This is a genomic window from Methylobacterium sp. 174MFSha1.1, assembly GCF_900116815.1.
GTDB lineage: Bacteria > Pseudomonadota > Alphaproteobacteria > Rhizobiales > Beijerinckiaceae > Methylobacterium.
Map to the genome: position 1 here is coordinate 54324 of NZ_FPCB01000029.1, position 53901 is coordinate 108224.

Here is a 53901-nt window from a genome sequence, read left to right on the forward strand (position 1 = left end):
TGGAGCGCCGCCGGCGCGGCATCGACGTAGAGCCGGCCCACCGGATCGCGGCCGCGCCGGATCAGCAGGAAGGCGGCGGCGGGGAAGCGGCCGATCCAGTCGCGGTGCTGCGCCGCGAATTGCTGGTCGCAGAAGGTCCGCACGAAGCCCGCATCCCAGCCGGTCGCCGCCATCTCGTCCTCGCGGGTCGAGCGGTAGAGGCGATGGAGGAACGGCAGGTCGGCGGGCCGGCACGGCGTGAGCGTGAGCCCCGGGGCGGAGGGCGGCGCGAACCCCGCCGGCGGCGGCGGAAAGGGCGGCAGCGTCGTCATGGACGTGACTCGGCGGACAAGGTGGACTCGACCGGTTCCGCCGCCATGGGCCCGGCGACGGGATCCTCGGCGGCGGAACCGGCCCTCGTGATGAAGCCGGGTGGCGAGACGGGGTGGGACGATCCCGTTCCGCCCCGGACCTTTCCCGATCCGATGTCAGTTCTGAACCGGGAAAGTCCCGATCGCGCAGATGCAGAAGTTGAAGATGACGAAAGGCGACAGGTTGGGGTGTGGCTGCCCGCTGCCAGCGGGTGCCAGTGTCGCCGGATTCATGGGGACCTTGGTCGGACCGGTCATCGCCGGGACGTAGGTGCGAATGTTGTAGTCGTTGTGGTCCACCGGCGAGTTGTAGCGAGGGAAGAGCATCAGCGCCGCGTTGGACGGCGCGGCCAGGCGAGTGGTGTTGCCCTGGGTTTGCAGGTTGTGATTGTGCGACGGAAGCTGGCCCTCGTCCAAGGTGACCGCGGCCTTTCCGGTCTTCTGGTTCACGGGGTTGGGCGCCGTCCCGACGCCGTTCGACCCGAGAACGGCCTGGCCGCGCAGGTCGGGAACCTTGAACGTCTGAAAGCCGTCGCCGCCATAGACGCTGCCGATGACGGCAGCGAGGGCCTGGTATTGCTGCACGTTGTATTGCGTTCCGTCGCACAGCAGCCAGTCAGCCGGCGTGAACGTATACGGGAAAGCGCGGATCTCTCCGACGAAGGCGTCCATGATGATCCCCCTGATTCAGTTCTGTTGCGGGAAGAGGCCGGACAGGCTGATGATGTAGCGGATGGCCGTGCTGGGCATGGTGTTCTCATGCGGCGCCGCGGATCCGACAAAGCCGACCGCGTCGGTGGCCATCGCGATCGTCGCCTGGGTCGATGCGTAGGTGACGTACATGCTGAAGTCGTCGCCGGGATCGGCCAGCATCGCGCCTGCCGGACTGGTCGTCGAAGCGGGCTTCAAGCTCGCCATCAGGGAATGGTCATGGTTCGGCATCTGCGTCAGCGCGATGGTCGCCGTGCTGCTTCCCCCGGTCCCGGCCAAGGCATAGTTCTGGCCGCCGGTGAGTTGGCCCGCGCCCACCGGGATGCGGCCCATGAGATTCGGCAGGCCGAAGGTCGTCCGGCCGTCGCCGCCATAGAGGGTGCCGAGGAGCGTGAAGAGCGCCTGGTTGTTGTTGATCGGCAGCGTGCTGCCGTCGCAGTCATGCCAGTTGGCAGGGGTGACCCGGCCCGCGAACAGGCGAATTTCACCGATGAAAGAATCAACCATCGTCAGGTTCCTGTCTTGAGTTCGCCGGTCACTGGCGGGGCGGATAGATGCCGGAGTTGCAGATGGCGTAGACCTGCACCAGGTAGGGCTGGCGGTTCTCGTGCGCCTGACCTCCGCCCGTCTCGGTGACGGCGAAACTGTTCAGGCCGACATTGTTGTTCTGATTGGAGCCGTAGATCGGCGGCACCGCGGGCGGAGGGGCCGGAACGTTGGGGGGAAGGATAGGCGCCGCGAAATAGGCACCCGAAGCGGAGCCGACCGGGGTCCCTGTCGAGGCCGCGTCCACCATATGGATGTGGGGGGGCATCTGTGCCGCCGTCAGGGTGACCGTTTCCGTGCCGCCCTTGTTGCCGACCTGGGGCGGGAAAGAGTTGGTCGGATCGTAGGCACCGACGATGGTGCAGCCGTTGAGGTTCGGCAGATTGAAACTGACGCTATCGCCGCCGAACCGAACTCCTAGAAGGGAGTATAGAGCTGCATACTGTCTGATATTCATGGCTTGCCCGTTGCAGGGGAGCCACTCCTTCGGAATTTTCGAATAGGGAAAAAGGCGAATCTCGCCAAGAAAGGCGTCCGTCACGATGTTTCTCCTTGCATAAAATCAGGAGGAAGGCGCGATTTTGCCGATTCGCATTAGCCCGCCCCTGATTCAATCGATAATCCAAGAAATATTGCCAAGTCAATAAGGCCATACACACTGCGATTATCATATTTAGAAGATTATCGCTCTAACAAAATTCTTGTTGACTTAAGAAAATAAAATCGAACCATTTAGCCGAGAATCACTTCTGGGTAATGAATCGGCATGATCTGACAAATGCCGGCCATGGCGGCGATGTCGATTCGGAAGGCTTGGCTGTCTGCGAACTTCGCGCTTTGGCGAGCAATGCAGCGGGGAGGCGCGTTGCGCTGCGTCTGCCGGCGGCGGCGACGGCCTGCAGAACAGGCCACGCCGGACGGCGCAGTCCCACCTGCCGTCTCGACCGACCCACCCGGAGTCCGTTCGACTTCGAGGTTCGACTTGCAGGCCGGCATGGAAACCCGCCTCGTCATTTCCGGGCTGCGCAGCGGAAACTGGGATTCGGAACCGCCGGACGTTCAGAGGCAAGCGGAACAGACTTCGCCTCTTTCGACATCACCCGATCGCCTGGATAGCGGGCCCCGGTGCGTGGCATTGCAATGACCAAGATGGTGAGAACCTTGCGATATCTCATGTAATGACCTCTTGACAAATTCTTGAGTCGTCGATTCATAGCAAACACATGCGATATCATGACTATGACAGCCATGCGATCTTGCGTTTAGAGCTTGAACTGTCAGCACTCGACCGAGCGTAATCGCACCATTTTTTAGGATAAGCGAACCTCGATATGATCGATTCAGACAGGAAAATCCACAACGGTCTTCACCATTGCATTCGCGCGCAATTCATGCTCAGTGTCCGGCAGTCCATCAAGCCGGCGAAACTGAGTGGCCGGGCGCATATCGTTAAGGAATGCGTGTGGCCCTCAGCCGAAGATGCCGCCCTGTTCAAGATATGGAGGTTCTTGTGGACGAAGAGAATCGTCAAGATCCGGTGGCAGTATCAGTACCGGGCAAGCGGGCTTGGGCATCTCCCAAGATCGAAGAAGCTTCCATCGAGGCGCTGACACTGACTGGAGGGACCAGCGGCTTAGCGGACACCAGTAGCTCCCGACCCAAAGCCGGCTCGTAACCACAGATGATGCTCCTGAGATGCGGCGGAGATGACGGACTGCCCTTGGACGCCAGGCTCGGACTTGGCCGTCACCCATGGGCGCGCGCGGCCGCGTTGAGAAATTTCGAAATCTGCTTTCAGTCAGAGCGATCAGGCGACGCTTCATCGGGGGGTCGCTCCCCGGAGGGGACGCCGTCTTGCTTCGTCGATGGCCAGTTCCAAAATAGGGCCGAGCTGGCGCAAGCCCTTGGCCTGGACGAGTCCTGCGTGGACGCCGACATCGCCGATCATCTCCTGTCGAAATCGGGTGAGGACGGGCTTGCCCGGTTGAACGGGGATTTCGCCCTTGCCCACTGGCAAGGGGATGCCGAACGGCTGCTGCTGGCCACCGACCCCATGGGGCAGCGCAGCCTGTTCTTCACCCGTGTGGGACGGGGGCTGATCGTTGCTTCGACCGTCGATGCCTTGTTGAGCTGTCCCGGAGTGGACCGCGTCCCGGACCCGGATGTTTTGGTCTACTTCCTGTTGCGGCGGGAGGATCTGGCCGGCACCCGTACCGCCTGGAAGAATATCACGATGCTGCCGCCGGGCCATCTGCTCATCTGGCGCGACGGCAATGTGCAGATCCGGCCCTATTACTCGTTCGTGCCGGCCCGGATCCTGAAATTCCGGGACGACCGGGAGGCGGTCGAGGCTGGCCGTGAGGTTCTGGATCGGGCGGTGGCCCGGCTGCTGCCCAAGGATGGTTGCGTTCTCAGTACCCTGTCGGGTGGATTGGATTCCAGCGCCGTGACGGCGACGGCGGCCAGGCTGCATCACGGCCCGATCCATACCGTCACGATCCGCCACGACCCGACGGCGATACTGCCCGATCTCGGCGGCAAAGGGTTCTACGATGATTGGGAACGGGTTCAGCCCGTCCTCAGCCGATACCCCAACCTGATCGGCCATGCCGTCGATGCGACTTTGTCAGGCCCGGAGGAAGAAGGGGCCGGCGGCCGCTACCTGCCGCGGGACTGGCCGATCCAATGGCTGTTCATGCATGCGTGGATGTTCGGCTCCCTTGAGCGCAAGGCCCATGAACTCGGGGCGTCCGTCGTCCTGACCGGCGTGTTCGGGAATCATACGTTCAGTTACGCGGGCGAGTTCGTGCCGGCCGACCAGCTCAAGAATGGGGATCTGCTGGGATTGATGGCCAACCTGCGCAAGCGGGGCTCCACCTACCAGCCGTATACGTGGGCCGAATTCAAGGGATCGGCACTCGCCCCCTTGCTGTCGGCGGAGATGCGATGCCGCATCCGGCGGTTGCGGGGACGCCCCGTCGATGGATGGCGCTCCTTCACTCCGCTCAATCCACGAAAGCGAGACCAGATCGGCCCGGATTCTCTCGCGGAGGCTTTGCCTTACCGCACCGGTTCGCCCGACCTCGACCGGCAACTCACTGCCCTGGATCATGCCCGCTATCGCAGAGCCCGCCGCACTTACCGCACAGCGCGGTATCCATGGAGCGAGCGCAACCCCTTCTGCGACACGGATCTCATGGCATTCTTCCTGGCCCTGCCCCGAACCCAGTATTTTCGGGACGGTGTCCACCGCAGCATCGCCCGGCGAATTCTCGCCGACCGTCTGCCCGCCTCCATTTCGAACGAGTCGGTGGTCGGCAGGATAGGCGGGGAATGGTTCACCTGGATGAACCGGCGGCGAGACTGGATCGGGTCGGAACTGGAGCGCCTCGAGCGATCCCCCATGGCCCGCGAGATCCTGGATCTGCCCCGCATGCGCGCCCTGTTCGAGGATTGGCCGGCCAGCGTGGAGGAAGCCCAGCGGGGCGACCGACACATCTACCTTCAAAATACCCTGGGCAACGGGCTGCGGGTCGGGCAATTCATCCTGATGCAGGAAGGGCGGAATTGACTCCCGCTTCCAGTATGGCAATCCGAGTTCCTTTCGAGGCCGTGCCGGACCGGGACGGCGGTTTTTTCTTGATCGGCGAGGTCTCTCCCGACGCGCCATTGCTGCAGCGGTTTCCCCAACTGCCGGCGGACCGGGACCTCTTCTGGTCCAACCTGGCTCGGTCGCGCATCCGCGATTACGCGCCGGTCGGACCGATCCTGCCGCTGGAACTGGTGATTTTCCATGTCACGCGCTGCGGATCGACGCTGGTCAGCCGTATGCTCGACTGTCTGGGGAGTTGCCAGATCTATAACGAGCCGCGAGTCATGCTCCGCCTATGCGGGCCGATATGGCATCTCGCCCCTTCCGTCATGCGGCAGGCGGCGCTGGAGGGGATCCTGGCCGGGTTGGGGCAGAAGCTGACAATTCAGGCCACGGCGCTGGTCGTGAAGATGGCTCTTTTCCAGTGGCTAAGCCTTCCCCTGCTGGAGACCTGCCGCCCCGGCCTGCCGAAGCTGATGATCATCCGCGACCCGCTGGAGGTCCTGGTTTCCAACATCCTGGAGCCACCGCATTGGGCCGGGACCAAGGGCTCGCCGACGGCACCGCTGGCCAGCGGCATCGCCCTGTCCACCCAGGCGGGACTGTCCGAGCAGGAGTACGTCGCCCGCTGCCTGGGCAGGGCCATGGCCGCCCTGGCCGACGCGATCGAGGGCGCGCCCGCCGATTGGATCATCATCGACCATGCCGAGCTGCCCGGCGCCATCCACGACCGTCTGCTGCCCCGGCTGGGGATCGTGCCGACGGGGGCAGAGCGGGCGGCCATGGAGGCACAGGCCCGCCTCTATTCCAAGCGCCGGGATGACGCTGCCGTCTATCGTCCCGATACGGATCGCAAACAGGCGGCCGCCACCCCGGAGATGCGCGCGCTCTGCGCCCGCTTCATGGCGGGGCCACATGCGCGCCTGCGGGCCCTCCACACGGCCCAGCCGGGCTAGCGGGATCAGCGGAAGTCAGGGCGCGCGAACCAGGCGACCATCGACCATCGTACCCCCTGGAATATCGGCCTGACCCCGATGCAGGACAGTGGCCGGGACGATCACCGCCTGGCCGCGCGCGCGGCACCTGGAACGGCTGGCCGGTCGCGTTCAGATGCAGATCGCCGCCCTTGCAACCCTCCGGATCGGACAGAAGGACGGAGATCGTCAGCTTGCGCCGGCCCATGGCACCGGCCCCGCCGCGATCGACGTGCCAGCCGTAATGGCCCCCGTCACTGGCGGCATACTCGCCCAGCTGCGGCGTCTGGGGCGGACCGTCCAGGTCGAAGCCGAAATGGTCGGCATTGATCCGCGCCACCGTTCGCGCAAGCCGCTCCCAGAGCCAGCCGGATTCGGCATCCTCCTTCACGAACAGCACGCGCGTGCTGCGGACCTCCACATCAAGTCGCGCCTCGCCGATCTTCGCCTGCTGCCCCCGCATCTGCCCCAGACGTGCTTCAAGCCGGGCGCATTCGTCGGCAGTCAGGAAATCCTGAATGAGATGAAAATGCGCCGGGTAGCTGCGCGGCCGCGATTCGGTTGTGTCCGGCAAGTCCATGGAAGACACCTCGGTCGACATCACAAGGGCATAGCCGTGTCTACCAGCCCTTCGACTTCATCGCACAAGCAGTTCAGCATGTCGAGATTGTCGGGGCGGCGCAAAACTATCACCGGCATCTCGCGCGAGAGGGCAATCGTCCAGTCGAAACCGGCCCGTCCCCGGTTCAGCAGCCGCCCCTCCTTGGCGCGGTACAGGAAATGCTGCAGGAGTGCCGCCGCCTGCATCGGGGTCGTCCGCACGACGTCCGGCGCCGTCAGGGCTGGGGCTCGCCTGAGAATGACCGTCAGCACCAGCGGCAGCGGCGTCTCCCGGAACTGATCCGGGAACGGCCGGTGGAACTTGTCCACGTCCGGCAGGACCCGCAGCGTCTCGGGCGTCTCATCGCCGTGCAGGCGGGCGCTGTCGGCCCACAGCTTGATGGCGGGATATCCCGGATGGACCAGGGCCGGATTCGTCTCGATCACCGCCTGATCGTCGGTCACGAGCCCATGGCCCCGGGCCAGCAGCGCCCGGGCCAGCGTGGATTTGCCGACGCCGGAATTCCCGACCAGCGCCACGGCCCGCACCCCGATGGCGATCACGCAGGCATGCAGCGGCGGACGGTCCCGCAGGTGCAGCAGCCAGGCCATGGCCGGCCCCATCAAGCAGGTATGCATCCCGGCACCGCTCATGTCTGCCGGCACGTCGGCCAGGATGGAGCTGCCGTCGGCGATCAGGAAGCGCGCCCCCGTTCCGGACAGCCACAGGCCGCTGCCATCCTGATAGACGGTCAATCCCCGGCTCTCCCCCAGCACGGGCAGATCAGGCGTGCGCACCACCCCGAAACGGATGGTTACATCGACGGGACGGTCCTCGTCCGGCTCCGGCCGCAACAGAGGCAGGGGACGTTCGGAGATGATTGTAAGACCATATAATCTGTAGTGGAACCACATTCCGTTTCGGCTCGGGCAAGAAGAGGACATCGACACCGCCCTGACGAAGGGTAAAGGCAAGACGTCGGAATTTCCAGCGCCGGAAGCGTTCCGGCGAGGGAGCCGGTTCCAAGCCCCCCGGATCAGGCTGCCGCGAGCCGCCCCGGGTTTCCCGGAGGCTCCAACTTCTGAGAGGATGGAGCCAGGTCCAGGTCTTCTCGCCCCAGACGATCCAGATCGCGCCGGGCCGGCGGCGGGCCGCCTTGCGCATGCGATGCGCGAGGCTCATCACCCGGCGCGAGACCGGGGCGACGCCTCCCTTGGGAGCATGAGGAGCGGCGGTTACTTGCGGCGCTCCAGGATCGAGACGTAGTTGGCGACGGCCGCGCCGCCCATGTTGAAGACGCCCGCGAGCGCCGCACCCGGGACCTGCATGGCGCGGCCTCGCCGGTGAGCTGCAGGAAGGCCATGACGTGCTGGGACACGCCGGTCGCCCCGATCGGATGCCCCCGCGACGTGAGGCCGCCGGACGGGTTGACCGGGAGCCGGCCGCCCATCTCGGCGATGCCCTCGCGCACCACCCGGTAGCCCTCGCCGGGCGCGGCGAGGCCCATCGCCTCGTACTCGATCAGCTCGGCGACCGTGAAGCAGTCATGGGTCTCGACGATGTCGAGGTCGTCGAGGCTGATCCCGGCCGCCGCCCGCGCCTTGTCCCCGGCGAGGCGCGCGCCCTGGACCCGAGCTGGCTCGTGGGGACAATCTGCATCTCGAAGCGGCCGTTGGTCGATGCGCATGAAGCAGATAAAACCCGCATCGTCACGCCAATGACGTGATAATTTACTAAAAATATCACGTCGAAGCCTGCTTGATCGAAACTTCCGATTTCCATCCGATCGCGCCGGACTGCCTTTCCCAACGTCCACGAAGGCACCGGCGCCTTGAACATAGCGGACCTTCCGGTGCCATCGGTTCGGCTGCAGCCGGCACCTGCTCGCGTTCGGGAGGCGGCGGACCAGGCTGCTACGACTCGGATGCGGGTGACCCCACGCCCAGCACGGCGGCCCGGTCGAGCAGCCGGAGGGCCGCCTTGTAGGACGGCACCTCGATGCGGTGGCCGTCGAGTTCCGCCAGGGTGCGGCCCTCGGCCCGGGCCTGCTCGAACACCGAGATCAAGCGCCGGGCCGCCGTCATCTGATCCTCGGAAGGGGTCAGCCGGGCGCTGACATGGGCGACCTGGGCGGGATCGACCAGCGCCTTCGCCTTGAACCCGCGGGTGATCGCGAAGTCGAGATCGCGGTCGATGTCCTCGCGGCGGGAGAAGGTGTAGGGACAGTCGATCGCCAGAACCCCGGCGGCGACGCACTCGAACAGGAACCGCGCCCGGGCATAGGCCAGTTCCTCGGAGCCCGGACTCCGGCCGACCCCGAGATCGGCGGCCATGTCCTCGCTCGCCATCAGCATCGCGGTCACCCGCGAACTGGCCTCGGCGAGGGTGGTGATGCGCACCAGGGCCGCCGCGGTCTCGACGTTCGGCACGATCTCGGTCGCGCCGACGGCGAGTCCGAGGTCGCGCTCGTGCCGGGTGATCGCCCGGTCGAGGGTGGCGACCTGCTCGGGACCGGCCGTCTTGGCGAGCAGGATCACCCCGATTCCAGCCTGCATCGCGGCGGCGAGGTCGTCGTGCCCGACATGTTCGAGCGGATTGATGCGGACCGCCGGGATCACGCCGGCCTCGCGGCACAGGTCGGCAGTCCGGCGGCACAGCAGGCGGGCCTGGCGCTTGAGCTGCGGCGGCGTGAAGTCCTCGAGATCCTGGATCAGCACGTCCGGCCGGGCCTCGGCGGCCCGGCGCAGGGCGGCCTCGTCGGACCCTGCCGCGAAGATCCAGGTTCTGCGGGCTGCGATCGGTCGCGGCATGTCGGCTAGCCTTTCCATGACGGTGCGTCCCGGGCTCGGCCGGTCGCGGAAGGAGGCCCGGAACACGGGCGGATGTCGGCCCCGGGGCACCGTCGATCCGTCGATACGGGCCATGTTGTCCGAACCCGCGCCTGTATACCGGTCAACGCCGCGCAAGGACGTTGCGCCCCGGCGATGCCTGCCCCGAGCCCGGGACGATTGACAGGTACAGGCGATGACGCGACCTCAGGCCCGGCGACGCCGCGCCGGGGAGCCTTCGTGTCCGCTTACACCGTCTCCAAGCCCGAGCTGATGCCGGGTCAGAACGACATCGAATTCCGCGCCTTCATCCAGAACTTCCTGGCCTTCAGCGCCCGCGTGGCCCAGTGCCGGGCCGGATTCGGATCGCGCATCGGCCTGTCGGGCGTCGCCTACACGACCTTGATCTCGATCGCCCATCTGGAGGAGGATGACGGGGTCGGCGTCAGCCAGCTCGCCGAGCACCTTCACCTGTCGGGCGCCTTCGTGACGATCGAGGTCAACAAGCTCGTCACCGAAGGTCTGGTGGCGAAGCGCCGCCACGAGCGCGACCGGCGCCGGGTGCTGCTGAGTCTCACCGACGAGGGCCGCCGCCGCCTCGCCGGCCTGCGCCCGGTCCTCGCTCCCGTGAACGACGCTCTGTTCGGCTGCCTGAGCGCCGAGGAATTCCGGTTCCTCGCCGACCTGATGGGCCGCCTGGTGCCGTGCGGAGACGACGCCACCGCGCTCCTGGAGGCGCTGGCCGACCAGAGCGCGAGCGAGGGCCCGTTGGCCGGATAGCGGATCTTCCGACCGGGCGGCCGCCGGTCGCGCAAAGAAAATATTGCCAAAACAGATACTTAGAATAGCGCCCGATCGCAACGTGATCGGGCGCTGCCCGAGCCGCGCCGGCACTCGCCCGGGGAACCGCGCCGGCCTCGGGGTGCCGCGCCCAATCCGCGGGCAGAATCAGCCGAAAGAATGGGCTTGCCTGATTCCCGGAGATAGCTTTGTATCAAAGCTATCTCGCGGAGACGGGCGATGGCCTTCGATCAGCGCGCATTCCGGTCTGCCTTGTCGCAATTCGCCACCGGCGTCGCGGTCATCACGGCGCGCGGCGGCGGTGGCGGTGCGATCGGGCTCACGATGAGTTCGTTCAACTCGGTCTCGCTCGACCCGCCGCTGATCCTGTTCAGCGTCGACCGCCGGGCGCACAGCCTGCCGTCGATGCGGCAGGCGGCGGGCTACGCCGTCAACATCCTCAGCCGGTCGCAGGAAGCACTGTCGAACCAGTTCGCCCGCTCGCTGAGCGACAAGTGGAGCGCGGTCGAGCACACGATCGGCCACGCCGAGGCGCCGCTGCTCACCGGGGCGCTGGCGCATTTCGAGTGCGAGCCCTTCGCCCGCCACGACGGCGGCGACCATGAGATCTTCCTCGGCCGCGTCGTGCGCTTCACGGCCGGCGGCAACGACCTGCCGCTCGTGTTCTTCCGCGGCCGCTATCACGGCGTCTGTACGGGCGACGACCGTGCGCCCGAGTGGCCCCTGCCGATCCATTACTGAGTCGGGCCGGAAGCCAAGCCCCGCCTCGTTTCAACAGGTCTTGCTTCGACAAGTCTACCGCCGAAGCGGCAGCGCTCCGGCCAATCGTTCCGGGAAGGAAACCATCATGAAGACCGGAAGCCAGCACGTCGCCTCGCTGAAGGACCGGCGGGCCCTCTATATCGACGGCCAGCGGGTCGAGGACGCGACCCGTCACCCGGCCTTCGCCCGCACGATCGCCTCGGTCGGACGCCTGTTCGACTTCGCCAGCGATCCCGCGCAGGCCGAGCTGATGAGCTTCGTCACGCCGGAGGGCGGGCGCGCCAACCGCATCTGGCAATTGCCGGAATCCTACGGCGACCTCGTCGCCCGCCGGCAGGGCCTCGAGGCCTGGACCGCCCTGCATGCCGGCTTCCTCGGTCGCGCCCCGGACCACGTCGCCTCCTGCATCGCCGGGATGGTCATGGGGCTCGACGTGTTCGAGGAATACGACCGCGACCGGGCCCGGGCGCTGGCCGACTACTACACCTATGCCCGCGACAACGACCTCTATCTCACCTACGTCATCATCAACCCGCAGGCCGACCGCTCGAAGAGCGCCGCGCAGCAGAAGGACGCCTTCCTGACCGCGGGCGTGGTCGACCAGGACGCCGCCGGCATCACGGTGCGCGGCGCCAAGATGCTCGCCACCGGCGGCATCATGGCCAACGAGGTGCTGGTCACCTGCATCCAGCCGCTCCAGGCGGGCGACGAGCCCTACGCCCTGTCCTTCGCCGTCCCGATGGACACGCCCGGGCTGAAGATCCTGTCGCGCAAGTCCTACGAGGCGGCGGCGGCTCACGTCTTCGACAACCCGCTGTCGAGCCGCTTCGACGAGAACGACGCCGTCCTGTACTTCGACGACGTCAAGGTGTCCTGGGACCGGGTGTTCGTGTTCAAGAACATCGCGATGTGCCAGAAGCAGTTCCACGCGACGCCGGCCCACGTCTACCAGAACTATCAGGCGATGATCCGCCTGTCGGTGAAGGTGCGCTTCCTCATCGGTCTCGCCCATCGCACCGCCGAGATGAACGGCATCCTCGCCTTCCCGCAGGTGCGCGAGACCCTGGGGCAGCTCGCCGCCGAGGGCGGCATGATCGACGCGCTGGTGGCGGCGATGGAGGCCAAGGGCACGCAGCGGGGGGCCTACTTCGTCCCCGACCGCCACACCCTCTACGCGGCGCAGACCCTCACCCAGCAGCTCTACCCGAAGATCCTCAACACCCTGCGCGAGCTGGCCGGCGGCGGCATGATCATGCTGCCGTCCTCGGTCGAGGACTTCGCCAACCCCGACATCGCCGCGCTCATCGAGAAGACGCAGCAATCGCCGGCGGCGAAAGCCGAGGATCGGGTCAAGTTCTACAAGCTGGCCTGGGACGCGGTCGGCTCGGAATTCGCCTCGCGCCACCAGCAATACGAGATGTTCTACGCCGGCGCGACCTTCGTGACCAAGGGCCACTCGTTCCGCACCTACGACTGGGCGGCGGCGGGCGCGCTCGTGAGCGGGATGCTCGGCAGCTACGACCTCGACCGCGAGTTGCAGGCCGCCCGCGCCGCATGACTTTCGCGCTTCCGCATCGTTCCACCAGGAGATGAGCCGTGGCCATCAACAAGCTGCATGACGAGTTCCGGGCCGTCGACATGAACGAGGGCTGGGAAGTGCCGCCGGGCTATCCGGCTGGCATCCAGCAGAAGATCCTGTCGGGCGCCCTCGACGAGGTGGCCAAAAGCGGGAGCCGCAGCCGGCTTCTGCGCTTCGCGCCCGGCGTGTTCACCACCGCGCCCTTCGTCCACGAATACTGGGAGGAGGTCTTCCTGGTCTCCGGCGACCTGACGGTCGGCAACGACGAGCAGGGCAACGGCGGCGAGGCGTTCAAGCCCTTCACCTATGCCTGCCGGCCCCCGGGTGCCTTCCATGGCCCGTTCAAGTCCGAGGGCGGCTGCATCCTGTTCGAGCTTCACTACTTCGATCCGGTCTGAGCCGCCCGACAATGACCGCCCCTCCGTCCCCCGCCGGTCCCGAGCCGAAGGTCCGACCCGCATGATCGCCCAGCAACTCGTCAACGGCCTGATGCTCGGCGCGATCTACGTCCTGGTGGCGGTCTCGTTCACGCTGTCGATCGGCATCCTGAACTTCCTCAACTTCTCGATCCCGGGCCTGTTCATGGTCGGCGGGATGGCGACCTGGATCCTGATCGGCAAGGGCCTGCACTGGAGCCTCGCGATCCTGGGGGCGGTCGCGGCGGCGGGGCTGGTGGCGCTCGCCGTCGAGCGGCTGTCCTACCGCCGCAGCCGGGCGCGCGAGCCCGAGGTGCCCCTCGTCAGCTCCCTCGGCTTCCTGGTCCTCCTGGAGAACCTCGCCCTGGTCGGTGCCGGGTCCGACCAGCAGGCCTTCCCGGCGCTGGTGCCGGATTTCAACCTGCGCTTCGCCGGCCTCGTCGTCGGCGGCGCCCAGCTCGTCAGCCTCGCGGTCGCCCTGGCGCTCGTCCTGGCGATCTCCCTGGTCTTGTCGCGCACCAGCCTCGGCCGGCAGGTCCGCAGCATCGCCGAGAACCGCGAGACCGCGGTGATCCTCGGCATCGATGTCGGGCGGCTGGTGCCGGCGATCTTCGTCCTCAGCGCGGTGTTCACGGCGCTCGGGGGCGTCTTGTTCGCCCTCAACTACCTCCAGGTGTCGCCGTTCATGGGCGAGGGCGTCGGCTTCAAGGGCGTCGCCGCGATGATCCTCGGCGGCATGGGCAGCATCTGGGGCGCCGTCGTCGGCGGCCTGCTGATCGGCCTGACCGAGGTCCTGTCGATCACCTATCTGGGCGCCGACGTCGTCAACGTCAGCGTCTACGGCCTGCTGCTCGCCGTGATGGTGCTGCGCCCGCAGGGCCTGTTCGGCCGTCCTCCGGCTCGGGAGAAGCTGTAAATGACCGGCTACCAGTCCGGCCTTCTGGTCATCCTCTGCTTCAACGTGATCGCGGCCTACGCGGTCTACCTGCCGATGGCCGCCGGCCAGCTCAACCTCGGCGTCGCCGGCTTCATGGCGACCGGGGCCTACGCGGCCGCCTACCTCACCAACGAGGCCGGCTGGCCGATGGGCGCGGCGGTTCCGGCGGGCGGCGCCTGCGCCGGCCTGCTCGCGCTCCTCGTCGCGGTGCCGATCCTGCGCACCCAAGGGATCTACCTCGCGCTCGCGACCTTCGCCTTCGGGCAGGTGATTGCCGCGATCTTCCTCAACCTCGAGGTCGTCGGCGGCGCCGCCGGCTACCCGGTCACGGCCTATGCCGGGCCCGGGGCCGTGTTCGCCGCGACCGCCGCGGTTCTCGCCGCGGTGCTGCTGCTCTCGCGCACCCGCTTCGCCCTCTATCTCACGGCGATCAAGAGCGACCCGGTCGTGACCGACCTGATGGGCGTCGACGTCCGGGCGATCCAGGTCGGCGCCCTCACCCTCGGGGCCGTGGTCGGCGGGCTCGGCGGCGGGCTCTACGGCCACCATTTCAGCTTCGTCGAGGCGCAGCACTTCAACGTCGCGCTGAGCATCTTCACGGTGCTGTACGTCCTGCTCGGCGGGGTCCAGACCGTGTGGGGGCCGCTCGTCGGCGCCGCCTTCTTCACCCTGCTGCCCGAGGTGCTGCGGGTCGGCGGCGGCTGGCGCTACGTCCTGTTCGCCCTCCTCATCATCGGCTTCATGGCCCTGCGGCCGCAGGGGCTGGTGACCGCAGGCGCCCGCTGGCCGGCGCGCCTGCTGCGCCGCGCCCCTTCGCGCGCGCGCGAACGCCCGGCCGCCGAGACGCGCCTGAGCACGGAGGCCTCCGGATCATGACCGCGCTGCTCGCCATCGAGCATCTCTCGAGCGCCTTCGGCGGCCTCCAGGTGTTGCAGGATCTCAGCTTCACCGTGCCCAAGGGCCCGGCGACGGCGCTGATCGGCCCCAACGGCGCCGGCAAGACCACGGTGTTCAACCTCGTGAGCGGCGTCTACCGGCCGACCGGCGGGCGCATCCTGCTCGCCGGGCACGACATCACCGCCCTGCCCTCGCGCCGGCGCATCCGGCACGGCATCGCGCGCAGCTTCCAGAACGTCCGGCTGATGGACCACCTCTCGGTGGTGGAGAACCTGCTCGTCGGCCAGCACGCCACCACCCGCGGCCTGCGCGACCTCCTGGTGCCGTTCCGCCTCGTCCCCAACCACCGCTGGCGCCGCGAGGCGATCGACGCCCTCGCCGAGGCGGGCCTCGCGGCCTACGCCGACGCGGCGGTCGGGGCGCTGCCCTACGGCATCCGCAAGCGGGTCGACCTCGTGCGCGCCACCCTCGCGGGGGCGTCGCTGCTGATGCTCGACGAGCCGGCCGCGGGCCTCAACCCGACCGAGACCAACGCCCTGCGCGACCACCTCGCCCTGCTGCGCCGCCGCGGCGTCACCTTGCTCATCGTCGAGCACGACATGCCGTTCGTCGGCGAGGTCTGCGAGCACGTCGTGGTGCTCGATTTCGGCCAGAAGCTCGCCGAGGGCACGCTGGCGCAGGTGCAGCGCGACGAGCGGGTGCGCGCGGCCTATCTGGGGCAGGAGGCCTGATGCGCACTCTCCTCGACATCGCCGGGCTCTCGGTCGCCTACGGCCACGTCACCGCCCTGCAGGACCTGTCGCTCGCCGTGCCCGAGGGCGGGATCGTCGCGCTGCTCGGGGCCAACGGGGCCGGCAAGACCAGCCTGCTCAAGGCCGTCGCCGGGGTGGTGCGCCCCCGCAGCGGGCGGGTGGTCTTCGACGGCCGCGACATCACCGCCGCTTCCGTCCCGGCCCGGCTGGCCGGCGGCCTCGTGCTGGTGCCGGAGGGGCGCCGGATCCTGGTCTCGCTGACCATCGAGGAGAACCTCCTGGTCGGCGCCCATCTCCGGCGCGATCCCGACGGCGTGCGGCGCGACATCGCGGCGATCTACGAGCGGTTCCCGAATCTCGGCCGCCGCCGCCACATGGCGGCGTCCTGCCTCTCGGGCGGCGAGCAGCAGATGCTCGCGGTCGGCCGGGCGATGATCGCCCGGCCCCGGCTGCTGATGCTCGACGAGCCGTCGCTCGGCCTGTCGCCGCTGTTCATCGGCCACCTGTTCGCGCTGATCCGCGAGCTCAACCGCGACGGGATCACGATCCTGCTCGTCGAGCAGAACACCGCCCAGGCCCTCGCCGTGGCCCACAAGGCCGCCGTGCTGGAGCTGGGGCGGATCGTGATGGCGGGCGACCCGGCGCAGCTCGCCGGCGATCCACGCCTGGCGGAAGCCTATCTCGGCCGCGCCGCCGGCGAGCCGGCCGCCCTGCACTGAGGCACGGACACGAGTTCAGCCGACGCAAGTCAACCAACCACAAGGGGACCGGGTGATGACAGTGACGGGCAAGACGGTCGGCGGAATGGCCGTGGCGGTGTGTCTGCTCGCGGCGCCGGGCGCCCGGGCTGCCGAGATCGTCTTCGGCTTCGCGATGGCCAAGACCGGCCCCTATGTGAGCCTCGCCAACACCAACGAGGTGGCGGTCGACATGGCGGTCGCCGAGATCAACGCCAAGGGCGGCGTCGGCGGCCACACCCTGCGGCTGGTCAAGTTCGACACCGGCGGCGACCCGAAGCAGGCCGCCCTCGCGGTCCGCCGCTTCGCCGAGGACGACAAGGCGATGGCGGTCGTCGGCCCGTTCAGTTCCAGCGAGGTCCGGGTCGCGTTCCCGGCCGGCGAGCGCCTCGGCATCGTGCAGATGTCGATGTCGTCCTCGGCGCCCAACCTGACCAAGGGCTTCTCCTACGCCTTCCGCAACACCCGCGACGAGGGCAAGGTCATCGACCAGGTCCTGGCGACGCTCAAGGACAAGAAGCTGCCGAGCGCCAGCGGCGCCATCGCGTATGCCACCGACGACGTGGTGTCGAAGTCGATCGGCACGGCGGTGCTGCCGGGCCTGATGACGCGATACGAGATCCCGGTGAAGGGCAGCGTCGATTTCCAGTACAACGCCTTCGACCTGTCGCCGCAGGTCTCGCGCCTCGCGCAGATGCAGGCCGACGTCATCGGGCTCGGTGCTCCGCCCGAGGCGGCGGTGAACCTCGCCAAGGAGATGAAGCGCCAGGGCGTGAAGGGCCGCCTCGTCGGCGGCACCACCATCGCCGACCCGGAGCTCCCGCGGCGGATGGAGGGCGCCGGCGAGTCCCTGACCATCGGGACGACCTTCTTCACTGCGCTGAATGCCCGCACTCAGGCCTTCGCCAAGGAATTCGGCCGGCGGACGAAGGCCGCCGGCATCGCCCGCCACGAGCCGAACCAGCAGGACGCCGCCGCCTACGACATCGTCTACCTGATCGCCGAGGCGGCCTCGCGCGCCAAGGTGACGGCCGAACCGGGCAGGCTCGCCGCCGAGCGCACGGCCATCCGCGACACCCTGGCAAGGCTGAAGGATTTCGACGCGCTGGAGGGCAGCATCTCGTTCGGCGAGGACCGCGACGCGATCAAGCCGATCTACGTCGTCGAGGTGAACGAAGGCAGTTGGCGGCTGATCGCCACTCGCAAGGACGATTGAAACATCTCGTGACAGGATAATATATTGCTTCGTTTCAGAACGGGCCGAAGCAGATATCGCGTCGATCTTCCGGGAGATATCGGGCTGATCTGAGTACCCTGCTGATGGGTTCGAGTGATCGTCGCAACGGCTTCGCGGAGGGCGATCGTGACGGCAGGTCGGCGGCGTCCGGATCGGCCTCTTCGAGAGAAGCTGCGGTCACCGGGTCGTCCCGGCGTCGGCTCGCAAGCGACGTGGCGGGAGTTCCGGGCGATCATTGCCGACGGAGTATCGTGTAAGGACGCAGCGATGAAGGTCGGGATCTCGCCGTCCGTCGGCTCGCGGTGGTTCCGGATGGCGGGCGGGATGGCGCCCCGCCACCTGTCGCCATCATCCAAGCCATCGTCGATCCGCTTCCTGTCGTTGGCCGAGGGGGAGGAGATCGCGCCGCTGCGCGTCCAGGGGCATGGGGCTCGGGCAGTCGCTCGGCATCCGGTCCGATCAGGACATCGATCGAGCTGCCGATCGCGTAGACGCCGGTGAAGACCAACATCGACATCGCCGGCATGACGGCGGCCTGAAAGAGGCGCCGGAGCAGGAGCCCGGCCATCACCTTAGCTTGAGCGGGACGGGCGATCGGGGCCGGGGCCCGGCGCGCGGGCCCGACCGCTCGACGCGGGTAGCCCGGCCATCATCGCCAGCCGTTGCACGCCCCGCGGGGTGGGCGGCTCACGCCTCGCCGACGCGGTACTGCCGCGGCGGGGCCGCACCGTTGACGGCGAAGTCGCCGACGGTGCGGTCGCGGTAGATGCGGGGGTTGTGCGTCGCGATGGTGCGGGCGTTGCGCCAGTGCCGGTCGAGGGCGAGACCGCGCCGGGTCGACGACGCGCCGAGCGCGTCGAAGAGCTGCGTCGTGGCGTCGAGCACCAGCCCGGTCACCACCGTCACCGCCTGGTTGACCTCGACATCGGCCACCGTCGCGGCGACGGCCGCCCCCTCCGCGTCCCCGGCCCTGTCGGCCTCCCACACGCGCCCGACCGCCTCCGCCGCCTTCAGCACGATCGCGCCGGCCGCGTAGGCCGCACCGCGCACCCGGCCGACCACCTGGAGCACCTGCGGGTCGTCGGCGGTGCGGGCGGTATTGCCGTGGCTGTAGACCCGGGTGCGCTCGGCGACGAGCCGCGCGACGTCGCCGGCGGCCGCCCGGCCGATCCCGGCGAGCGTCGCGAGGTGGACGAGCTGGTAGAACGCCACGGCGTAGCGGAACCGGCCGGGATCCGGGTTCACCCAGGCCGCCTCCACGGCGACGCCGGTGAATCTGGCCGTACCGCTCGCGGTCAGCGCCTGGCCGAAGCCGTCCCAATCGTCCAGCACCTCCACCCCGGCGGCGCGCCGCGGCAAAGCGGCGCCGACCGGCTGGCCGGCCTCGTCCACCGCCGCGAGGTGGATCCAGTCGGCGAAGAGCGAGCCGGTGGTGTAGAACTTGGTGCCGTCGAGGACGTAGCCGTCGCCGCGCCGCTTGAGCACGGTCTCGAAGCTGCCGACCTTGGCGGCGCCGGTCTCCGAGACGCCGCTGCCGACCATCTGGCGCGCGGCGATGCGCTTCAGCCACTGGCGGCACCAGTCCGGATGGGGTGAGTTCAGCACGTCCTCGGTGAAGCCGAAATGCGCACGCAGCGCGTTCGTCACGTTGGGATCGCCCTCGGACAGCTCGATCAGGAGCCCGAACAGCTCCGGCAGGCTCGCGCCGTGCCCGCCCTCCCCGGGCGGCAGCCGCAGGGTGGTGAAGCCCGCCTCCTTCAGCGCCGCGAGCTCGGCGTGGGGCAGGCGCCTGTCGTGGTCGCGCGCGGGCGCGCCCGCGCGGATCTCGCGAAAGACCGGCCGGAAGCGCTCGGCCAGATCCTCGTAGCGGGCGCTCGGGCCCGCCCCCCAGCCGGCCTGGATCTGCGTCATCTCGGTCATCCCATCCTGTCGTCCGGCGCATTCCATCTGGGACCCCGTTTCGCGGGACCTTGCGCCGACAGCCCCGCGTGCGTTCGTTAAAGAGAACGAACTGCGGGCGGTCGGCTCTGCGATGGAGATATTTTCGCCGGAGGCGACGGCGCAGGCAAGCATTCGTGGCCGATAAACCGGCCATTCTGGCGTTTTAAAAACAATCATGCTGCGTCGGAGCGGCTGCGAAGAAGCACTCTTTCCATCGCGTCGTTCTACAAAAAGAACATTCTCGTTGACAGAGACCGGGGCGCGGCCGAGCCTGTCGCCTCTCCCCACGCCGGACCCCACGATGACCGCCGATCCGTCCCCTCGCCGTCCGAGCGGCCGCACCCTCGTCGCCGCCCTGCTCGGGCTGGCCGCCCTGCTCGCGACCGCCGCCGCTCCGGCCCTCGCCCAATCGGGCACGCCCATCAAGGCGTCGATCGAGAAGCGCGACCTGCGGGTCGGCTTCACGCCGGGGCCCTACGAGGACGCGTTCAAGGCCGGTGCCGCGCCTGTCCTCGGCGCGCAGGGCTACCGCATCGCCTACGCCCATTTCAGCACCGGGCTCGAGGTCAACAAGGCGGTGGCCTTCGACGAGATCGACGCCAACGTGATGCAGCACAGCGTCTACCTGAGAGCCTACAACGAGCGGAACGGCACCGACCTCGTCGGCATCGTGCAGGTGCCGACGCCGCCGATGGGGCTCTACTCGCGCAAGCACAGGACGCTCTCGGCCGTGCGCCCCGGCGCGACGGTCGCGGTGCCGAACGATCCGGTGAACCTCGAGCGGGCGCTCAAGATCCTTCGCGATGCCGGCTGGATCGGGCTGAAGCCCAACGCCAACCCGGTCGACGTCACCGAACTCGACGTGATCGCGAATCCGAGCGGCATCCGCATCGTGCCGCTGGAGGCCGCCCAGGCGCCGCGCGCCCTCGACGACGTCGACTTCGCGGCGATCCAGGGCAACTTCGCGATCTTCAGCGGCCTCAAGCTCACCGAGGCCCTGGCGCTCGAGACGATGACCGCGCCGTACATCAACGTGGTGGCGGTCCGCCGCGGCCAGGCGGAGACGCCGTGGGCGAAGGCGATCGTGGCGGCCTACCGCTCGGACGCGTTCCAGGCGGCGATCCGGGCCGACCGCTTCTACGACGGCTTCACCCTGCCGGACTATTTCCGCTGACCCTGCGCCGATGATCCCGCGCCGATGATCCCGCTCCAGGAGGCCTCACCGTGACGAAGCCGATCCGCGTCAACGGGTTTGCGATCCACAGCCCGGTCCATCTCTCGCCCGGCCTGTGGACCCATCCGCGCGACCGCTCGCTGGAGTTCAATACCCTCGGCTACTGGACCGACGTGGCCCGGCTCCTCGAACGCGGCCTGTTCGAGACCCTGTTCATCGCCGACGGCATCGGCATCCACGACGTCTATGGCGGCACCGCCGCGGCGGCCCTGCGCCGCGCCGCCCAGGTGCCGAAATACGATCCGATGCTGCTCGTCTCCGCCATGGCGGCGGTGACGGGGCATCTCGGCTTCGGTATCACCGCCTCGGTGTCCTACGAGCCGCCCTTCACCCTGGCGCGGCGCTTCTCGACCCTCGACCATCTCACGGAGGGACGCATCGCCTGGAACGTCGTCACCGGCTACTCGGCGGCGGCCTCGCGGGCGGTGGGCCGCCCCGGGATCACCGCCCACGACACCCGCTACGACATCGCCGACGAGTTCCTCGACGTGGTCTACCGCCTCTGGGAGGAGAGCTGGGAGGACGGGGCGGTGTTGCGCGACCGGGAGCGCGGCCTGTTCGCCGATCCGGAAAAGATCCACCGCATCGAGCACGTCGGCGAGCATTTCCGGATGGAGGGCATCCACCTCGTCGATCCCTCGCCGCAGCGCACGCCGTTCCTGTTCCAGGCCGGGGCCTCGAACCGCGGCCGCGACTTCGCCGCCGCGCATGCCGAGGCGGTGTTCCTGAGCGACCCGTCGAAGGCGGCGATCAAGGCGACCGTCGCCGACACCCGGCGCCGCGCCGCCGCAAGCGGGCGAGACCCCGCCGGAATCCTGTTCTTCGCCCTGATGACGGTGATCGTCGGGCACACCGAAGCGGAGGCGCGGGACAAGCACCGCGACTACCTCGCCCACGTCGATCCGGAAGGCGCGCTCGCCCTGTTCTCGGGCTGGACCGGCATCGACCTCGCGCCCTACGACCTCGACGATCTGTTCCCGGTGGTCCGCAAGGAGAACGCGATCGCCTCGCTGGTCGAATCCTTCGCCAGACCGGAGAAGACCTGGACGATCCGCGAGATCGTCACCCACAACGCCATCGGCGGGCGTGGGCCCGTGCTGGTCGGCTCGGCCGCGCAAGTCGCCGACGCGCTCGAAGCCTGGATGGACGAGACAGACATCGACGGCTTCAACCTGAGCTACGCGGTGACGCCCGAGGGCTACGGCGACTTCATCGAGCTCGTCGTGCCGGAGCTGCAACGCCGCGGCCGCTACAAGACCACTTACGCGCCCGGCCCCTTGCGGGAGAAGGTCTTCGGGGCCGGCCGCAGGCTGCTGCCGGCGAGCCATCCGGCGGCGCGGTTCCGGCGGGGGGTGGAACGGGGACGTGAGGCGTAGGTCGTCGAGACCTTCTGATGCAAGGACAGCGTCACGGCCCGATCCGTGGCGCTGTCTCGTGCCGTCGGCGTCGCGCCGCTCAAGGCACCCTTCAAGGCCTCTGCACGTCCGGCCGGGCATCAGGCACGAAGCCGGCCCGGTTCGGCATCGCCACGGCAGGCAGGCTCCTCGCGTCGAGGACGGCATCCGCCGGCACGATCCCGTTGAGGTGCAGGATGTAGGCCGAGACCGCGTAGACCTCGGCATCGGACAGGGATTGCGGCGCGTCGAACGGCATCGCCCGGCGGACGTAGTCGAACAATGTCGTGGCGTAGGGCCAGAAGCTGCCGACCGTGCGCACGGGCTTGGCTGTCGCGAGCGTGCCCTGCCCGCCGACCAGCCGGTCGGCCGCCCCGCCCTGTCCCGTCTCGCCGTGGCAGGCGGCGCAGCGGGCGGCGAAGACCGCACGGCCCTCCGCGACACTGCCGTGGCCGGGCGGCAGGCCGGCGCCGTCGGGGCGCACGTCGATGTTCCAGGCAGCAATGGCGTCCGGCGTCGCGGGCCGGCCGAGGCGGTGAGGGCCGAGGGGATCGGCCGAGGCCGTTCCTGCGAGGATCAAGCAAGCCGCGCCGACGGCGGCTCCCGAAACAATCTCACGCCACATGCCGCACGCTCCCGCCGGCCGCGACCTGCCAGCCGTAGATGCCGTTGAAGTGGTAGATCGAGTTCGTGCCGCGGGCGGCGACCAAGGCCTCCCGGGCCGGCTGGCGATAGCCGGTCTCGTCGGTGGCGCGGCTCTGGATCAGGGCCGGACCGCCGTCCCAGGACCAGGGCAGGCGGAAGCGGGTGAGGCAGCGCGACAGCACCGGCTCCTGCAGGACGGCCGGGCGCCAGGAGGCGCCGCCGTCGACCGAGACCTCGACACCGGTGATGCGGCCCCGCCCCGACCAGGCGAGGCCGGAGATCTCGTAGGCGCCCGGCTCCCTGAGCTGGTGCCCGCCGGACGGCGTGGTGACGACCGACTTCGCCTCCATGATGAAGGTGAACTGGCGCGCCGTGCCGTCGGGCATCAGGTCGGTGTATTTCGAGGTCTCCTCCCGGGTCTGGAACGGCCGGTCGCCGAGCTTGATCCGGCGCAGCCACTTGATGCTGAGGTTGCCTTCGAGCCCGGGCAGGAACAGCCGCAAGGGATAGCCCTGCTCCGGCCGTAAGCGCTCGCCGTTCTGGGCGTAGGCCAGGATCGCGCCGTCGAGGGCCGAGAGCGGCAGGCTGCGGGTCATCGCAGCCGCATCCGCTCCTTCCGCCAGCAGCCAGGACGCCTCCGGCCTGACACCGACCTCGTCGAGGAGCGTCGCCAGCTCGATGCCGGTCCACTCGGCGCAGCTGAGGAGCCCGTGGGTGTCCTGCACCGTCCAGGCCGGGTTGGTTGTCTGCCAGGCCGGCGTGTTGCCCGAGCATTCGAGAAAGTGCAGCCGCGAGACGCTGGGAAAGCGGACGAGGTCGTCCATGGTCAGGATCAGCGGCCGCGCGACGAGGCCTTGCACCACCAGACGGTGCTGCTCGGGGTCGATCGCCGGCACCCCGCCGTGGTGGCGCTCGAAGTGCAGCCCGTTCGGGGTGATCGTCCCGTGGAGGTGCTGGAGCGGCGTGCCGGTCGAGGCGGCACCCAGGAAGGCCGGAGCGCTGCGCGGCTTGCGGGCCAGGCGCTCGAAGGACGAGGGCACGCCGTAGGCGGGGCTCGCGACGCCCCTGCCCGGCTCGCGGGTCCAAATTGGAACCTGGAGTGCTGGCACCCGCAACGGCCCCTCGGCGGCGAGTGCGCCGCCGCTGACGCCAAGCGCCCCTGCGAGGAAGCTCCGGCGCCCGAAGAGCGGGACGGAGGATGGTGGCATGGGAAACGATCCTTCAGGCGGTGCGCCAGCGCAGCGCCCGGGCGGCGAGCGAGGCGGCGGTGGCATTGAGCAGGAAGCCGACGAGGCCGAGGATCACGACGCCGAGCATCACCAGATCCATCTGGAAACGCTCCCGCCCGGCGATGATCAGGCCGCCGATGCCGGGGCCGACCGCCATGAAGTATTCGGCCCCGACGGTGGCGAGCCAGGAATAGATCAGCGCCAGCTGGAGGCCGGTGGCGATCGAGGGCAACGCGGAGGGCAGGAACACCCGCAGCAGCATCTGCCGGTGCGAGAAGCGGAGTGCCCTCCCGACCTCGACGAGCTGGGGCGAGGCACTGGCCACGCCCTCCTGCGTGTTCACCACCACCGGCACGAAGGCGGCGAGCGCGATGAACACCACCTTGGCGCTCTCGGCGAAGCCGAACCAGATCGAGATGATCGGGATCCAGGCCAGGACCGCGATCTGCTTGAAGGCGTGGAACGTCGGCCCGAACAGCCGGGCGGCGAGCGGCGACAGGCCGACGAGCGCCCCGAACGCGACGCCGGCACTCGCGCCGACGGCAAAGCCGAGGAGATCGCGGGCGAGGCTCGCGGCGAGATGCCGGGCGAGGTCGCCGGACCGGATCTCGGCGAGCGCCGTCGAGAGAATCGCCTCCAGCGGCGGCAGGAAGCGCGGATCGACGAGGCCGGTGCGGCTCGACGCCTCCCAGGCGACCAGCAGGAGGAGCGGCAGGACGAGCCCGCGGCGCAGGCGGGTGGCGGAGAAGGTGGTCATGGCGCGTCGATCCGCCAGTGCTGGAGCCGCGCCTCGATCCGGGCGAGCACCGCATCCATCGCCACGCCAACGAAGCCGATCAGCGCCATCGCGACGATCATCGTGTCGAGCCAGAACATCTGGCGGCCCCAGACCAGGAGGTAGCCGAGCCCTTCGGCCGAGGCGAGGAGCTCGACGGCGACGAGGGCGGTCCAGGCCTTGGTCAGGCCGTAGCGGATGCCGGTGAAGACCGGCGGCACGCTCGCCGGCAGGATCAGCCGGCGCACGGTCTGCACGCGGGTGAAGCGGTAGGCCCGGGCGACCTCGCGGTAGCCCTCCGGGATCGCCCGGATGCCGGAAGCCGTGTTGAGGGTCACCGGGACCAGGGCCGCCTTGGCGATGACGACGACCTTCAGGGTCTCGCCGATGCCGAGAAACAGCATCAGGAGCGGGATCCAGCCGAGGGTCGGCACCTGGGCGAGCGCGGTGAACAGCGGCGAGACAGTGTCCTCGACCCGGCGCGACAAGCCCATGGCGGCGCCGAGCATCAATCCGAGGCCGCCCCCGAGGGAAAAGCCCGCGAGCACCCGCAGCCCGCTGATCCCGGCATGCCGGGCGAGTTCGCCGCTGCGGACCATCTCGACGAGGGTCTCGGCGACGATGCGGGGCGCGGGCAGGATCTGCTGGGGCAACCCGCCGGACGCCGCGGCGGCGGCCCAGGCGACGAGGAGCCCGAGCGGCACGAGGAGGCCGAGGGCGATCGGCGCCAGATGGCGATGCACGCGGCGGTGGAGAGAGGCGGCGATTCCGCGGCCGGGCCAGGCGAGGGCGGTCACGGGCGCCCTCACGACAGCGGCTTTCCGTCCGGCCCGAGCCGGGGCCACCGGGTTTCGAGGCCGAGTTCCTTGAGCGCCCGGTCGAGGTAGCGCGGCTCGAACCAGCCGGTGACGTCGACGTCGCGGCGGATCAGCCCGTAGGCGCGGGCCTGGCGCGCCTGCACCCGGTACTGCTCGACCAGGAAGGGATCGATGACCGGCGAGTTGCGGGTGCGCAGCGGCTGGTCGGCGTAGTCGTAGCGATAGACCGAATCCGGCGTGCCGGAACGGGCCCAGATCGCCAGGACCTTGTCGCGGTTCGCCTCGTCGGAGGCGAAGTGCGAGGCCTGGACCAGGGCCTTCACCACCTTGGCGACGAGGGCGGGATGCGCCGTCTCGAACGCCTCGGCCACCAGCACGCCGGCCTGGCGCTCGAAGGCCGGGTCGTCGCCCTTGGTGGAGTAGACGATTCTCGCGCGGCCCTGCTGCTGCAGCGAGATCAGCCCGAAATTGCCGAAGGCCGCGTCGATGTCGCCCGAGGCCAGGGCGGCGTTGGTGGTGGCGACATCCATGTTGAGCACGCTGAGATCGCGCTCGGTCAGGCCGTTCGCCGCCAGCACCTTGACGGCGGCGAGGTGGTTGTTGGTGCCGCGGAAGATCGAGACCTTCTTGCCCTTGAGGTCCTTCACGGAGGCGATCGACGAGCCCGGCGGCACCGCGAGGTAGAGCGGGGCGTGGGCGCCGGTGGCGAGCACGATCTTCGTCCTCAGCCCGCTCGCCCGGCCGATCACCGAGGGCAGGTCGCCCTGGAAGGCGAAGTCGAGCTGGCCGTTGGCGAAGGCCTCGTTCACCGCCGGCCCCGCGCCCTTGAAGAACGACCACGCGACGGTGACGCCGGGCTCGTCCTTCAGGGCTTCCTCGACGTAGCGCTCGGAATGGGCGAGCGCCGCGGCGCTGCCGCCGGCGAAGGGCCGGTTGTCGGTCCCGATCGACGCGAAGCCGAAGCGGATCGTCACCGGCTCGGCCCGGGCGGCGGCGGGCACGAGGGCCAGGGCGAGCGTGACGGCCGCGAGGGCGCGGCGGGTAGGTCGGATCATCTTGCGTGCTCCGGTCGTGGGGTCGTGTCAGGAGCCGAGGGGACGGCCGTCGGCGCCGTAGCGGGTCCAGGTGCCGGCAAGCCCGAGGTCGCGGATGGCCGCGTCGACGTATGTCGGCTCGAACCAGCCGGTGACGTCGACGGCGCGGCGCACGAGGCCCAAGTCGCGGGCTCGCGCCGCCTTCTCGCGGTAGGTGTCGATCAGGAGATCGTCGACCAGCGGCGACAGGCGCTCGGCGAGGCGCTGGCCCTCGTAATCGGCCCGGAACACCGCCGCGGGCGTGCCCGACTTCGCCCACAGGGCGAACACCGCCTCGCGGTTGGCCTCGTCGGAGGCCCAGGCGGCGGCGCGCACGCTCGCCTTGACCACCCGGGCGACGAGATCGGGATGAGCCCGCTCGAAGGCGCCGGCGACGATCAGGTGGTTGCTGGGGCCGGCGCGGGGATCGCCCTTCGAGCTCCAGGCGACCCGCGCCTGTCCGCGCTCGACCAGGGTGAGGAACAGCACCTTGCCGAGCACCGCCTCGACGTCGCCGGCGGCGAGCGCCGCGAGCGCCGAGGCGTCGTCGAGGGCGTAGACCTGGAGGTCGCGGCTGGTGAGCCCGGCCCGCCGCAGGGCGCCCTCGCTCGCGAGATGCGTGCTGGTGCCGCGGAACTGCGCCACCTTGCGGCCCTTCAGGTCGGACAGACCTTTGATCGACGAGGCCGGGGTGGTGACGAGGTAGAGGGCGTCGCGGGCGTTGGTCGCCATGACGATGCGGGTGTCGAGGCCCGCCGCCCGGCCGCTCAGCGACGGCAGGTCGCCCATGAAGGCGAAGTCGAGCTGGCCGCCGGCGAGCGCCTCGTTCACCGCCGGTCCCGCGCCCTTGAAGAACACCCATTCGACGGCGAGATCCGGGTCGCCCGCGACCTCGCGCTCGATGTAGCGCTCGGCCGCGACGATGCCGGCGAGGCCCGGGACGTGGCGGGTGCCGCCGGGCGCAGGGCCGGCATAGCCGACCCGGATGGTGAGCGGACCGGCCGCCGCCGGCAGGGCCGCGAGGAGCAGGAATACGAGGCAGGCGAGGAGACGCATCGCCCTCACTCCGCCGCCTGCCGGGCCGGAGCGCGCGGCGCCCGGTGCGCCGGCTTCGGCAGGCCGAGATGGTCGCGCAGGGTCCGACCCTCGTAGGCCTCGCGGAACAGGCCGCGGCGGCGCAGTTCGGGCACGACGTGGGCGATGAAGTCTTCGAGCCCGCCCGGCAGGTACGGCGCCATCACGTTGAAGCCGTCGGCGCCGCCATTCCGAAAACGCTCCTCGAGCTGGTCGGCGATCTGGGCGGCGGTGCCGACCACCTGCCAGTGGCCCCGCGCGCCCGCGATGGCGAGATAGAGTTCCCGGATCGTCAGGTTGTCCCGCCGCGCCCGCTCGATCAGCAGCTTCTGGCGGCTCTTCGGCCCGTTGGTCTCGGGGAGATCCGGCAGCGGCCCGTCGAGGTCGTACCCGGTGAGGTCGGCGCCGCCGAGCGTGGTCGAGAGGAGGCTCAGACCCACCACCGGGTGGATGCGCTCCTGCAGCACCGCGAATTTCTCCCGCGCCTCCTCCTCGGTACGGCCGACGACCGGAAAGATGCCGGGCATGATCTTGAGGTGGTCGGGATCGCGGCCGTAGCGCGACAGGCGCCCCTTCACGTCGGCGTAGAAGTCCTGTGATTCCTTGAGCGTCACCTGCGCGGTGAAGATCGCCTCGGCGGTGGCGGCGGCGAGTTCCCTGCCGTCCTCCGAGGAGCCGGCCTGGACGACGACCGGATGCCCCTGGGCCGAGCGCGCGACGTTGAGGGGGCCGCGCACCCGGAAGTGCCGGCCGTGATGGTGGAGGGCGTGGAGCTTGTCCGGGTCGAAGAACCGGCCGGATTCGGGATCGCGCAGGAAGGCGTCGTCCTCCCACGAGTTCCACAGGCCGGTGACCACCTCGGCGAATTCCCGCGCCCGGTCGTAGCGGTCGGCATGCGCGGCGTGGCGCTCGAAGTTGAAGTTCTGCGCCTCCGATTCGCTCGACGAGGTGACGAGGTTCCAGCCCGCCCGGCCGCCGCTGAGGAGGTCGAGGGAGGCGAACTTGCGGGCGAGGTTGAACGGCTCGTTGAAGCTCGTCGACGCCGTGGCGATGAGGCCGATGCGCTCGGTCACCACCGAGAGGGCCGAGAGCAGGGTCAGGGGCTCGAAGCTCGCCGCCCGCGAGGTGAAGCTCAGCGAGGCGGGATCGGTGTTCCGCACCCCCGAGGAATCGGCGAGGAACACCGCGTCGAAGGCGGCCGACTCGGCGAGGCGCGCGAGCTGCACGAAATGGTCGAGGCTGACATGGGCGTCGGGCCGCCCGTCCGGATGCCGCCAGGCCGCCACGTGGTGGCCGTCGGTCATCAGGAAGGCGCCGAGCTTCATCTGTCGGGATTGGGCCATGGCACGGGGCTCCGGAGGAAGGAATCAGGCCGAGCGGGCGGCGAGCGGCAGGACGGCGGCGGGACGGCGCCCCGCCTCCCGGGCGGTCGCGGCCTGGGGCTGCGCGCCCTGCGTCGCCTCCAGCCGGTCGAGGATCGCGTAGCGCAGGCCCGCCAGCACGGGATCGCGCCGGTCCCGGGGCTTTGCAGCCGGAACGTCGACGATCTCGGCGATCCGGCCGGGGCGCGGGGCCATCACCACCACCCGGTCGCCGAGCAGCAGGGCCTCGTCGACGTCGTGGGTGACGAGGAGCGCCGTGATGCCCTCGCGGGCGCAGATCCGCTGCAGCTCGTCCTGGAGCCGCGCGCGGGTGAGCGCGTCGAGGGCGCCGAACGGCTCGTCGAGCAGCAGCAGGCCCGGCCGGTTGACGAGGCCGCGGGCGATGGCCGCGCGCTGGGCCATGCCGCCGGAGAGCTGGCGCGGATAGGCCTTCTCGAATCCCGACAGGCCGACGAGGGCGACGTGCTCGGCGACGAGCCGCGCCGCCTCGGCCGCGCTCAAGTGGGCGTTCTCGAGCCCGAGGCCGATATTCTCGGCGACGGTGAGCCAGGGAAACAGCCGCGGCTCCTGGAAGACGAGGCCGCGCTCGAGGCTCGGGCCGGTGACCCGGCGCCCGTCGTGGCGCACCTCGCCGTCATGGGCGGGATCGAGCCCGGCGACGATGCGCAACAAGGTCGACTTCCCGCAGCCGCTCGCCCCCACGATGGCGACGAACTCGCCCGGGGCGACGCTGAGGTCGATGCCGTCGAGGGCCCGCAGGGGCCGGCCGTCGACGGAAAAATCCTTCGCCACGCGGGCGATCTCGATCCGGCTCTCCGGCATGGCGCCCTCTCACTCGGCCGCTTCGCGCGCGGGCGCGGCGTGAACGCGGTGGCGCGGGCGGGCGAGCCCGAGATGATCGCGCAGGGTCCGGCCGGCATAGTCGGTCCGGAACAGGCCGCGGCGCTGCAACTCGGGGATCAGCAGCGTCGCCACGTCGTCGAGCCCGGTCGGCAGGATCGGCGGCATGATGTTGAAGCCGTCGGCGCCGTAGGCCTCGAAGCGCTCCTGGAGCGCGTCGGCGACGTCCTCGGCGGTGCCGACGAGCGTCCAGTGGCCGCGGGCTCCGGCGATCCGCAGGTAGAGGTCGCGGATCGACAGGTTCTCGCGCCGCGCCAGCGCCACTAGCAGCGCCTGCCGGCTCTTGCCCCCGTTCGTCTCCGGCACGTCCGGCACCGGCCCGTCCTCCGGGTAGCCCGCGAGGTCGATGCCGAGCATCCGCTCGAGGAGCGAGCGGCCGACCACCGGATGGACCAGCGCCTGCACCGCGTCGTACTTCGCTTGCGCCTCGCTCCGCGTGCGGCCGAGGAACGGCATCGCGCCCGGCATGACCTTGAGGTCGTCCGGCGCCCGGCCGTGGCAGGAAAGCCGCCCCTTCACGTCGGCGTAGAACGCGACCGCGTCCTCCAGCGTGACCTGGGCGGTGAAGATCACCTCGGCGGTGCGGGCGGCGAGCGCCTTGCCGGCCTCGGAGGAGCCGGCCTGCACCACCACCGGGTGCCCCTGCGGCGGGCGCGGCACGTTGAGGGGGCCGCGGACGGAAAAGTGCTCGCCCCGGTGGCCGAGCACGTGGAGCTTGGCGGGATCGAAGAACAGGCCTTCGTCCTTGTCGCGGAGGAAGGCGTCGTCCTCGTAGGTGTCCCAGAGCCCCGTGACGACGTCGACGAATTCTTCCGCCCGGGCGTAGCGGCGGGCATGGGCGAGGTGGGCGTCGCGGCCGAAATTCCACGCCTCGCGCTCGTCGGCCGAGGTGACGAGGTTCCAGCCGGCCCGGCCGCCGCTCAGGTGGTCGAGGGAGGCGAACTTGCGCGCGACGTGGAACGGCTCGTTGTAGGTGGTCGAGGCGGTGGCCACGAGGCCGATGCGCTCGGTCACCGCCGAGAGGTGCGAGAGCAGGGTCAGCGGCTCGAACTGGCCGACGTAGCGGGTCGCCGTGCGGCTGAGCGCATCGATGTCGTCGCCCCGGATGCTGACGCCGTCGGCCAGGAAGATCAGGTCGAACTTCGCCGCCTCCGCGACCTGCGCGAGGCGCCGGTAATGCACCGGGTCGATCCCGGCATCGGCCTTGGCGTCCGGATGACGCCAGGCGGCGACGTGGTGTCCGCCGGGATACAGGAAGGCGCCCAGATGCAGGGTGTCGTCGCGACGCGCCATGTCGTCAGCCTCGCAAGCCGTCGGTCTCGTTCGGAAGGGGGCGGATCGCACCCGCCGGTGATACGGTTCTCGCGGACGAAATCTATTTAGTCAATCATTTTTGTGTACTATATGTCCCAAAGAGGGCTGCGGTCACTGTCCGGCCTGCTGTACCGCGATCTCCCGGGGAGGAAGTCTACCGCGCCAGTCGACAAATCCCCATCTCTCCGGCACCGCTTGCCGGCCCGCCTCTTCCGCAGTTCCCCGCCACCGCAGGACGACGATGCTGACCAACAAGGGCAAGTACGGGCTCAAGGCGATGGTCCACCTCGCAGGCCTGCCTCCGGGCGCCCGCATCGGCGTCGCCGAGATCGCCGAGGCGCACCGGATCCCCAAGAAGTTCCTCGACGCGATCCTGGGCGACCTGCGCAATGCCGGCTTCGTGCACAGCAAGAAGGGGCCGGGCGGCGGCTACGCCCTGGCGCGCCCGGCCGGGGAGATTCGTATCGGCCACGTCGTGCGCGCCCTCGACGGCCCGCTGGCGCCGCTTCCCTGCGCCAGCCGCACCGCCTACCGCCCGTGCGAGGATTGCGCCGACGAGGCGGCGTGCTCGGTGCGCCTCGCGATGCTGGCGGTGCGCAACAGCATCGCGGGCATCCTCGACAACCTGACGCTCGAACAGATGCGGGCGCTGCCGCAGGCGGAGGCCGAGGCGAGCCTCACCTACCACATCTGAGCGTCGCATCCTCTCGCGCCGGGCCTCGGGCCTCCGCCGACGCGGCAGCCCCTTCCCCGCCACGCCCGGCATCGGCGACGCGCCCGGCGAGCCAGGCGCAGGCGGCGTCGAGGTCGAGGAGGCGGGGTGCCGCGTAGGGCATCAGGTCCGCCGGGTGACCGGCGAAGATCCGGTCGGCCGCCCCCGGCGCGACGGAGAGGCCGCTGGCGCGCGGCAGCAGCAGCCCGCGCACGACGAGGTCGCGCAGGAGGGCGCTCGGCCTTGGGCCGTCGCGCCGCGTCGCCGGGGCGTCCGTCCCGCCGCCGAGAATCCGCTCCCACACCCGTCGGCCATGGCGCAGCAGGCGCTCGCGCGCCTCGTCGGGCAGATCGTGCCAGAGGGCGGGGGCGCTCAGGCGCAGGCCCGCCATCGCGACGTCGCGGCCGACCCCGCGGCCTTCCGCCTCCCGCACCAGCGCACGCAAGGAACGCACCAGGGCGGCGGCGCCGGTCCCGAGGGGCAGGTCGGCCGGGTCGAGACGGAGCGCGCGGATGGCGGCGTTCCTCTCCCGCGGCGGAACGCCGGAGGCCGGCGGTTGCAGGGCGAAGGCCAGCACCGCGGCGCGGCCGAGATAGGTGGTCCCGTCGGCCGTCCGTGCCGCCACGCCCTGCGGCGTGGACGCGACCGACAGACAGGTCGTCTCGGCGACGTGGAGACGCCCCGCATGCTGCCGCAGCGCTTCGACGAGGTGCAGGGGGGCCACAGGCAGCGGGCCGGTCTCCTCGGCCAGCAGGGTCGCGAACTCGGCCCGGCGCAGGCGACGACAGCGGGAGCCCTGCGCCTCGATCACGGTGACCTGCACCCGTGCCTCGCGGCGCAGCAGGTGGGAGGCGAGGCTCACGCCGCCCGCGCTCGCCCCGATCACCAGGACGTGGCGGCCACGGGTGGCCGGCGCGGGCCCGGGAGCCGGACGAGGGATTCCTGTGTGCTGCGTGTCCGACATCGATCGTTCCCCGCGGTTGGGCAGGTTCTCATCGCTGTCAGTCTCTGCGGCCCAGGCCGGCCGGTCAACGAGAATGTTCTCTTTATAGAACGATCGCCAATGGAAATATCTGCTGCTGCTGGCGTCCCGCATAGAAAATAGCGAGCATTATCATCAAAAATGGTCGCCTTGAGCCGGTGAATCGATTGCCACCCAATCGATCCGGCTCTAGTCCGCGGAGTCATGTTCGTTTAAAAGAACGAACCGAAAATTCCCCTTCATTCCGGAGCGCCTGCGTCATGTCCCTCACGCGCCGCCACGCGACCCGCCTGCTCCTGAGCGCCGCAGCGGGCGCCGCCCTGCCGGCCATCCCGTCCGGCCCCCCGCTCCTCGCGGCCCCGGCCGAGACGCCGGTCCGCGGCGGCACGCTGAACTGGGTGTTCTTCCCCGAGCCGCAGGCGATCATCGCCATCAACACCACGTCGGGCACCGGCCAGACCATCGGCAGCAAGATCAACGAGGGGCTGCTGCGCTACGCCCGCGACATGACCCCGCTGCCCAACCTCGCGACGGAGTGGGCGATCAGCCCGGACGGCCTGCGCTACCGCTTCGCCTTGCAGCGCGGCGTGACCTGGCACGACGGCCGGCCGTTCACCTCTGCCGACGTGGCGTTCTCGCTCCTGCGCCTGCGCGAGGCGCATCCGCGCGGGCGCATCACCTTCGCCAACGTCGCCGAGATGCGCACGCCCGACGCTCACAGCGTCGAGATCGTGCTGTCGCGGCCGGCCCCGTTCCTGATCAGCGCCTTCGCGGGGGCGGAATCCCCCATCGTGCCGCGCCACGTCTACGAGGCGATCCGGCCGGAGGCGAGCGCGAGCCTCGCCCAGACCATCGGCACCGGACCGTTCCTGCTCAAGGAGTGGGTGCCGGGCAGCCATCTCCTGTTCGAGCGCAACCCGAACTACTGGGACGAGGGCAAGCCCTATCTCGACCGGATTGTGCTGCGGATCATCACCGATCCGGGCGCCCGGGCGGCGGCGTTCGAGGCCGGCGAGGTCGATCTCGGCGGCAATCCGGTCCCGCTCGCCGACCTCGCCCGCCTGCGGGCCCTGCCGAAGCTCGTCGTCGACACCACGACCTACGCCTATTCCGGGCCGCAGACCCAACTCTTCTTCAACCTCGATACCGGGGTGCTGCAAGACGTGAGGGTGCGCCGGGCGGTGGCGCACGCCATCGACCTCAAGGCGCTGCTGGCGGCGGTGTATTTCGGGCACGGCGCGGTCTCGCCGACCCCGGTCAGCGTCGTGCATCCGAAGTTTCACGATTCGAGCCTCGGGCCGGTGCCGTTCGACGTGAAGCGGGCCGAGGCTTTGCTCGACGAGGCCGGCCACCGCCGCGGTCTGGGCGGCACCCGCTTCCCGCTCCGGCTCACCCTCAACCCGTTCCTGGAAGGACGCTACGGCGACTTCATCCGCCAGGCGCTGACGCGGATCGGCATCGCGGTCGATTTCCAGCGCCTGGATCTCGCGACCTATCTCACCCGGGTCTACCGCGACCGTGCCTTCGACGTGACGATCGAGTCCCTGTCGAACACCTTCGACCCGACGATCGGGGTGCAGCGCGCCTACTGGTCGAAGAACTTCAAGCTCGGCCTGCCGTTCTCGAACGCTGCGCACTACGCCGACCCGGAGGTCGACCGCCTGCTCGAAGCCGCCGCCATCGAGCCCTACGAGGCGCGCCGCCGCGAGCTGTTCGTCACCTTCCAGCGCCGCATCCGCGCCGACCTGCCGTCGGTCGACCTGATCGCGCCCTCCGGCATCATCGTGGCGCACCGCAAGGTGAAGAATTTCGCCCCCGGCGCCGAGGGGATCACCGGCAATTTTGCGGATCTGTCCATCGACCCGCGGGATGCGTGAGGAGCCCGCACCGGCCGGGCTGCGGCGATTGCGCTCTGAGCGTAGTGCCGCGGTTCATGTAGGATGGGTCGCACCCGTGGGGCGGCGGCATGATCTTCGAGTGGGACAACGAGAAGAGTGCGGCGACTCTCACCGCCCGCGGCTTCGATTTCGCGCACGCGTCGCGCATCTTCGAGGGCCTCACCCTCCAGACGCAGGATATGAGGCGGATATACGGTGAGATGCGGGTGAGTGCGGTCGGCGAGATCGATGGCGATATGATCCAGGTCGTCTTCACCGATCGAGTGAGCGGGCGCCGAATCATCTCGGCCCGTACGGCAAGCCGGAAGGAGCGAAGGAAATGGCACGCGTTAGTCTTGAAGACCTCCGCAAGGTTGCCGCACCCGTAGACCGTGCGAAGATCGACGCGACGACGGAGGAGGACATCCGCCGCCACATGATCGAGGACGGCGAGGATCCCGACGCGGAACCGACCGGGTACCGTCTCGTGTGGCCGATTGCGGCGATCCGGTCGCGGCTCGGCATGACCCAGAGCGTCTTCGCCGACGCCCTCGGCGTACCGGTGGCGACCTTACGCAACTGGGAGCAGGGCCGGACCCAGCCGGATCCGGCAGCTTTGGCGCTCTTGCGCATCGTAGAGCGCGAGCCCGAGGCCGCCTTCCGGGCACTCGGGGTCGCGTATCGGGCGCCGGCCGAACGGCAGGGCTGACGCCCCGCTACCACGCCGGCTCGAGGAACCCGCCGTAGCGGTCGAGCAGGAACCGCTTCACCTCCGGCGAGCGGTAGGTGGCGATGAAGGCGGCGAGCCGCGCGTCGTCGCGGTTGTTCGGACGGGCCACGAAGCTCAGCGTGTAGTGCCTGTCGCCGGCCCCGTCGGTGATGAGGGCGGTCTTCGGGTCGCCGCCGGCGGCGATCAGGTAGGTGAAGCTGATCTGGGCCAGGGCCACGTCGTCGAGGACGCGGGGAAGCTGCGCGGCGTCGAGTTCGAGGATGCGCAAGCCCTTCGGGTTCTGCACGACGTCCGCCACCGTGACCGCGTCGCCGAGGCCCGGCTTGAGGGAGACGAGGCCGGCCTTCTCGAGCAGGTGCAGGCCGCGGGCGGCGTTGACCGGGTCGTTGGCGATCGCGACCGAGGCGCCCTTCGGCACGTCCTCCAGGCGCTTAAGCGACTTCGAGAACAGGCCGACCGGCAGGATGATGGCCGGCGCCACCGGCACCAGGGCGTAGCCCCGGGCCTTGATGGCGCTGGTGAGGAAGGGCACGTGCTGGAACAGGTTGGCGTCGAGGCTGCCGGTCGCCACCGCCTCGTTCGGGGTGACCCAGTCGGTGAACTCGACGATCTCGACGCTCTGCCCCTGCGCCCGGGCGAGCGTCGCGGCGACGTCGAGGGTCTGGGCGACCGGGCCGGCGGTGGTGCCGATGCGCAAGGGTGCCGCGGCCCGGGCGGGACTGACGCGAACGCCTCCGATGGAAGCGGCTGCGAGGGCGGTACCGAGGATCACCCGGCGGGTGAGGATGCTGGTCATCAGGCGGCCGCCTGAATCGCGGCGCGGGGCGTGCGGTGCGCCAGGGCCTCGACGAGCTGGCCGGCGGCCAAGGCGATCCGGGCCTCCAGGGCCGCGTCGGCGGGGCGGCTGTCGCGGAACTCGGCATCGCTGGCATAGACCGAGGTCGCGACCGTGTGAGCCCCGAAGAACCCGAAGAGCGGCCGCAGCTGGTGCTCGACGACGAGGGCGTGGCGATGCCCGCCGCCGGTCGCCGCGACGATCACCGGCCGGTCGGCCAGCGCCGCCGGGTCGATGAGGTCGAAGACGTGCTTGAACAGGCCGGCATAGGAGCCCTTGTAGACCGGGCTCGCCACGATCAGGGCGTCGGCCTCGGCGATCGCCCGGACCAGGGCGGCGCCACGGGCGGTCAGGTCGCCCGGGGTGTAGGCGGCGCCGAGCTCGGGCCCGCCGTCGAGGAGGTCGAGGAGCTGGACGTCGACGGGCCGGCGCGCGGCCACGGCCTCGGCGATGGCGCCGACGAGAGACCGCGACTTCGACGGCCGGTGGGTGTTGCCGCTGAAGCCGACGATGCGGAAGCGGGTGGTCTGGCGCAGGCTCATGGAAAAATCCTCGTGCTTGGGGGGATGCGGTCAGGCGTGGTGGCAGGCGACGGCGTGAGCCTCGGCGACCGGGCGCAGGACCGGGTCGTCGCGACGGCAGAGGTCGGTCGCCAGCGGGCAGCGGGGATGGAAGCGGCAGCCGGACGGGACATCGGCCGGGCTCGGCAGGTCGCCGCCCAGCGGCGGCGCCTGGCGCTTTCGCGCGGGGTCCGGCACCGCCGCGATGAGGGCGCGGGTATAGGGGTGGCGCGGGGCGGCCCACAGGGCCCCGGTCGGCGCGCTCTCGACGATGCGGCCGAGATACATCACCAGCACCCGGTCGGCGACGTGATTGACCACCGACAGGTCGTGGGAGACGAACAGGTAGGCGAGGCCGAGTTCGCGGCGCATCGCGGCGAGCAGGTTGAGGATCTGCGCCTGGACCGAGAGATCGAGGGCCGAGACCGGCTCGTCGCAGACCACGAGGCGCGGCTCGACCACCAGGGCGCGGGCGATGCCGATGCGCTGGCGCTGGCCGCCGGAGAATTCATGCGGATAGCGCGTCGCCGCGCTCGCCGGCAGGCCGACCTGGTCGAGGGCGCGGGCGACCCGGGCGCGGCGCTCGCCCCGGCCGCCGAGGCCATGCACCTTGAGCGGCGTCTCGAGGATGCGGCCGACGGTGTGGCGGGGGTTGAGCGAGGCGAAGGGGTCCTGAAAGACCATCTGCGCCCGGCGGCGATAGGCGCGCAGATCGCCGCCGCGGAGGCCGCGAACCGGCACCCCGTCGAACACGATCTCGCCGCCCTGCGGTTCGACGAGGCGAAGGAGGCTCTTCGCCAGGCTCGACTTGCCGCAGCCGGACTCGCCGACGAGGCCGACGGTCTCCCCGCGCGCGACCGTCAGGCTGACGCCGTCGACCGCCCGCACCCCGTTGTAGGCGGTCGTCAGGTCAGAGACCGAGAGCAGCGTCATGGCGAATGTCTTGTTGATGGCCGGGAATGCGGATCGGAAGGACGGGACGCGCGATCGCGGTCGTGACCGGGCAGGCGACGATGCGCCCGCCGGGCCGCGCCACGGCCGGCGGCGGGGCGGCGCGGCAGCCCGGCTCGGCCAGCGGGCAGCGGGATGCGAAGGCGCAGCCGGGCTGGCCGTGCGCCGAGGCGATCGAGCCCGGGATCTCCGGCAGGGCCTCGCCGCGCAGGACTTCACCGTGGAGACCCGCCCGGCCGCGGGGCGAGGCGGCGAGGAGGCCGCGCGTGTAGGGATGGAGAGGATCGTCGAACAGCGCGTCCGGCTCCGCCTCCTCGACCCGGCGGCCGGCATACATCACCACCACGCGGTCGGCCCATTGCCCGACCACGCCGAGGTCGTGGGTAATGAGCAGCACCGCCATCCCGAGGTCGCGGCGCAAGCCGTCGATCAGATCGAGCACCTGGGCCTGGATCGTCACGTCGAGGGCCGTGGTCGGCTCGTCGGCGATGAGGAGTTTTGGCGCGCAGGCGACCGCGACGGCGATCATCACCCGCTGGCGCATCCCGCCGGAGAGCTGGTGCGGATAGGCATCGACCCGCCTGTGCGGATCGGGGATGCGCACCCGGTCGAGGAGGTCGACGGCGCGGGTCCGGGCGGCGCGGGCCGAGAGGCCCTCGTGCCGGCGCAGAACCTCGGCGATCTGGACGCCGACGGTGAGCACCGGGTTCAGGGCCGTCATCGGCTCCTGGAACACCATCGCGATCTCGCGCCCGCGGATCTCGCGGAACCGGCGCTCGCTCAAAGTCCCGATATCGCGGCCGTCGAACCGGATCGTGCCGGACGCGATCCGGCCGCGCGGCGGCAGGAGGCGCATCAGGGCGAGCGCCGTGAGCGACTTGCCGGAGCCCGACTCGCCGACGAGGGCGACCGTCTCTCCCGGATCGACGGTGAAGCTCAGGTCTTGCACCGGCCGGGCCCGCGGGAAGGCGATGCCGAGGCCCTGGACATCGAGAAGCGCCATCTCACGCCTCCCCGGCGAGGCGGGGATTGAGCGCGTCGTTGAGCCCGTCCCCGACGAGGTTGAGGGCGAGCACGCTGAGCACGATCGCGACCCCGGGGATCGCGGTCAGATACCAGGCGCTGCGCAGGACCTCACGGCCCGAACCGATCATGCTGCCCCAGCTCAAGACGTTCGGGTCGCCCAGCCCCATGAAGGACAGGGCCGATTCCATCAGGATGCCGGAGGCGACCATCACCGAGGCGGTGACGACGATCGGCGGCAGGGCGTTGGGCAGGATTTCGGCGACCACGATCCGCACGGGCCCGTAGCCGAGGCCGCGGGCGGCGGTGACGAAATCCTTCTCGCGCAGGGAGCGGAACTCGGCCCGGGTGAGCCGGGCCACGGTCGGCCACGAGGTCGCCCCGATGGCGAGCGTGATCGCCGGGATCGAGGGCTGCGCGATCGCCACCAGCACCACCAGCAGGATGAAGGACGGAATGGTCTGGAACAGGGCGATCAGGCGGCCGAGGGCGCGGTCGATCCGCCCGCCGGCATAGCCGGCCGCGGCGCCGACCAGCACGCCGACGGCGAGGCCGGTGGCGGCGGCCGCGAAGCCGACGAGGAGGGAGACCCGGGCGCCGTGGGCGATCCCGGCGGCGACGTCGCGGCCGAGGGAATCTGTGCCCAACGGATAGGCCGGGTCCTGGCCCGGCCACAGGAAGGGCTGCGCCACCATGCCGAGCGGATCGTCGGGATAGGCGACCGGCGCGGCCAACGCCGCCGCCGCGACCAGGCCGAGGATCGCGAGGCCGGACAGGGCGGTCGGGTTGCGCAGGAAGGCCCGCAAGGCCCGGCGCGGCGCGGGCGCCGGCGGCGCGGTCCCACGATCCACGGCGGCGGGGGCCTGCGCGAGGGGCAGGGTCATCGGCGACGAGGTCATGAGCGCACCGCGATGCGAGGGTCGAGGATCGCCTGGATGAGATCGACCGCCACGTTGGCGACGAGGACCAGGAGCGAGGAGAGCAGGAGCACGCCGAGCAGCACGCTGAAGTCGCGCGCCATCACCGCCTCGAAGGCGAGGCGCCCGAGGCCGGGCCAGGAATAGACCGTCTCGACCACGACGGCGCCGCCGAGAAGCCCGCCGACATGCATGCCGGCCACCGTGGTGACCGGCAGGAGCGCGTTGCGCAGGACGTGGCGCAGGGTGACCGCGAGCGGCGACAGGCCCTTGGCGGCGGCGGTGCGCACGAAGTCCTGGGCCCGCACCTCCAGCATCGCGGCGCGCACGAGGCGCGCGTAGATGGCGACATAGAACAGGGCGAGCGACAGGCCGGGCAGCACCATGTAGCGCATCTGGTCGATGAGGGCCGCGACGCCGGTGAGCCCCTGCCCGATGGTGCGCGCGCCGCCGCTCGGCAGCCAGCCGAGCTTCACCGAGAACAGCACGATCAGCATCAGGCCGATCCAGAAGCCCGGCACCGAGTAGAACAGCAGCACCGCCACCGACAGAATCCGGTCGAGGAATCCGCCCGGCGCCCGGGCCATCAGCGCGCCGAGCGCCAGGCCTGCGAGCAGCGCGAGGGCGAGCGCCAGGCCCATCAGCATCAGCGTGCCCGGCAGGCGCTGCCCGATCAGCTCGGCGACCGGCATGTTGTAGCGCGGCGAAACGCCGAGGCTCAGATGGGCGAGGTTGTTCAGGTAGGCCAGGAACTGATCGAGCACCGGCAGGTCGAGGCCGAAGCGGCTGCGCAACGCCGACAGCGTCTCCTCGGTCGCGGAGCCCGCCTCGCCCGCCATCACGTCGGCGGCGTCGCCGGGCGCGAGGCGCAGCAGGAAGAAGTTCACCACCAGGATCAGGAAGGCCGTCGGCGCAGCCTCGAGGAGCGCCCGCCCCAGCACGGGAAGCAGGCGGCGTGTTCGGTCCATTGGGGGTGACTCCGGCGCGATGCCGCCAGGCCGCGGCGGTCGGCCTAAATTCATATTGTCGATCTATTTTGTCAACTATAGGATGCCGGCATCGTCGGGGCCCGCGGCCCGGCATGCAAGGCGAACCCCGTCATGACCCTGATCCACCCTCCCGGCGCCCTCGTCGGCCGATCCGGCTTCGCGAGCCCGGCCGACTTCCCGGACAGTCCGCTGTCACGGGCGCTGGCGGAGCCGCTGCTGCTCGGCCTGTTCCTGCCGATCCAGGCCGGCGGCTGGACCGCCTCGACCCTGCCGCGCACCACCGACTGGAGCTTCGACTACAACCGCGACTTGGTTCTGGAGGCCGAGCGGCTCGGCTTCGACCTCGTCTTCGCCCTGTCGCAATGGCTGCCGAAGGGCGGCTATGGCGGCGTGCTCGACGGGCAGGCCCTCGATTCCTTCACCAGCATCGCGGCCCTGTCGGCGCTGACCCGCCGCATCCTGCTGGTGGCGACCGTGCACGTGCTCTACGGGCCGTGGCACCCGCTGCACTTCGCCAAGTTCGGCGCCAGCCTCGACCACATCTCCGGCGGCCGCTTCGGCTTCAACGTCGTCACCGGCCACCGGGCGGTGGAGCACGAGATGTTCGGCTGGCCGCGCATCGAGCACGACCGGCGCTACGCGCTCGCGGCCGAGTTCGTCGAGGTGGTGCAACGCCTGTGGCAGGACGACGAGCCGTTCTCGTTCACGGGCGAATCCTCGTGGTGCCTCGGCGACGGCTTCGTGACGCCCAAGCCCCGCTACGGCCGTCCGATCCTCGTCAACGCCACGGGCTCGGAGGCGGGGATCGCCTTCGCGGGGCGCTATTCCGACATCGTGTTCGTGACGAGCCCGGCCGGTGCCGACATCGACAGCGCGCTTGAGGCTCTGCCCGATCACACCGCCCGGGTGAAGGCGGCGGCGCGCGGGTTCGGACGCGAGGTCCGCACGCTCATCAACCCGCTGGTGATCTGCCGCGAGACGGAAGCCGAGGCCTGGGCCTATGCCGATGCCATCGTGGCGCACGCCGATCCGCGTAGCCCGAAGGGGTTTCGCACCCTCGATTCCGACGCCCATGCCTGGAAGGGCCGCGAGACCCGTCCCGACCCCTACGGTGCCATCGGCGGCAACATCCGGGTGATCGGCTCGCCCGAGCAGGTGGTGGCGCAGTTCGCGGCCCTGAAGCGGGCCGGCATCGATGGGCTCCAGCTCAGCTTCTACGACTTCAAGCCCGACCTCGCCTTCTTCGGCGAGCGGGTGCTGCCGCTGATGCGCCAGGCGGGCCTGCGCGGCGCCCCGGCGGCGCTTGCGGCCTGACACGGCACTCCGAGGCTCCACCCCTTTCCCGGACGACTGAAGCGATAGCGGAAGGAAATCCGGGATCCGGGGGAGAAGTGCCGTGAAGCGGCTCTGCATGCTGCACCGTTGCAGACAGGCGGACGCTTCGCGACTTCTTGTGCTGGATCCCGGATCTCCTTCCACTTCGTTTCAGTCGGCCGGGAAAGGGGTGGCAGGAACGATATCCAGCGCATTCGACCTCCTGCACTATTGTTTCAGGACCGATCCCATGACCGCCCTCACCCGCCGCCACTTCACCGCCGGCCTCGCCGCCGGCAGCCTCGGCCTCGCCGTCCCGGCCCGCGCCGGCACGCCGCGCCGGGGCGGCACCCTGACGATGGTGATCCAGCCCGAGCCGCCGATCCTGGTGAGCCTGACCCACACCGCCGGGCCGACCACCCGGGTGAGCCCGAAAGTGACGGAGGGCCTGCTGGCCTTCGACCTCGACTTCCGGCCGCGCCCGCAACTCGCCACCGCCTGGGAGGTCAGCGGCGACGGCCTGCGGTACCGCTTCTCCCTGCGGCGGGGCGTCAAGTGGCACGACGGCCGGCCCTTCACCTCCGCCGACGTCGCGCACTCGGTCCGGCTCCTCAAGGAGCATCATCCGCGTGGGCGCGGCACGCTCGCGGGCGTCGTCGACGTGCCGACGCCCGATCCCCACACCGCCGAGATCGTGCTGTCGCGCCCGGCCCCCTACCTGCTCGCGGCGCTCACCGCGTCCGAGACGCCGATCGTGCCGAAGCACCGCTACGACGGCGACGTGCTGGGTGGATTCAAGTGGTCGTCGCAACGGCTTGGCGGAGGGCGGCTGTGATGGCAGGTCGGCGGCGTTCGGATCGGTGTCTTCGAGAGAAATTGCGGTCACCGGGTCGTCCCGGGGTCGGTTTACGCGTGACGCCGCGGGAGTTCTGGGCGTTCATCGCTCAAGGTCTCTCCAGCGAGGACGCAGCGATGAAGGTCGGGATCTCGCCACCGGTCGGCTCGCGATGGTTCCGAACAGCAGGCGGAATGGCACCGTCTCATCTGTCACCATCATCCAAGTCACCTTCTACGCGCTACCTGTCGTTCGCGGAGCGTGAGGAGATAGCGATACTGCAGGCGCAAGGTCACGGGGTCCGGGAAGTCTCCCGGCGTCTGGGGCGGGCGGCGTCGACCATCTCGCGCGAGTTGCGGCGCAATGCAGCGACCCGCAGTGGCGGCTTGGACTATCGCGCAACGACGGCGCAGTGGCACGCTGAACGTGCGGCACGCCGGCCCAAACCCGCAAAGCTGGCGGGGAACACCGCGCTACGGACCTACGTGCAGGAACGGCTCGCCGGCGCTGTCGCGACACCGGGCGGGAGCGTTCTGCCTGGACCGAGCGTTGCCTGGAAGGGACGGCGGCACGGGCGACGCCAGAGCCGGCGCTGGGGCCGATCCTGGAGCCCGCAGCAGATCGCCGAACGCCTGCGGCTCGACTTTCCGGACGATCCGACGATGCGCATCAGTCACGAGGCGATCTATCAGGCCCTCTACATTCAGGGCCGGGGCGCGCTGAAGCGTGAGTTGACCGCCTGTCTTCGCACAGGACGGGCTTTGCGAGTGCCGCGGGCCCGCTGCCTGCGGCGCGGCAAGTCGTTCGTCACCCCCGAGGTACTGATCAGCGAGCGTCCGCCCGAGGTGGAGGACCGCGCGGTACCGGGTCACTGGGAGGGAGACCTGATCCTGGGTCTGAAGAGCTCGGCGATTGGGACCCTGGTCGAGCGTACGACACGTTTTACAATGCTGCTGCATCTTCCGCCGATGGACGGCCATGGGGTGACACCACGCGCCAAGACCGGCCCATCGCTGGCGGGGCACGGGGCCGCGGCGGTCCGCGAGGCGATCACCGGCACGATCGCGCGCTTGCCGGAGCATCTGCGGCGCTCATTGACCTGGGACCAGGGGGCCGAGATGGCCGAGCATGCGCGGTTACGGATCGACGCGGGTCTGCAGGTGTACTTCTGTGATCCACGCTCACCCTGGCAGCGGGGGACAAACGAGAATACGAACGGGTTGCTGCGGCAGTACTTCCCGAAAGGAACGGATCTGAGCGCTCACAGCGTGGACGATCTTGCTGCTGTGGCCGCAGCCCTCAACAGCAGACCGCGCAAGACGCTGAACTGGAAGACGCCGGCAGAGGCACTCGACGCTGTGCTGGCCACCGTGCAAGATGGTGTTGCGATGACCGCTTGAACGTAAGCAGTCATCCGGCACGGTTATGATATCTCGATGAGTTGCGCCGGTCTTTTCCCAAGCCGTTCGGCGCCACGCTCGCCTACGACGACTGTATCTCCCCAGTACAATCGCTTACTACCATCGTGTGTTTGGATCATCGGCTTGACGATGAACGTCGCGTTGGCCTCGATCCGCCAGTCGCGCATGATCGCATCACGCGGTTTGTGGATGTTGATGGGGGCGTCGCCGCCGAGGCCTCGGCCGTGCATGATGAGACTGCACCGCAAGCGCTCGTCGCTCATGGCGGCGACGATGTCCGATATCCCGCCGACCGTCGCACCCGGCCGCAGGGCCTCGTAGCAGCGTTCAATCGCTTCCTGCTGACGGTTGAACAGCTCCCTGTAGATGTCCGGGGCACGACCCAGGAAGACCGGTTGCGTGTTCTGGGCCACGTAGCCGGCCCAACGCGCCTCGGCCACGACGGAGATGACGTCTCCGGATCGAAGCGGACGGAGCGACGGCATGTACTGCGCCGAAGGCGGCTGCGGCCAACCCGCCGACCACAGGATCATGGTCGGCACCTCGCCGCCCCGCTCCACCATGTCCGCCAGCATCCGCGCGTAGACGACGTTTTCCGGCACGCCCGGACGCGCCTCGCGGAGCAGGACATCGACCGACGCCTCGGCGAGCTCCTCGGCCTTTCGGAGGAAGGCGAGCTCCTCCGTGCTCTTAACGAAACGCGCCCCCTCCAACAGCAGGTTCGCATCGACGATCTCGGCGGCGGGCAGCGCGCGGACCAACCCGTCGAGGATGCCGGCAGGCGTGATCCCTTCGGGAAAGCGGGTGTTGCCGGCGAGGCCCGTCACGCCGATCCGGGCACGGTCGAGACCGAGCTCCCTCAAGCGGTCGATACTCATCTGCGTGTAGCCCCAACCGGTATCGATGGGACGTATGTCCGTGACCAAGTCCTGCCGTTGCAGTCAGATGTCCTTATGGACGTCCGGGCTGGTGATCGCGGTCACCTCGCCGGTCAAAGGGAAGACGCATGCCGCCTGGGAGCAATCGCCGCCTATTCCGGTGAGATAGCGCACATTGGCCTGGAAATGGTCCCATAGCCCGGTGTTGGGCGGAACGAAGATGGCGTCAAGGCGTGCCTCGGCCATCAGTTTTCTGACTTTCAGCCACCTTAGGTCACGCTCCTGTGCCGAGAACTTGGGCGCGCCCTCAACCAAGCCTTGCCACATATTCGCATTCCTCTCCTTCATGCCTCGGCGATGTGTTGCCGGACGATGGGCGACCCGTTGCAAGGCGCCATCGGCGGCAATGCCCCGGCCATGGCTCGCCGCATGGGCCCCAGGGCCTTTCCAGGCCGGCATCGAGCCTGTGGCCTCGGACTGCGACCGGCACACTCCGGCGGACGTAACGATCCGCCGTCAAGATGTCGCTAAACTGTCGTTATGACAGCTTACTACCAATTGTTAGGGGCGGCTTTTGTTCCGGCGGTTGGTGGCGCGGCCATCCCGGGCCGGCTTGAGCCACCCAACCAGACTGGCAGGCGGAAAACATGGTCAGGGTTGGAACCGATCACCCCGCGCCGTGTTGAAGCGATAACGACAGCAGGCTGTCATTATCGCAGGTAGATGACAAATCGGGGATTATCATGGGTTCTGCGCCGAGGAAGGCCTCGAAGGACATCGACCGCCTCCGCCGGGCCTGGTCCGGTCTCGCCATCGAGGTGTTCCGCCTCAACGGCGACTTGGTCGAAGGGGGGGACGCGCTGGTTCGCGACCTCGGGCTGACCAGTGCCCGCTGGCAGGTCCTCGGCGCCGTCGCCCTTTCCCCAGTGCCGCTGCCGGTCGCCCACATCGCCCGCAACATGGGCCTCGCCCGCCAGTCGGTTCAGCGCGTCGTCGACGACATGCGTGACGACGGGCTGGTCCGGCTCGAACCCAACCCCCACCACCGCCGCGCGCCGCTCGTCGCCATGACGCCGCAGGGCGAGGCCGCCTACGAACGGGCCATGGCGCGCAAGGACCTCTGGGCCGACGTGCTTACCGAAGGGATGTCGGCGGAGACCATCGAGGCGGCAGGCACGCTCCTGCGCACGATGCAGCAGCGGATCGCCGCCTCCCACGAACACATCGCTTCCATTGCCGCCACACGAAAGGAGACACAGGAATGAACCGCGCCGAAGCCACGCGGGAGTATGATGCCGACGTGATCGTCGTCGGCGCCGGGCCCATCGGCCTGACGACCGGCAACGCCCTGCGCCACCACGGCGTCTCGTGCCTGCTCCTGGAGGAACGCACCGAACCCAAGGCGTACTCGCGCGCCAACAACCTCTGGGCACGCCCGCAGGAACTGCTCGCCGGCATCGGCCTGCGCGACGCCCTGGCCGAGAACAGCTACGCCATCCACACCATCAACTTCTTCGTCAACGGCACGCCGACAACGCCCATCCCCATCGCCGACGTCGCCAGTCCCTACCCGAAGGTACTGTACAGCGGACAGGACGTGATCGAGCGGACCCTGACCGCGGAGTTCGAGCGGCGGGGCGGCCGGCTCGACCGGGGCTGCAGAGTCACAGGCGTCGACCAGGACGACGAGGGCGTCACCGTGGTGCTCAGGCGGGGCGAGGACGGGCCGGAGGAGCGCCGCCGCTGCCGCTACCTCGTGGCCGCCGACGGCGCCAAGAGCACGGTCCGGCCGATGCTCGGCCTGGACTTCAAGCCCGAGCGGCTGCCGAACTGCATGAACCGGCAGGTCGACGCCCGGCTGTCCTGGCGCCGCTCGCGGGAGCCCGACCAGCTCTGGTTCTTCTACTACGAGCGGGGCTTTGCGGGCATCCTGCCGGTCTGGGGCGGCTATCACCGGCTGTTCTTCCTGGCCGACGACACCGGCGTGCCGGACCGTGACCCGACCCTCGACGAGATGCAGGCGGTGGCGCGCGAGGTGACGGGCGACGAGACCCTGACCCTGTCGGACCCGCAATGGCTCACCCACAGCCGCTTCCACTACGGGGTCTCGCCCGGCTACGCCCGCGGCCGCGTGTTCCTGGCGGGCGATGCCGGGCACCTGTCGCTGCCCATCGGCGGCCAGGGCATGAACGCCGGCCTGCACGACGCGGTGGAGATCGCGTGGCGGCTGGCCATGACCCTGCGGGGCGAGGCGGCGCCGGTCGTCCTCGATTCCTACGACGGCGAGCGGGGCAAGGAGCACGCGCGATTGAGCGCTCAGCAGGCGCGTGGCTTCCGCTGGACCGTCTACCGCGGTCCCGTCGCCGACACAGTTCTGGGGCTGGCCGCGAAGGCTCTGCCGAACCTGGGCTCGCTGCTGCAGGGGACCGACGACATGCAGCAGATGGGCGTCGAATACCCCAAGAGCCTCCTGAACGAGGACCGCCTTTCCGGTTTGGCGACCATGCTGCGGCCGGGGCCGAAGCCCGGCGAGCGGGCGCCGGACGCGGAGGTGACCCATGACGGCGAGACCACGAGCCTGTTCCGGTTCCTCACCAACCCGGACGGCCATACGACCGGCTGGGCGCTGCTCTGCTTCGATGGACGGTCGTCGGATGCGGGCGCCTCGCTCCTCGAAGCCGTCGAGGCCGTGACGCCCTGGACCTGGGTGCGGCCGCGCCTCGTGCTGGCGGGCCCCCTGCTCGACGGCGTGAGCGTCCCCGCGCTCTCCGACATGGACGGCAAGGCGCACGGGGCCTACGGGCTGGAGGGCCGGCCGGCCTTGGTCCTCGTCCGGCCGGACGGACACATCGCCTTCCGCGGCGACGCCGACCGTGCCGACCGGTTGGTCGCTTACTGCCGGAAGGCTTTCGGTGCGGAACCGGTACGGTCGACGGGCGTGCTCCTCGCCGCGCAATAGGGCGGAGGAACAAGGACGACGCCGAAACGGTAGCCCGCCGCGCGACGGTCGGCCCGGAACTTCCCGGTTCCCGGGACCAACCGTCGCTTCGGCTCGGAAGCGGCTGGAACGACGGTGCCGAGGGCTGGTGGCTATGCCGGAAGCCGGCCATCCGGCGTGTAGCGGTCGACGGCCTGGGGGAGCTCCCGGGACAGGCGGGAGAGGAGCTCGTCTCGGGACAGGCCGGTGCGCTGGATCAGGGTCGCGAGGACGTCCGGCCCTATGGCCTGTGCAGGAACCCGCAACGTGAGATGGGTCGCGCTGTTCTACATCGGCTTGCAGCCCGCTTCACACCACGCATCCTACAAAAAACCAATCATATAAGCTTTACATTTACGCAAGCACTGACTCTATTACCTGAATTGCGGTTTGCATGAGCAATAGTCCGCGGAATCATGAACTGGGCGATGCGGATGACAGTTTCAAAATATTATTTAGTTTCGGAACCTGAAGAGCCGCCGTTCAATGATGCGCTGGGAGCCTATCCAGGCAGCCTCGATCATCTCTGGATCGCCCAAGCTCATCATCGCGTGAAGACGGCCTTGCCCCTGGTGCGCCCTTCGATCATGTCGCGGAAGGCCTCGCGCGCCTCGGTCATCGCAACCACGGACCCGACTTCCGGCTCGATCCCATTTGCGATGATGAACCGCATCATGTCTTTCATCTCATCGAGCGTACCCATGATGGTGCCGCGGATGTCGAGTTGCTCGACGAAGATGCGCGCGAGCTCGGTTTGTCCGACGTGGCCCGAGACGATCCCGTTGATGACGACGACGCCGCCGCGCTTGACCGACTTCAAGGTGTGATCCCACGTCGCCGTGCCGACATTGTCGACCACCGCATCGACGCGACGCGGCAGGGCCTCGCCATGGCGGAAGATCCGGTTGGCGCCGAGACGCTCGGCGATCTCGGCGCCTTGATCGTTGCGGGTCGTGACCCACACTTCGAAGCCCGCCGCCCGACCCATCTGAATGAGCGCCGTCGACATGCCTCCCGAAGCGCCCTGCACCAGCAGGGTCTGGCCAGGCATCAGACGCGACTTGGTGAAGAGCGAGCGGTAGGCGGTCAGCCAGGCCGTCCCGAGCACGGATGCGTGGAGCGCCGACAAACCTTCGGGGAGAGGCAGTGCGTTGCGCTTAGGGACGGCGACGTAATCGGCCATCGTCCCGGGCACGAGCTCGCTGAAGATGTGCCAATTGGGATCGATGGTCTCGTCGGCCTTCCAGTCGTCCGATCCCATGACCGGATAGATCACGACGGGCGTTCCATCGTCGAGCAGGCCGGCACCATCGTTGCCGAGTATCATCGGATAGGGAACGGGCTTGTCGTTCACCAGCCCGCGCAAGGTAAAGACGTCATGCCGGTTCAGGCTGGCGTGGGTGATCTTCACCCGCAGCCAGCCCTCCTCGATGACGGGGTCCGGCATTTCGCCTACGACGACGGAGGCGAGTGGATCGTCGGGGTTCTTTTCCTTGGCGTAGACGGCAAGCATGGTCGCTCCTTACAGGAATCCTCGATCCCATAGTGGTGCGGTCGGCGGCCGGGGATCGCGTGGCTCGGGCCGCTCGCGGCCTCAAGAGGGTGCGTGGCCCTCGACGATGTCGGCGAAGGCTGCGTGGGCTTCGGTCAGACGGTACGAACCGTCCCGCCGTCGATCACGAACTCGGCGCCGTGGATTGCGGCCGCCCGGTCCGATGCGAGGTAGGCAATAAGATCGGCCACCTCTTCGGGCTCCGCACCGCGACCGATCCCGATGCCGCCGAGGGCGTCCAGCACGGACCGCCGAGCGTCCTCCATCGTGCCGCCGTTGGCGTCCTGAAGCCGCTTGAGGAAGTCCCCGACGGCATCGGTCATGATCCACCCCGGCGAGACCGAGTTGACCCGCAAGCCCTTCGGCCCAAGCTCCTTCGAGATCGACTTGCTATAAGTCCTCAGCGCGGCCTTGGCGGCGGCGTATCCCGTCGTCGACTCGGGCAGCGGCAGGATCGACTGGATCGAGGTTACGTGCACCACGGTGCCACTGCCCCGCTCTAGCATTTGCGGTATCAGCAACCGGTCCAGCCGCACCGTCGCCAGCAGGTTGAGGCTCAGCTCGGCAAGCCAATGCTCGTCGGTCAGCGCGGCAAACCCGCCGCCCGGCGAGGCGGAGCCGCCGACGACATGGGCGAGAATGTCGATGCCGCCGAGCCGGTCGAGGGCCGCCTTCGCGAATGCCTGGCCGCCCTCCGCGGTCGTCAGGTCGCCCTGGACATACTCGACGCCCTCGATGGGATCCTTGATCGTACGGGCGGCGGTGACGACACGGGCTCCACCGGCCAGGAAGCGCTCGACCGTGGCGCGGCCCAGCCCCTTGGTGCCGCCGCTGACGAGTACGCGCTTGCCGGCGAACTCGGTTGGATCTGCGGTCATGCCCATACCGTCGTCTCCAGCGTCTTGATGGCGTTACCTTCCATCTTGAAGCGGTAGGTGAAACGCAGCGGGCTGCCGGGGAAGTCTCCGTGGCAGGGGCCTTCGAGGACGACATCGCCGTCTTCCTCCCGGGCAGTGTCGGGCTCGAAGACTGCTTTCACGGCGATTCCTTCTTCCTTGAGAAGCTTGCGGATCTGCTCCTTTCCTTCGTGACGCTTGTCGTTGTCGATGAAGACGGCGTTCGGCAGGAAGTGCTTCATCATGCCTTCGAGATCGAGGCGCAAGTTTGCTGCGATATAGCCCGCAATGGGACCCGATATATTCAGTGTCATTGTTTCTCTCCACCTGCTGCGGTGGAGTCAATTTAGGAGCGAACCGGCCTTGCGATAATCGCTTCAAAATGCGATGCGGTATTTCGATAAACGAAACAATCCTGATCGGGTCGATGGGCGATGCGCGGAACCAGTATCGGCGATCTCGAAGCGGTCGCGGCGATTGCACAGCGGGGGAGCTTCAGGTCCGCGGCCGACGAATTGCGCGTGTCGAGCACCGCACTCAGCAATGCCATCGCCAAACTGGAAGCGGACCTGGGCGTGCGCCTGTTCAACCGCACGACTCGCAGCGTGTCGTTGACGGAGGCTGGCCGAAACCTGCTGAATTCGACCTTGCCGGCGCTCCAGGAAATCCAGGCCGCGCTGGACGTCGCCCGCGGTCAGCAATCCACGCCGGCCGGCACGTTGCGCATCAATGCTTTCGCCACGGCGGCGCGTTTCGTCCTGCCGACGCTGATCCTGCCGTTCCTGGAGCGCTACCCCCAAGTTCACATCGACCTCGTCACCGAAGGCAACCTCGTCGACATCGTGAGAGACGGTTTCGACATCGGCGTGCGCGTCGAGGGATTGGTGCCAGTCGATATGATTTCGGTGCCCGTGGGACCGCCGATGCCGTTCGCGGTGGTCGCTTCTCCGATCTATCTCGAAACCCATCCGCGGCCGCGCTCCCCGACCGATCTCACAGCACATCGCTGCATCCGTGGGAGACTTCCCAAGGGGACGATCCTGAAGTGGCGGTTCGAGAAGGGCGGGGAACATCTCGAAATCGATGTCGACGGTCCCATCACGCTGGATGAGCCTGGCCTTGTCCGAACCGCTGTGATGCATGGCACCGGTCTGGGTTTCCTCTTCGAACCCGATGTCGCCGCGGACATCGCCTCAGGCAGGATGGTGCGGGTGCTGGAGGACTGGACGCCCCCGGGGCTCAATATCGCGATCTATTATCCGAGCCGTCGAAACCTGACGGCCGCGCTACGCGCTTTCGTCACGGCGGCACGCCAGCTCAGCAGGGACTGACTGCTCATCTCGCGAGAGCAAGCGTCGCACGGTCACCAGCGGTCGAAGGGGGCGCAGATCCTCGAACGATGCGATGCGTTCCCCGGCACCCTCGCCGACGTCGCGAGCAACCATGACGCCCACGTCCAGCATGGTGAACCGGAAACCGTCGTGGCAGGTCGTTGCGGTCAACGCGCGCCCATCGCGCACCTGATGTCCGACCGCGTGCTGTTCTACGACGGGACCGAGATGAAGTTCGTACGCCCCTTCTCGGCCGAGGGCGCCTGAGTGGCGCCTCATGGCCCGACATCCACCTCGGCCCGACTCTCCGGCCGGCATCGGCTGGCCGAGGCCGAGGTCCAGGACCACGGCCTCCTCGTGCCCGGTCCCACAGCATGGGCAGGATCGTCTCGGCCATCGCCCACGCGCGCCGGCCGGCATGGCCGCGGCGGCGGGATAAGCCAGTTGTCACGGGCCTTTGACGCTGCGGCGCCCTTGCGAATCCGCCAATCGTGTTGAGCCCGGGGGCGCATCTGGTACAAGCCGCGACGTGATGGACGAGACGCCGAGAGACCGCCCGCAGGCGACACTGGAAACGGTCCGCCGCGACACCGACCGCATCCTTTCGGAGATCTCCGGGACCGGCCTGATCGACCCGTTCGCGGCGGCCGTGCGCGCCACGCGCATGCCGATGATCATCACCGACCCGCGCCAGCGCGACAACCCGATCATCTTCGTCAACGACGCCTTCTGCCGCCTGACCGGCTACGACCGTGGCGAGATCGTCGGGCGCAACTGCCGCTTCCTCCAGGGTCCGGAGACGGACAAGGAGGACGTCGCCCGCATCCGCATGGCGGTGGCCGCGCGCCAGAAGATCGAGATCGCGATCTACAACTACCGCAAGGACGGCACCCCGTTCTGGAACCAGTTGCTGCTGGCCCCGGTCAAGGACGCCACCGGCGAGGTCGCCTACTTCTCCGCCAGCCAGTACGACGTCACCGCCGACTTCGCCCAGCTCACCCGGCTGAAGGGCGAGAACGCGGTGCTGGCCGCCAAGCACGCCGCCAGCACCGAACGCCTGCTGTGATTAGGCGTTGAATAAGGACCCCGTTTCCGGGGTGATCGGCGTCCAAACGGCCCCCCCAGGATACGTCATCCAGACTGCCTCCCGCACTCGGAACGGGAGGCTCGCGGAGGATGTTGGTCGTGGAGACGGTCGCGAAGATCCGCCGCGCGTACTTCGTGCAGCATAAGCCGATCAAGCAGATCTGTCGGGAGCTGAAGCTCTCCCGCAAGGTCGTCAGGAAGGTGATCCGCTCGGAGGCAACCGCCTTCCGCTACACCCGCAGCGTCCAGCCTGTACCCAAGCTCGGGCCCTGGCGCGACGAGCTCGACCGGATGCTGACGGCCAATGCCGGGAAGCCGGCGCGGGAGCGGCTGACGCTGACCCGGATCTTCGAGGCGCTGCGGGGGCTCGGCTACGAGGGCGGCTATGATGCCGTCCGCCGCTACGCCAAGACGTGGAAGCGCCAGCAGGCCAGCGTGACGGCTCCCGCCTTCGTGCCGCTCGCCTTCGCCCCGGGCGAGGCCTACCAGTTCGACTGGAGCCACGAGATCGTCCTGATCGCCGGCGTCACCACGAC

53 protein-coding genes and 5 pseudogenes (1 of these 58 cut by a window edge) are annotated in these 53901 nt (G+C 69.3%); 26 read left to right on the forward strand and 32 right to left on the reverse strand.

The window, feature by feature from the left end:
• The 5 genes from BM430_RS23640 to BM430_RS34190 all read right to left on the reverse strand — a co-directional run.
• A protein-coding gene (locus BM430_RS23640; protein WP_093569694.1) for a GNAT family N-acetyltransferase crosses the window boundary here: on the reverse strand, window positions 1-311 show its 5' portion. It extends 265 nt beyond the left edge of the window; the window shows 311 of its 576 coding nt (coding positions 1-311); its start codon is at window positions 309-311; the stop codon falls past the left edge of the window.
• A gap of 156 nt (window positions 312-467) precedes the next feature.
• Entirely contained in the window at window positions 468-1022 is a 555-nt protein-coding gene (locus BM430_RS23645; protein WP_093569695.1) for a phage tail protein, read from the reverse strand.
• Window positions 1023-1037: 15 nt separating this feature from the next.
• Complete coding sequence (locus BM430_RS23650; RefSeq protein ID WP_093569696.1) at window positions 1038-1568, reverse strand: phage tail protein; 531 nt, start codon at window positions 1566-1568, stop codon at window positions 1038-1040.
• A 28-nt stretch (window positions 1569-1596) separates the two neighbouring features.
• A complete protein-coding gene (locus BM430_RS23655; protein WP_177303151.1) occupies window positions 1597-2148 on the reverse strand; it encodes a phage tail protein in 552 nt (183 codons plus the stop codon).
• 191 nt (window positions 2149-2339) lie between these two features.
• On the reverse strand, window positions 2340-2603 hold the full coding sequence (locus tag BM430_RS34190) for a hypothetical protein (RefSeq protein ID WP_143132110.1): 264 nt from the start codon (window positions 2601-2603) through the stop codon (window positions 2340-2342).
• 688 nt (window positions 2604-3291) lie between these two features.
• Here BM430_RS34190 and BM430_RS23660 point away from each other — a divergent pair.
• A complete protein-coding gene (locus tag BM430_RS23660) occupies window positions 3292-5178 on the forward strand; it encodes an asparagine synthase-related protein (protein ID WP_244539638.1) in 1887 nt (628 codons plus the stop codon).
• A gap of 68 nt (window positions 5179-5246) precedes the next feature.
• Entirely contained in the window at window positions 5247-6155 is a 909-nt protein-coding gene (locus tag BM430_RS23665; protein WP_143132111.1) for an aspartyl/asparaginyl beta-hydroxylase, read from the forward strand.
• On the opposite strand, the gene BM430_RS34195 is transcribed toward BM430_RS23665, so the two are convergent.
• The 4 genes and pseudogenes from BM430_RS34195 to BM430_RS23685 form a co-directional block, all read right to left on the reverse strand.
• Entirely contained in the window at window positions 6100-6753 is a 654-nt protein-coding gene (locus tag BM430_RS34195) for a 2OG-Fe(II) oxygenase family protein (RefSeq protein WP_177303153.1), read from the reverse strand. The genes BM430_RS23665 and BM430_RS34195 overlap by 56 nt on opposite strands.
• Before the next feature lie 20 nt (window positions 6754-6773).
• Window positions 6774-7688, reverse strand: a complete 915-nt coding sequence (locus BM430_RS23670; RefSeq protein ID WP_177303154.1) for a phosphoenolpyruvate carboxykinase (ATP) — start codon at window positions 7686-7688, stop codon at window positions 6774-6776.
• Between the two features lie 321 nt (window positions 7689-8009).
• Window positions 8010-8374: pseudogene (locus BM430_RS23680) on the reverse strand (thiolase domain-containing protein); the annotation flags it as partial.
• Between the two features lie 313 nt (window positions 8375-8687).
• Window positions 8688-9584 (reverse strand): HpcH/HpaI aldolase/citrate lyase family protein, encoded by an 897-nt coding sequence (locus BM430_RS23685; protein WP_177303155.1) that lies wholly within the window; start codon window positions 9582-9584, stop codon window positions 8688-8690.
• 258 nt (window positions 9585-9842) lie between these two features.
• Here BM430_RS23685 and BM430_RS23690 point away from each other — a divergent pair, with 258 nt between their 5' ends.
• The 10 genes and pseudogenes from BM430_RS23690 to BM430_RS35075 all read left to right on the forward strand — a co-directional run.
• Window positions 9843-10382, forward strand: a complete 540-nt coding sequence (locus BM430_RS23690) for a MarR family winged helix-turn-helix transcriptional regulator (protein WP_177303156.1) — start codon at window positions 9843-9845, stop codon at window positions 10380-10382.
• A 240-nt stretch (window positions 10383-10622) separates the two neighbouring features.
• Complete coding sequence (locus tag BM430_RS23695; RefSeq protein ID WP_093569704.1) at window positions 10623-11144, forward strand: flavin reductase family protein; 522 nt, start codon at window positions 10623-10625, stop codon at window positions 11142-11144.
• Window positions 11145-11250: 106 nt separating this feature from the next.
• Entirely contained in the window at window positions 11251-12723 is a 1473-nt protein-coding gene (locus BM430_RS23700; protein ID WP_244539636.1) for a 4-hydroxyphenylacetate 3-hydroxylase family protein, read from the forward strand.
• Window positions 12724-12761: 38 nt separating this feature from the next.
• Entirely contained in the window at window positions 12762-13142 is a 381-nt protein-coding gene (locus tag BM430_RS23705; protein ID WP_093569705.1) for a cupin domain-containing protein, read from the forward strand.
• Window positions 13143-13203: 61 nt separating this feature from the next.
• Complete coding sequence (locus BM430_RS23710; protein ID WP_093569706.1) at window positions 13204-14076, forward strand: branched-chain amino acid ABC transporter permease; 873 nt, start codon at window positions 13204-13206, stop codon at window positions 14074-14076.
• On the forward strand, window positions 14077-14973 hold the full coding sequence (locus tag BM430_RS23715; protein ID WP_093569707.1) for a branched-chain amino acid ABC transporter permease: 897 nt from the start codon (window positions 14077-14079) through the stop codon (window positions 14971-14973).
• Window positions 14970-15725, forward strand: coding sequence for an ABC transporter ATP-binding protein (locus tag BM430_RS23720; RefSeq protein WP_093569708.1), 756 nt, complete (start codon window positions 14970-14972; stop codon window positions 15723-15725). The genes BM430_RS23715 and BM430_RS23720 overlap by 4 nt, the downstream gene beginning before the upstream one ends.
• On the forward strand, window positions 15725-16465 hold the full coding sequence (locus tag BM430_RS23725) for an ABC transporter ATP-binding protein (RefSeq protein WP_093569709.1): 741 nt from the start codon (window positions 15725-15727) through the stop codon (window positions 16463-16465). The genes BM430_RS23720 and BM430_RS23725 overlap by 1 nt, the downstream gene beginning before the upstream one ends.
• Window positions 16466-16520: 55 nt before the next feature.
• Window positions 16521-17699 carry an ABC transporter substrate-binding protein gene (locus tag BM430_RS23730; protein ID WP_093569710.1) on the forward strand — a complete coding sequence of 393 codons (1179 nt, stop codon included), beginning with the start codon at window positions 16521-16523 and terminating at the stop codon, window positions 17697-17699.
• 147 nt (window positions 17700-17846) lie between these two features.
• Window positions 17847-18167 (forward strand): annotated as a pseudogene (locus BM430_RS35075) (IS30 family transposase); the annotation flags it as partial.
• A gap of 240 nt (window positions 18168-18407) precedes the next feature.
• Here BM430_RS35075 and BM430_RS23740 read toward each other — a convergent pair.
• Entirely contained in the window at window positions 18408-19631 is a 1224-nt protein-coding gene (locus BM430_RS23740) for an acyl-CoA dehydrogenase family protein (RefSeq protein WP_093569751.1), read from the reverse strand.
• Window positions 19632-19962: 331 nt separating this feature from the next.
• Here BM430_RS23740 and BM430_RS23745 point away from each other — a divergent pair, with 331 nt between their 5' ends.
• The gene (locus tag BM430_RS23745; protein ID WP_093569711.1) at window positions 19963-20835 is read left to right on the forward strand and encodes a MetQ/NlpA family ABC transporter substrate-binding protein; all 873 of its coding nucleotides are present in this window, start codon (window positions 19963-19965) and stop codon (window positions 20833-20835) included.
• Between the two features lie 50 nt (window positions 20836-20885).
• Window positions 20886-22271, forward strand: coding sequence for an LLM class flavin-dependent oxidoreductase (locus BM430_RS23750; protein WP_093569712.1), 1386 nt, complete (start codon window positions 20886-20888; stop codon window positions 22269-22271).
• Window positions 22272-22362: 91 nt separating this feature from the next.
• On the opposite strand, the gene BM430_RS23755 is transcribed toward BM430_RS23750, so the two are convergent.
• From BM430_RS23755 to BM430_RS23795, 9 genes are read right to left on the reverse strand one after another with little or no spacing between them, the layout of a single operon-like run.
• A complete protein-coding gene (locus tag BM430_RS23755) occupies window positions 22363-22914 on the reverse strand; it encodes a c-type cytochrome (protein ID WP_093569713.1) in 552 nt (183 codons plus the stop codon).
• The gene (gene soxC, locus BM430_RS23760; RefSeq protein WP_093569714.1) at window positions 22904-24142 is read right to left on the reverse strand and encodes a sulfite dehydrogenase; all 1239 of its coding nucleotides are present in this window, start codon (window positions 24140-24142) and stop codon (window positions 22904-22906) included. The genes BM430_RS23755 and soxC overlap by 11 nt, the downstream gene beginning before the upstream one ends.
• A gap of 13 nt (window positions 24143-24155) precedes the next feature.
• Complete coding sequence (locus BM430_RS23765; RefSeq protein ID WP_093569715.1) at window positions 24156-24920, reverse strand: ABC transporter permease; 765 nt, start codon at window positions 24918-24920, stop codon at window positions 24156-24158.
• Window positions 24917-25735: an ABC transporter permease gene (locus tag BM430_RS23770; protein ID WP_093569716.1), complete on the reverse strand. Its 819-nt coding sequence runs from the start codon at window positions 25733-25735 to the stop codon at window positions 24917-24919. Before BM430_RS23770 ends, BM430_RS23765 begins: the two co-directional genes overlap by 4 nt.
• A gap of 8 nt (window positions 25736-25743) precedes the next feature.
• Window positions 25744-26811, reverse strand: a complete 1068-nt coding sequence (locus BM430_RS23775) for an ABC transporter substrate-binding protein (protein WP_093569717.1) — start codon at window positions 26809-26811, stop codon at window positions 25744-25746.
• 27 nt (window positions 26812-26838) lie between these two features.
• Window positions 26839-27885 carry an ABC transporter substrate-binding protein gene (locus BM430_RS23780; RefSeq protein ID WP_093569718.1) on the reverse strand — a complete coding sequence of 349 codons (1047 nt, stop codon included), beginning with the start codon at window positions 27883-27885 and terminating at the stop codon, window positions 26839-26841.
• Window positions 27886-27890: 5 nt separating this feature from the next.
• The gene (locus BM430_RS23785) at window positions 27891-29246 is read right to left on the reverse strand and encodes an LLM class flavin-dependent oxidoreductase (RefSeq protein ID WP_093569719.1); all 1356 of its coding nucleotides are present in this window, start codon (window positions 29244-29246) and stop codon (window positions 27891-27893) included.
• Window positions 29247-29270: 24 nt separating this feature from the next.
• On the reverse strand, window positions 29271-30107 hold the full coding sequence (locus BM430_RS23790) for an ABC transporter ATP-binding protein (RefSeq protein ID WP_093569720.1): 837 nt from the start codon (window positions 30105-30107) through the stop codon (window positions 29271-29273).
• A gap of 9 nt (window positions 30108-30116) precedes the next feature.
• On the reverse strand, window positions 30117-31478 hold the full coding sequence (locus tag BM430_RS23795) for an LLM class flavin-dependent oxidoreductase (RefSeq protein WP_093569721.1): 1362 nt from the start codon (window positions 31476-31478) through the stop codon (window positions 30117-30119).
• 262 nt (window positions 31479-31740) lie between these two features.
• Between BM430_RS23795 and BM430_RS23800 the strand changes: the two genes are divergently transcribed.
• Complete coding sequence (locus tag BM430_RS23800) at window positions 31741-32193, forward strand: RrF2 family transcriptional regulator (protein ID WP_093569722.1); 453 nt, start codon at window positions 31741-31743, stop codon at window positions 32191-32193.
• Here BM430_RS23800 and BM430_RS23805 read toward each other — a convergent pair.
• On the reverse strand, window positions 32177-33073 hold the full coding sequence (locus BM430_RS23805; RefSeq protein ID WP_177303157.1) for a hypothetical protein: 897 nt from the start codon (window positions 33071-33073) through the stop codon (window positions 32177-32179). The genes BM430_RS23800 and BM430_RS23805 overlap by 17 nt on opposite strands.
• 380 nt (window positions 33074-33453) lie before the next feature.
• Between BM430_RS23805 and BM430_RS23810 the strand changes: the two genes are divergently transcribed.
• The 3 genes from BM430_RS23810 (at window position 33454) to BM430_RS23820 (ending at window position 35779) form a co-directional block, all read left to right on the forward strand.
• A complete protein-coding gene (locus BM430_RS23810; RefSeq protein WP_093569723.1) occupies window positions 33454-35070 on the forward strand; it encodes an ABC transporter substrate-binding protein in 1617 nt (538 codons plus the stop codon).
• Between the two features lie 89 nt (window positions 35071-35159).
• Window positions 35160-35459 (forward strand): BrnT family toxin, encoded by a 300-nt coding sequence (locus BM430_RS23815; protein ID WP_093569724.1) that lies wholly within the window; start codon window positions 35160-35162, stop codon window positions 35457-35459.
• A complete protein-coding gene (locus tag BM430_RS23820; RefSeq protein WP_093569725.1) occupies window positions 35411-35779 on the forward strand; it encodes a helix-turn-helix domain-containing protein in 369 nt (122 codons plus the stop codon). The genes BM430_RS23815 and BM430_RS23820 overlap by 49 nt, the downstream gene beginning before the upstream one ends.
• Window positions 35780-35786: 7 nt before the next feature.
• On the opposite strand, the gene BM430_RS23825 is transcribed toward BM430_RS23820, so the two are convergent.
• From BM430_RS23825 to BM430_RS23850, 6 genes are read right to left on the reverse strand one after another with little or no spacing between them, the layout of a single operon-like run.
• On the reverse strand, window positions 35787-36596 hold the full coding sequence (locus BM430_RS23825; RefSeq protein WP_093569726.1) for a MetQ/NlpA family ABC transporter substrate-binding protein: 810 nt from the start codon (window positions 36594-36596) through the stop codon (window positions 35787-35789).
• Window positions 36596-37177, reverse strand: coding sequence for an FMN reductase (gene msuE / locus BM430_RS23830; protein ID WP_093569727.1), 582 nt, complete (start codon window positions 37175-37177; stop codon window positions 36596-36598). Before msuE ends, BM430_RS23825 begins: the two co-directional genes overlap by 1 nt.
• Window positions 37178-37207: 30 nt before the next feature.
• Window positions 37208-38128 carry an ABC transporter ATP-binding protein gene (locus BM430_RS23835; RefSeq protein WP_093569728.1) on the reverse strand — a complete coding sequence of 307 codons (921 nt, stop codon included), beginning with the start codon at window positions 38126-38128 and terminating at the stop codon, window positions 37208-37210.
• Complete coding sequence (locus BM430_RS23840) at window positions 38106-39149, reverse strand: ABC transporter ATP-binding protein (protein WP_093569729.1); 1044 nt, start codon at window positions 39147-39149, stop codon at window positions 38106-38108. The genes BM430_RS23835 and BM430_RS23840 overlap by 23 nt, the downstream gene beginning before the upstream one ends.
• Window position 39150: 1 nt before the next feature.
• Window positions 39151-40053, reverse strand: coding sequence for an ABC transporter permease (locus BM430_RS23845; protein ID WP_244539637.1), 903 nt, complete (start codon window positions 40051-40053; stop codon window positions 39151-39153).
• Between the two features lie 11 nt (window positions 40054-40064).
• Window positions 40065-41054 carry an ABC transporter permease gene (locus tag BM430_RS23850; RefSeq protein ID WP_093569731.1) on the reverse strand — a complete coding sequence of 330 codons (990 nt, stop codon included), beginning with the start codon at window positions 41052-41054 and terminating at the stop codon, window positions 40065-40067.
• Window positions 41055-41186: 132 nt separating this feature from the next.
• Here BM430_RS23850 and BM430_RS23855 point away from each other — a divergent pair, with 132 nt between their 5' ends.
• The 3 genes and pseudogenes from BM430_RS23855 to BM430_RS23865 all read left to right on the forward strand — a co-directional run bounded on the left by BM430_RS23855 (window position 41187) and on the right by BM430_RS23865 (window position 44624).
• Entirely contained in the window at window positions 41187-42389 is a 1203-nt protein-coding gene (locus tag BM430_RS23855) for an LLM class flavin-dependent oxidoreductase (protein ID WP_093569732.1), read from the forward strand.
• Window positions 42390-42639: 250 nt separating this feature from the next.
• A pseudogene (locus BM430_RS23860) lies at window positions 42640-43167 on the forward strand (ABC transporter substrate-binding protein); the annotation flags it as partial.
• Between the two features lie 56 nt (window positions 43168-43223).
• Window positions 43224-44624: an IS30 family transposase gene (locus BM430_RS23865; protein ID WP_093569734.1), complete on the forward strand. Its 1401-nt coding sequence runs from the start codon at window positions 43224-43226 to the stop codon at window positions 44622-44624.
• 23 nt (window positions 44625-44647) lie between these two features.
• Here BM430_RS23865 and BM430_RS23870 read toward each other — a convergent pair whose 3' ends face one another.
• Both BM430_RS23870 and BM430_RS23875 read right to left on the reverse strand, forming a co-directional pair.
• A complete protein-coding gene (locus BM430_RS23870; RefSeq protein ID WP_143132115.1) occupies window positions 44648-45523 on the reverse strand; it encodes a M24 family metallopeptidase in 876 nt (291 codons plus the stop codon).
• A 63-nt stretch (window positions 45524-45586) separates the two neighbouring features.
• Window positions 45587-45850 (reverse strand): aminopeptidase P family N-terminal domain-containing protein, encoded by a 264-nt coding sequence (locus BM430_RS23875; RefSeq protein ID WP_093569736.1) that lies wholly within the window; start codon window positions 45848-45850, stop codon window positions 45587-45589.
• A 416-nt stretch (window positions 45851-46266) separates the two neighbouring features.
• Between BM430_RS23875 and BM430_RS23880 the strand changes: the two genes are divergently transcribed.
• Together BM430_RS23880 and BM430_RS23885 are read left to right on the forward strand one after the other, a co-directional pair.
• Window positions 46267-46788, forward strand: coding sequence for a MarR family winged helix-turn-helix transcriptional regulator (locus tag BM430_RS23880; protein ID WP_093569737.1), 522 nt, complete (start codon window positions 46267-46269; stop codon window positions 46786-46788).
• Window positions 46785-48482, forward strand: coding sequence for an FAD-dependent monooxygenase (locus tag BM430_RS23885; RefSeq protein ID WP_093569738.1), 1698 nt, complete (start codon window positions 46785-46787; stop codon window positions 48480-48482). Before BM430_RS23880 ends, BM430_RS23885 begins: the two co-directional genes overlap by 4 nt.
• Window positions 48483-48613: 131 nt before the next feature.
• On the opposite strand, the pseudogene BM430_RS35350 reads toward BM430_RS23885, so the two are convergent.
• From BM430_RS35350 to BM430_RS23905, 4 genes and pseudogenes are all read right to left on the reverse strand, one after another.
• Window positions 48614-48751 (reverse strand): annotated as a pseudogene (locus BM430_RS35350) (YidB family protein); the annotation flags it as partial.
• A 293-nt stretch (window positions 48752-49044) separates the two neighbouring features.
• On the reverse strand, window positions 49045-50013 hold the full coding sequence (locus BM430_RS23895) for a quinone oxidoreductase family protein (protein WP_093569739.1): 969 nt from the start codon (window positions 50011-50013) through the stop codon (window positions 49045-49047).
• A 134-nt stretch (window positions 50014-50147) separates the two neighbouring features.
• A complete protein-coding gene (locus BM430_RS23900) occupies window positions 50148-50936 on the reverse strand; it encodes an SDR family oxidoreductase (protein ID WP_093569740.1) in 789 nt (262 codons plus the stop codon).
• Window positions 50927-51262 (reverse strand): nuclear transport factor 2 family protein, encoded by a 336-nt coding sequence (locus tag BM430_RS23905; RefSeq protein ID WP_093569741.1) that lies wholly within the window; start codon window positions 51260-51262, stop codon window positions 50927-50929. The genes BM430_RS23900 and BM430_RS23905 overlap by 10 nt, the downstream gene beginning before the upstream one ends.
• A gap of 120 nt (window positions 51263-51382) precedes the next feature.
• Between BM430_RS23905 and BM430_RS23910 the strand changes: the two genes are divergently transcribed.
• The 3 genes and pseudogenes from BM430_RS23910 to BM430_RS23920 all read left to right on the forward strand — a co-directional run.
• Entirely contained in the window at window positions 51383-52279 is an 897-nt protein-coding gene (locus BM430_RS23910; protein ID WP_093569742.1) for a LysR family transcriptional regulator, read from the forward strand.
• Window positions 52280-52811: 532 nt separating this feature from the next.
• The gene (locus BM430_RS23915) at window positions 52812-53345 is read left to right on the forward strand and encodes a PAS domain-containing protein (RefSeq protein WP_093569743.1); all 534 of its coding nucleotides are present in this window, start codon (window positions 52812-52814) and stop codon (window positions 53343-53345) included.
• A 110-nt stretch (window positions 53346-53455) separates the two neighbouring features.
• Window positions 53456-53901, forward strand: a pseudogene (locus BM430_RS23920) (IS21 family transposase); the annotation flags it as partial.

Bases quoted from the DNA above. Each gene is read 5' to 3' on its own strand.
- BM430_RS23850 (WP_093569731.1), bottom strand. From the start codon at position 41,054: ATGGACCGAACACGCCGCCTGCTTCCCGTGCTGGGGCGGGCGCTCCTC.
- BM430_RS23650 (WP_093569696.1), bottom strand. From the start codon at position 1,568: ATGGTTGATTCTTTCATCGGTGAAATTCGCCTGTTCGCGGGCCGGGTC.
- msuE (WP_093569727.1), bottom strand. From the start codon at position 37,177: ATGAGCCTGCGCCAGACCACCCGCTTCCGCATCGTCGGCTTCAGCGGC.
- BM430_RS23815 (WP_093569724.1), top strand. From the start codon at position 35,160: ATGATCTTCGAGTGGGACAACGAGAAGAGTGCGGCGACTCTCACCGCC.
- BM430_RS23740 (WP_093569751.1), bottom strand. From the start codon at position 19,631: ATGACGCAGATCCAGGCCGGCTGGGGGGCGGGCCCGAGCGCCCGCTAC.
- BM430_RS23660 (WP_244539638.1), top strand. From the start codon at position 3,292: ATGCTCCTGAGATGCGGCGGAGATGACGGACTGCCCTTGGACGCCAGG.
- BM430_RS23840 (WP_093569729.1), bottom strand. From the start codon at position 39,149: ATGGCGCTTCTCGATGTCCAGGGCCTCGGCATCGCCTTCCCGCGGGCC.
- BM430_RS23900 (WP_093569740.1), bottom strand. From the start codon at position 50,936: ATGGGCATGACCGCAGATCCAACCGAGTTCGCCGGCAAGCGCGTACTC.
- BM430_RS23915 (WP_093569743.1), top strand. From the start codon at position 52,812: ATGGACGAGACGCCGAGAGACCGCCCGCAGGCGACACTGGAAACGGTC.
- soxC (WP_093569714.1), bottom strand. From the start codon at position 24,142: ATGCCACCATCCTCCGTCCCGCTCTTCGGGCGCCGGAGCTTCCTCGCA.
- BM430_RS23670 (WP_177303154.1), bottom strand. From the start codon at position 7,688: ATGTGGTTCCACTACAGATTATATGGTCTTACAATCATCTCCGAACGT.
- BM430_RS23800 (WP_093569722.1), top strand. From the start codon at position 31,741: ATGCTGACCAACAAGGGCAAGTACGGGCTCAAGGCGATGGTCCACCTC.
- BM430_RS23895 (WP_093569739.1), bottom strand. From the start codon at position 50,013: ATGCTTGCCGTCTACGCCAAGGAAAAGAACCCCGACGATCCACTCGCC.
- BM430_RS23685 (WP_177303155.1), bottom strand. From the start codon at position 9,584: ATGCCGCGACCGATCGCAGCCCGCAGAACCTGGATCTTCGCGGCAGGG.
- BM430_RS23810 (WP_093569723.1), top strand. From the start codon at position 33,454: ATGTCCCTCACGCGCCGCCACGCGACCCGCCTGCTCCTGAGCGCCGCA.
- BM430_RS23795 (WP_093569721.1), bottom strand. From the start codon at position 31,478: ATGGCGCGTCGCGACGACACCCTGCATCTGGGCGCCTTCCTGTATCCC.
- BM430_RS23880 (WP_093569737.1), top strand. From the start codon at position 46,267: ATGGGTTCTGCGCCGAGGAAGGCCTCGAAGGACATCGACCGCCTCCGC.
- BM430_RS34190 (WP_143132110.1), bottom strand. From the start codon at position 2,603: ATGCCGGCCTGCAAGTCGAACCTCGAAGTCGAACGGACTCCGGGTGGG.
- BM430_RS23875 (WP_093569736.1), bottom strand. From the start codon at position 45,850: ATGTGGCAAGGCTTGGTTGAGGGCGCGCCCAAGTTCTCGGCACAGGAG.
- BM430_RS23775 (WP_093569717.1), bottom strand. From the start codon at position 26,811: ATGATCCGACCTACCCGCCGCGCCCTCGCGGCCGTCACGCTCGCCCTG.
- BM430_RS23745 (WP_093569711.1), top strand. From the start codon at position 19,963: ATGACCGCCGATCCGTCCCCTCGCCGTCCGAGCGGCCGCACCCTCGTC.
- BM430_RS23710 (WP_093569706.1), top strand. From the start codon at position 13,204: ATGATCGCCCAGCAACTCGTCAACGGCCTGATGCTCGGCGCGATCTAC.
- BM430_RS23730 (WP_093569710.1), top strand. From the start codon at position 16,521: ATGACAGTGACGGGCAAGACGGTCGGCGGAATGGCCGTGGCGGTGTGT.
- BM430_RS23755 (WP_093569713.1), bottom strand. From the start codon at position 22,914: ATGTGGCGTGAGATTGTTTCGGGAGCCGCCGTCGGCGCGGCTTGCTTG.
- BM430_RS23790 (WP_093569720.1), bottom strand. From the start codon at position 30,107: ATGCCGGAGAGCCGGATCGAGATCGCCCGCGTGGCGAAGGATTTTTCC.
- BM430_RS23870 (WP_143132115.1), bottom strand. From the start codon at position 45,523: ATGAGTATCGACCGCTTGAGGGAGCTCGGTCTCGACCGTGCCCGGATC.
- BM430_RS34195 (WP_177303153.1), bottom strand. From the start codon at position 6,753: ATGGACTTGCCGGACACAACCGAATCGCGGCCGCGCAGCTACCCGGCG.
- BM430_RS23695 (WP_093569704.1), top strand. From the start codon at position 10,623: ATGGCCTTCGATCAGCGCGCATTCCGGTCTGCCTTGTCGCAATTCGCC.
- BM430_RS23885 (WP_093569738.1), top strand. From the start codon at position 46,785: ATGAACCGCGCCGAAGCCACGCGGGAGTATGATGCCGACGTGATCGTC.
- BM430_RS23825 (WP_093569726.1), bottom strand. From the start codon at position 36,596: ATGACCAGCATCCTCACCCGCCGGGTGATCCTCGGTACCGCCCTCGCA.
- BM430_RS23765 (WP_093569715.1), bottom strand. From the start codon at position 24,920: ATGACCACCTTCTCCGCCACCCGCCTGCGCCGCGGGCTCGTCCTGCCG.
- BM430_RS23785 (WP_093569719.1), bottom strand. From the start codon at position 29,246: ATGGCCCAATCCCGACAGATGAAGCTCGGCGCCTTCCTGATGACCGAC.
- BM430_RS23820 (WP_093569725.1), top strand. From the start codon at position 35,411: ATGGCACGCGTTAGTCTTGAAGACCTCCGCAAGGTTGCCGCACCCGTA.
- BM430_RS23910 (WP_093569742.1), top strand. From the start codon at position 51,383: ATGCGCGGAACCAGTATCGGCGATCTCGAAGCGGTCGCGGCGATTGCA.
- BM430_RS23645 (WP_093569695.1), bottom strand. From the start codon at position 1,022: ATGGACGCCTTCGTCGGAGAGATCCGCGCTTTCCCGTATACGTTCACG.
- BM430_RS23845 (WP_244539637.1), bottom strand. From the start codon at position 40,053: ATGACCCTGCCCCTCGCGCAGGCCCCCGCCGCCGTGGATCGTGGGACC.
- BM430_RS23780 (WP_093569718.1), bottom strand. From the start codon at position 27,885: ATGCGTCTCCTCGCCTGCCTCGTATTCCTGCTCCTCGCGGCCCTGCCG.
- BM430_RS23855 (WP_093569732.1), top strand. From the start codon at position 41,187: ATGACCCTGATCCACCCTCCCGGCGCCCTCGTCGGCCGATCCGGCTTC.
- BM430_RS23905 (WP_093569741.1), bottom strand. From the start codon at position 51,262: ATGACACTGAATATATCGGGTCCCATTGCGGGCTATATCGCAGCAAAC.
- BM430_RS23720 (WP_093569708.1), top strand. From the start codon at position 14,970: ATGACCGCGCTGCTCGCCATCGAGCATCTCTCGAGCGCCTTCGGCGGC.
- BM430_RS23700 (WP_244539636.1), top strand. From the start codon at position 11,251: ATGAAGACCGGAAGCCAGCACGTCGCCTCGCTGAAGGACCGGCGGGCC.
- BM430_RS23725 (WP_093569709.1), top strand. From the start codon at position 15,725: ATGCGCACTCTCCTCGACATCGCCGGGCTCTCGGTCGCCTACGGCCAC.
- BM430_RS23835 (WP_093569728.1), bottom strand. From the start codon at position 38,128: ATGACGCTGCTCTCGGTCTCTGACCTGACGACCGCCTACAACGGGGTG.
- BM430_RS23865 (WP_093569734.1), top strand. From the start codon at position 43,224: ATGGCAGGTCGGCGGCGTTCGGATCGGTGTCTTCGAGAGAAATTGCGG.
- BM430_RS23715 (WP_093569707.1), top strand. From the start codon at position 14,077: ATGACCGGCTACCAGTCCGGCCTTCTGGTCATCCTCTGCTTCAACGTG.